This window comes from Verrucomicrobiota bacterium (assembly GCA_037139415.1).
GTDB lineage: Bacteria > Verrucomicrobiota > Verrucomicrobiia > Limisphaerales > Fontisphaeraceae > JBAXGN01.
The window spans coordinates 1-57671 of the sequence record JBAXGN010000002.1 but is presented as its reverse complement, the minus strand read 5'-3'; the positions used below and the strand labels follow the sequence as shown (position 1 = coordinate 57671).

44 protein-coding genes (1 of these 44 running past the window's edge) are annotated in these 57671 nt (G+C 56.0%); 24 read left to right on the top strand and 20 right to left on the bottom strand.

The features are described 5' to 3' along the window. The 3 genes from WCO56_00675 to murJ form a co-directional block, all read right to left on the bottom strand. On the bottom strand, nucleotides 1-2008 hold the 5' portion of the coding sequence (locus WCO56_00675; protein ID MEI7728056.1) for a family 78 glycoside hydrolase catalytic domain. The gene continues 887 nt to the left of window position 1, outside the view; only the first 2008 of its 2895 coding nucleotides appear in the window; it begins with the start codon at nucleotides 2006-2008; its stop codon lies beyond the left edge, outside the window. A 99-nt stretch (nucleotides 2009-2107) separates the two neighbouring features. Further along, complete coding sequence (gene ligA / locus WCO56_00670; protein ID MEI7728055.1) at nucleotides 2108-4204, bottom strand: NAD-dependent DNA ligase LigA; 2097 nt, start codon at nucleotides 4202-4204, stop codon at nucleotides 2108-2110. A 93-nt stretch (nucleotides 4205-4297) separates the two neighbouring features. Next, nucleotides 4298-5866: a murein biosynthesis integral membrane protein MurJ gene (gene murJ / locus WCO56_00665; protein ID MEI7728054.1), complete on the bottom strand. Its 1569-nt coding sequence runs from the start codon at nucleotides 5864-5866 to the stop codon at nucleotides 4298-4300. A 471-nt stretch (nucleotides 5867-6337) separates the two neighbouring features. On the opposite strand from murJ, the gene WCO56_00660 reads away from it, so the two are divergent. After that, nucleotides 6338-7351 carry a hypothetical protein gene (locus tag WCO56_00660; protein MEI7728053.1) on the top strand — a complete coding sequence of 338 codons (1014 nt, stop codon included), beginning with the start codon at nucleotides 6338-6340 and terminating at the stop codon, nucleotides 7349-7351. A 111-nt stretch (nucleotides 7352-7462) separates the two neighbouring features. On the opposite strand, the gene WCO56_00655 is transcribed toward WCO56_00660, so the two are convergent. Continuing rightward, nucleotides 7463-9172, bottom strand: a complete 1710-nt coding sequence (locus WCO56_00655) for an L-lactate permease (protein ID MEI7728052.1) — start codon at nucleotides 9170-9172, stop codon at nucleotides 7463-7465. Between the two features lie 275 nt (nucleotides 9173-9447). On the opposite strand from WCO56_00655, the gene WCO56_00650 reads away from it, so the two are divergent. Then, nucleotides 9448-10848, top strand: a complete 1401-nt coding sequence (locus WCO56_00650; GenBank protein MEI7728051.1) for an exopolysaccharide biosynthesis polyprenyl glycosylphosphotransferase — start codon at nucleotides 9448-9450, stop codon at nucleotides 10846-10848. A gap of 80 nt (nucleotides 10849-10928) precedes the next feature. Then, nucleotides 10929-12215, top strand: coding sequence for an MFS transporter (locus WCO56_00645; GenBank protein ID MEI7728050.1), 1287 nt, complete (start codon nucleotides 10929-10931; stop codon nucleotides 12213-12215). Between the two features lie 22 nt (nucleotides 12216-12237). Here WCO56_00645 and fmt read toward each other — a convergent pair whose 3' ends face one another. Genes fmt through WCO56_00620 form a run of 5 tightly spaced genes read right to left on the bottom strand, consistent with a single transcriptional unit; the run spans nucleotide 12238 to nucleotide 17223 of the window. Further along, the gene (fmt, locus tag WCO56_00640) at nucleotides 12238-13218 is read right to left on the bottom strand and encodes a methionyl-tRNA formyltransferase (protein MEI7728049.1); all 981 of its coding nucleotides are present in this window, start codon (nucleotides 13216-13218) and stop codon (nucleotides 12238-12240) included. Further along, nucleotides 13215-14174: a hypothetical protein gene (locus WCO56_00635; GenBank protein MEI7728048.1), complete on the bottom strand. Its 960-nt coding sequence runs from the start codon at nucleotides 14172-14174 to the stop codon at nucleotides 13215-13217. The genes fmt and WCO56_00635 overlap by 4 nt, the downstream gene beginning before the upstream one ends. Nucleotides 14175-14222: 48 nt before the next feature. After that, on the bottom strand, nucleotides 14223-15263 hold the full coding sequence (locus WCO56_00630) for a GAF domain-containing protein (GenBank protein ID MEI7728047.1): 1041 nt from the start codon (nucleotides 15261-15263) through the stop codon (nucleotides 14223-14225). Nucleotides 15264-15292: 29 nt separating this feature from the next. Continuing rightward, nucleotides 15293-16183 carry a carbon-nitrogen hydrolase gene (locus WCO56_00625; protein MEI7728046.1) on the bottom strand — a complete coding sequence of 297 codons (891 nt, stop codon included), beginning with the start codon at nucleotides 16181-16183 and terminating at the stop codon, nucleotides 15293-15295. A gap of 5 nt (nucleotides 16184-16188) precedes the next feature. Further along, nucleotides 16189-17223, bottom strand: a complete 1035-nt coding sequence (locus WCO56_00620; protein MEI7728045.1) for a serine/threonine-protein kinase — start codon at nucleotides 17221-17223, stop codon at nucleotides 16189-16191. Between the two features lie 88 nt (nucleotides 17224-17311). On the opposite strand from WCO56_00620, the gene WCO56_00615 reads away from it, so the two are divergent. Together WCO56_00615 and WCO56_00610 are read left to right on the top strand one after the other, a co-directional pair. Continuing rightward, the gene (locus tag WCO56_00615; protein MEI7728044.1) at nucleotides 17312-18229 is read left to right on the top strand and encodes a DNA/RNA non-specific endonuclease; all 918 of its coding nucleotides are present in this window, start codon (nucleotides 17312-17314) and stop codon (nucleotides 18227-18229) included. Between the two features lie 66 nt (nucleotides 18230-18295). Continuing rightward, a complete protein-coding gene (locus WCO56_00610; GenBank protein MEI7728043.1) occupies nucleotides 18296-19141 on the top strand; it encodes a sugar phosphate isomerase/epimerase in 846 nt (281 codons plus the stop codon). A gap of 183 nt (nucleotides 19142-19324) precedes the next feature. Here the strand turns inward: WCO56_00610 and WCO56_00605 are convergent, their stop codons facing one another. Further along, a complete protein-coding gene (locus tag WCO56_00605) occupies nucleotides 19325-19798 on the bottom strand; it encodes an IS4 family transposase (protein ID MEI7728042.1) in 474 nt (157 codons plus the stop codon). Nucleotides 19799-19977: 179 nt separating this feature from the next. Here WCO56_00605 and WCO56_00600 point away from each other — a divergent pair, with 179 nt between their 5' ends. The 19 genes from WCO56_00600 (at nucleotide 19978) to WCO56_00510 (ending at nucleotide 47821) form a co-directional block, all read left to right on the top strand. Then, the gene (locus WCO56_00600; GenBank protein MEI7728041.1) at nucleotides 19978-20682 is read left to right on the top strand and encodes a MotA/TolQ/ExbB proton channel family protein; all 705 of its coding nucleotides are present in this window, start codon (nucleotides 19978-19980) and stop codon (nucleotides 20680-20682) included. A 97-nt stretch (nucleotides 20683-20779) separates the two neighbouring features. Then, nucleotides 20780-21169, top strand: a complete 390-nt coding sequence (locus WCO56_00595) for a biopolymer transporter ExbD (protein MEI7728040.1) — start codon at nucleotides 20780-20782, stop codon at nucleotides 21167-21169. Between the two features lie 373 nt (nucleotides 21170-21542). After that, nucleotides 21543-22103 carry an energy transducer TonB gene (locus tag WCO56_00590; protein MEI7728039.1) on the top strand — a complete coding sequence of 187 codons (561 nt, stop codon included), beginning with the start codon at nucleotides 21543-21545 and terminating at the stop codon, nucleotides 22101-22103. Continuing rightward, nucleotides 22100-23269: a hypothetical protein gene (locus WCO56_00585; GenBank protein ID MEI7728038.1), complete on the top strand. Its 1170-nt coding sequence runs from the start codon at nucleotides 22100-22102 to the stop codon at nucleotides 23267-23269. Before WCO56_00590 ends, WCO56_00585 begins: the two co-directional genes overlap by 4 nt. 27 nt (nucleotides 23270-23296) lie before the next feature. Further along, nucleotides 23297-23938: an OmpA family protein gene (locus WCO56_00580; protein ID MEI7728037.1), complete on the top strand. Its 642-nt coding sequence runs from the start codon at nucleotides 23297-23299 to the stop codon at nucleotides 23936-23938. A gap of 35 nt (nucleotides 23939-23973) precedes the next feature. Continuing rightward, nucleotides 23974-24606 carry an OmpA family protein gene (locus WCO56_00575; protein MEI7728036.1) on the top strand — a complete coding sequence of 211 codons (633 nt, stop codon included), beginning with the start codon at nucleotides 23974-23976 and terminating at the stop codon, nucleotides 24604-24606. Nucleotides 24607-24720: 114 nt separating this feature from the next. Continuing rightward, nucleotides 24721-24990, top strand: a complete 270-nt coding sequence (gene tatA, locus WCO56_00570; protein MEI7728035.1) for a twin-arginine translocase TatA/TatE family subunit — start codon at nucleotides 24721-24723, stop codon at nucleotides 24988-24990. A 120-nt stretch (nucleotides 24991-25110) separates the two neighbouring features. After that, nucleotides 25111-26472: a twin-arginine translocase subunit TatC gene (locus tag WCO56_00565; protein MEI7728034.1), complete on the top strand. Its 1362-nt coding sequence runs from the start codon at nucleotides 25111-25113 to the stop codon at nucleotides 26470-26472. Nucleotides 26473-26541: 69 nt separating this feature from the next. Beyond that, on the top strand, nucleotides 26542-27438 hold the full coding sequence (locus WCO56_00560) for a UbiA-like polyprenyltransferase (GenBank protein ID MEI7728033.1): 897 nt from the start codon (nucleotides 26542-26544) through the stop codon (nucleotides 27436-27438). 402 nt (nucleotides 27439-27840) lie between these two features. Next, a complete protein-coding gene (locus WCO56_00555) occupies nucleotides 27841-30084 on the top strand; it encodes a LamG-like jellyroll fold domain-containing protein (protein MEI7728032.1) in 2244 nt (747 codons plus the stop codon). A 19-nt stretch (nucleotides 30085-30103) separates the two neighbouring features. Next, nucleotides 30104-36043: an RHS repeat-associated core domain-containing protein gene (locus WCO56_00550; protein MEI7728031.1), complete on the top strand. Its 5940-nt coding sequence runs from the start codon at nucleotides 30104-30106 to the stop codon at nucleotides 36041-36043. Between the two features lie 20 nt (nucleotides 36044-36063). Next, a complete protein-coding gene (locus WCO56_00545) occupies nucleotides 36064-36864 on the top strand; it encodes a hypothetical protein (GenBank protein MEI7728030.1) in 801 nt (266 codons plus the stop codon). Between the two features lie 218 nt (nucleotides 36865-37082). Continuing rightward, the gene (locus WCO56_00540; GenBank protein ID MEI7728029.1) at nucleotides 37083-38576 is read left to right on the top strand and encodes an RHS repeat-associated core domain-containing protein; all 1494 of its coding nucleotides are present in this window, start codon (nucleotides 37083-37085) and stop codon (nucleotides 38574-38576) included. Then, nucleotides 38573-39061 carry a DUF4304 domain-containing protein gene (locus WCO56_00535; GenBank protein MEI7728028.1) on the top strand — a complete coding sequence of 163 codons (489 nt, stop codon included), beginning with the start codon at nucleotides 38573-38575 and terminating at the stop codon, nucleotides 39059-39061. The genes WCO56_00540 and WCO56_00535 overlap by 4 nt, the downstream gene beginning before the upstream one ends. 158 nt (nucleotides 39062-39219) lie before the next feature. Beyond that, nucleotides 39220-40530 (top strand): RHS repeat-associated core domain-containing protein, encoded by a 1311-nt coding sequence (locus tag WCO56_00530; GenBank protein ID MEI7728027.1) that lies wholly within the window; start codon nucleotides 39220-39222, stop codon nucleotides 40528-40530. Beyond that, nucleotides 40527-40883, top strand: coding sequence for a hypothetical protein (locus WCO56_00525; protein ID MEI7728026.1), 357 nt, complete (start codon nucleotides 40527-40529; stop codon nucleotides 40881-40883). The genes WCO56_00530 and WCO56_00525 overlap by 4 nt, the downstream gene beginning before the upstream one ends. 529 nt (nucleotides 40884-41412) lie before the next feature. Further along, a complete protein-coding gene (locus tag WCO56_00520; protein ID MEI7728025.1) occupies nucleotides 41413-44244 on the top strand; it encodes a hypothetical protein in 2832 nt (943 codons plus the stop codon). Nucleotides 44245-44308: 64 nt separating this feature from the next. Beyond that, nucleotides 44309-47302, top strand: a complete 2994-nt coding sequence (locus WCO56_00515; protein ID MEI7728024.1) for a DNA methyltransferase — start codon at nucleotides 44309-44311, stop codon at nucleotides 47300-47302. Nucleotides 47303-47491: 189 nt separating this feature from the next. After that, entirely contained in the window at nucleotides 47492-47821 is a 330-nt protein-coding gene (locus tag WCO56_00510; GenBank protein MEI7728023.1) for a septum formation initiator family protein, read from the top strand. Nucleotides 47822-47869: 48 nt separating this feature from the next. On the opposite strand, the gene WCO56_00505 is transcribed toward WCO56_00510, so the two are convergent. The 10 genes from WCO56_00505 to WCO56_00460 all read right to left on the bottom strand — a co-directional run bounded on the left by WCO56_00505 (nucleotide 47870) and on the right by WCO56_00460 (nucleotide 57544). Next, the gene (locus WCO56_00505) at nucleotides 47870-48181 is read right to left on the bottom strand and encodes a hypothetical protein (protein MEI7728022.1); all 312 of its coding nucleotides are present in this window, start codon (nucleotides 48179-48181) and stop codon (nucleotides 47870-47872) included. A 35-nt stretch (nucleotides 48182-48216) separates the two neighbouring features. Further along, the gene (locus WCO56_00500) at nucleotides 48217-49074 is read right to left on the bottom strand and encodes a sugar phosphate isomerase/epimerase (GenBank protein MEI7728021.1); all 858 of its coding nucleotides are present in this window, start codon (nucleotides 49072-49074) and stop codon (nucleotides 48217-48219) included. A gap of 135 nt (nucleotides 49075-49209) precedes the next feature. Beyond that, entirely contained in the window at nucleotides 49210-50400 is a 1191-nt protein-coding gene (gene lpxB, locus WCO56_00495) for a lipid-A-disaccharide synthase (GenBank protein MEI7728020.1), read from the bottom strand. A 7-nt stretch (nucleotides 50401-50407) separates the two neighbouring features. Then, nucleotides 50408-51439 carry a Gfo/Idh/MocA family oxidoreductase gene (locus WCO56_00490; GenBank protein MEI7728019.1) on the bottom strand — a complete coding sequence of 344 codons (1032 nt, stop codon included), beginning with the start codon at nucleotides 51437-51439 and terminating at the stop codon, nucleotides 50408-50410. A 106-nt stretch (nucleotides 51440-51545) separates the two neighbouring features. Next, on the bottom strand, nucleotides 51546-52304 hold the full coding sequence (locus tag WCO56_00485) for a 2-phosphosulfolactate phosphatase (protein ID MEI7728018.1): 759 nt from the start codon (nucleotides 52302-52304) through the stop codon (nucleotides 51546-51548). Nucleotides 52305-52345: 41 nt separating this feature from the next. Then, nucleotides 52346-53200: a DNA glycosylase gene (locus tag WCO56_00480; GenBank protein MEI7728017.1), complete on the bottom strand. Its 855-nt coding sequence runs from the start codon at nucleotides 53198-53200 to the stop codon at nucleotides 52346-52348. 106 nt (nucleotides 53201-53306) lie between these two features. Next, nucleotides 53307-53963 carry an isoprenoid biosynthesis glyoxalase ElbB gene (elbB, locus tag WCO56_00475; GenBank protein MEI7728016.1) on the bottom strand — a complete coding sequence of 219 codons (657 nt, stop codon included), beginning with the start codon at nucleotides 53961-53963 and terminating at the stop codon, nucleotides 53307-53309. A 111-nt stretch (nucleotides 53964-54074) separates the two neighbouring features. Continuing rightward, nucleotides 54075-55811, bottom strand: coding sequence for a single-stranded-DNA-specific exonuclease RecJ (gene recJ, locus WCO56_00470; protein MEI7728015.1), 1737 nt, complete (start codon nucleotides 55809-55811; stop codon nucleotides 54075-54077). 28 nt (nucleotides 55812-55839) lie between these two features. Beyond that, on the bottom strand, nucleotides 55840-56526 hold the full coding sequence (locus WCO56_00465; protein MEI7728014.1) for an exopolysaccharide biosynthesis protein: 687 nt from the start codon (nucleotides 56524-56526) through the stop codon (nucleotides 55840-55842). A gap of 13 nt (nucleotides 56527-56539) precedes the next feature. Next, complete coding sequence (locus WCO56_00460) at nucleotides 56540-57544, bottom strand: TerC family protein (protein ID MEI7728013.1); 1005 nt, start codon at nucleotides 57542-57544, stop codon at nucleotides 56540-56542. Nucleotides 57545-57671: the final 127 nt, after the last annotated feature.

Genomic DNA, 57671 nt, shown 5'->3' with positions numbered 1-57671 from the left:
ACTTGAAGTAGGCGGCGTCAATGAATTCGATGGGCGTCTTTTCATTTAAGTTAAGCCAGTCGCCCCAGGTGTTGGCGTCCGGTTGCTGGTAACCCTTGCGGTCCGGCGAGACCCGCTGCCGCCAATCCATGAACTTGACCATGGAATCCCATTGGCGCTCGATGATGCGTTTGTCGCCATACACTTTCCAGAGGGTGTACGGCACGATGATGCCGGCATCGGTCCAGGCCGCGGCGTAGGCTTTGCCGTGCTGGAACGGCCAGGGGCAATAATCCGGGTAAGCGCCGCTGGGCAGTTGCGCCTCGCGCACTTCGCGCAGCCACTTGCTGTAGAAGGCGGCGACATCCGCGTTGTAGGTGGCGGCGCGGACGTAGATTTGGGCGTCGCCCATCCAGCCCTCGCGCTCATCCCGCTGCGGGCAATCGGTGGGCAACTCGACGAAATTGGCGCGCTGGGTCCACACGATGTTTTTGAACAGGCGATTGGCCATGGGATCGCTGCACTCGAACTGGCTGGTCAGCGGAGTGTCGCTGTGCAGGACAAGGCCGGTGATGGCGTCCAGCTTCGGTTTGCCGGGGTAACCGGTGACCTCGACGTATTGGAATCCGTGCGACGTGAAGCGCGGCATATAGACTTCGCCCTTGGAATCGCCCTTGAGAATATAATAATCCGTGGCCCGCGCCTTGCGGAGATTCTCGGTCATCAACCGGCCATCCGGATGCACCATTTCGCCGTAGCGCAGCTTGATCTCCGTGCCGGTCTTGCCTTTGACCTTCAAGCGCACGGTGCCCGCAAAGTTCTGGCCGAGGTTGAAGATGTACACGCCGTTGGTGCGAGCGGTCACGGTGAGTGGCTTGATCTCCTCGATGAGGCGCACCGGATCGGTGGGATACGCCTCAACCTTGGCGGGCTTAATGAAACCCAACTCGACCTCGCGCTGGCGCTTCGCTTTGCCCGAATCAGCGGATTCGTAAAAGGTGGCCTTCACGCTGCCGTTGTCACCGGCGCGGATGGCGGGCACCCATTGATGATCGTCAAAGCCGGGCTTGGACCAGCCGGGCATTTCCTGGCGGGCATCATAACGCTCGCCCATCAGCAGATCGGCCTCGCGGAAGGGGCCCTCGCTGGTGACTTTCCACGTCGGATCGGTGGCCACGGTTTCCAGCGTGCCATCGGCGTACTCGACTTCAAGCTGGGCGAGCAGCGCGGGCGTCTTACCGTAGATATTGCGGCCCGTCTGGTTGGGTCCGTAACCGACGAGCAATCCGTACCCGACATACCCGGCGTACCAGCCATCGGCCACGATGGCGCCCACGGCATTGGGGCCGTTTTGCACCAGCGCGGTCACATCGTAAGCCTGGTAATAAACGCGCTGGCGGTAATCCGTCCAGCCGGGAGCGAAGAACGCCTCCCCTACCCTCTGCCCGTTCAATTGCAGTTCATAGATACCAAGAGCCGTCGCATAAATGGTGGCGCGCCGCACCGGTTTCGCGGCATTAAACTCCTTGCGATACTGACGGGCGGGCGGCAACAGCAGATTCTGCCGGTCGGCATGCACCGGCGAATTGTCGCGCACCGAAATGAATTCCGCCGACCAATCGGCCGGCTGCAACAAACCCATGGTCCAAAAGGCCGGCGCACTCCACTCGGAAGCCTTATCCGCGCGATCCCAGAGCATCACCTTCCAATGATATTTCTGGCGCGCTGCCAACGGCTTGCCGGCGTAGGTTACCTGCGTGCTTTGATCGCCGGTGACTTTGCCCGAGTCCCAAAGATCCCCCTGATTCTGTTTTAGCAAGGCGAGGGAGGACGCCACCAACACCTGATAGGCGGATTGCTTCTGGGCGCGTTCCTTGGCGGTGGCGGCCCAACTGAATCGCGGCAGGGGCTCGTCTAGTCCCAGCGGGTTGGCGCGGTATTCGCACCGCAATTGAACGGGCACCAAAGCCGCCGGGACATTCAACCCCAGAGCGACGAGCAAAATAACAATCGCCAATTTATATTTCATAATAAACACGTCATGAAAACCGGGCGAAGCCTGCCGGGTAGAACGGTAAAACTCAAGGCAAACATGGCGGCTCACGATCGAACGGACGGCGTACCGTTTTTAACCGGCGGCGCACAGTCGCACAAACTCTGCTTCATCCAGAATCCGGACGCCAAGCTGTTGGGCTTTCTCTAGTTTGGAACCGGCTTCCGCACCGGCGAGAACGTACGTGGTCTTTTTGCTGACGCTACCGCTGACCTTCCCACCGAGCGCTTCTATTTTCGCGGTCGCTTGTTCGCGCGTCATGGTGGGCAGGGTGCCGGTGAGCACAAACGTCTTGCCGGCGAATGGACCCGCCGGGGCGGCGGGGCGGTAAAGCTCGGATTTGAAGTTCAAACCCTCCTGGCGCAAGCGCTCGACCAACTCACGGTTGCGGGAATCGCCGCTCCACTGGACGATGCTGAGCGCAATCACATCGCCGATGTCGTCTGCTTCCAGAAGTTGGTTCGCCCCCGCTTGCAGGATGGCGTCGAGCGTGGGAAAGTGTCGGCCCAACGATTTGGCCACGCCGGCCCCGACGTGCAGGATGCCCAAGCCGAAGAGCAAGCGCCAGAGATCGCGCGCTTTGCTGGCGGTCACGCCCGCCAGAAAGTTGCGGGCCGACTTCTCGCCCATGCGTTCCAGGGTCAACAGTTTTTCTTCGGTAAGCGTGTAGATATCCGCCACATCGCGCACCAGGTTACTGCGGACGAGTTGCGCCGCCAGCACTTCACCGCCGCCCTCAATATCCATCGCCCCACGCGCACACCAATGTTCCACGCGCCCGCAGAGCTGCGCCGGGCAATCGGGATTGGGGCAACGCCAGACCACCAGTTCCTCGCCCGCCGTGGTGCCACGGGTCGCCTTGCTGCCACATTCGGGACAGGTCTTTGGAAAGATAAAGTCCGACTCGCTGCCGGTGCGTTTCTCCGTGAGCACGCGCACGACGGCGGGGATGACTTCACCGGCCTTTTCGATCACCACAAGGTCGCCCACACGAATATCTTTACGCCGCAATTCCTCCTCGTTATGCAAGGTGGCGCGGGCGACCGTGCTGCCCGCCAGAAAAACGGGTTCGAGTTCCGCTACCGGCGTCAGTGCGCCGGTGCGCCCGACTTGGATGGTGATGGCTTTCAGACGGGTGGTGGCCTGCTCGGCCGCGTATTTGTAAGCCATCGCCCAACGCGGCGCCTTGGCGGTCGAACCGCAGCGCACACGTTGCGCAAACGTGTTTAACTTGATGACCGCGCCATCGGTCTCGTAGTTAAACCCCTTGCGGACGGTATTCAGCTCCGCAATGGCAGTCATCAATTCCTCCACGGAACGGCACCGCCACGTGCGCTCGGGCGTCTTAAAGCCAAAACCCGCCAGCCAATCCAACATGGCACTTTGAGTATCCGGCATTCCCCCGCCCTGCACTTCGCCAAGGCCGTACAGAACGACATCGAGCGGGCGCTTGGCCACAATGCGGGGATCGAGTTGTTTCAGGGAACCAGCGGCGGCATTGCGCGGATTGGCAAAGGTTTCCTCCCCGGCCTCTTCACGCTCGGTATTCAGTTTGGCAAAACCATCGCGGGTCATATACACCTCACCGCGCACTTCAATGACAGCCGGCAGGGACCCGCTTTCAGGCAGATTGGTTCCACCAAATAAATCCGGCTCTGGCTGAGCGCCTCGTTTTTCGAGGGGCACTTCCCGCAACTTAAGCGGAACGCTGCGGATGGTCTTGAGATTGGAGGTGATGTCGTCGCCCGTCGCACCATCGCCGCGGGTCGCGCCCACCCGCAGCACGCCGTGCTCGTAACGCAAGCTGACGGCCAAGCCGTCCACCTTGGGTTCCACGATCCATTCCAGCGATTCCTCCGGCAACAGCTTTTGCACGCGATTGACGAATTCGCGAACCTCCGGTTGCGAGTAGGTATTGTCCAGGCTCATCATCGGGATGGCATGGCGATAAGCAGGAAATTCGCTGACCGGTTTGCCGCCCACCCGTTGACTGGGGGAATCCGGCGTGGTTAATTCGGGATGCTGCTGCTCCAACTCCAGTAACTCACGATAGCGGCGGTCATACTCCTGATCGGAGATGACGGGCTTGGCGAGCACGTAATACGCGTGATCGTGCTGGCGCAACTCCGCCGCCAGGGCGGCATGTCGGGATCGAATGTCAGCCGGTACCATGGGAAAAGTTTAGCGTCGCCAACGGCGTTTGGGAAGGGGCAAAAACAATCGCGCGCTTCGCGAGGCGCTGCTTTGCCGAGGGTGCTTGCCGGCTTACCGACTGGGTTCCCGCCGCAACTTATTCAAGGCCAGACCGAATATCTCCCGGGTCGAACCGAGCTTCAGCCAGGCGGAGAGTCCAAAGTAAGCGCCCGCCGCCAGGCTGGCCGGCACAAACACTAACCCAAGCCGTTTCAAAAGGCTGAGGTGTCCCCAATGCGCTTCCCAGAACCAAGCGGACAGCCACGCCACGCCCCCCGCCAGCACCGCCAGCACCAGCAACCAGGCAAATTGGCGCTCCAACTCGACGATCTCAAATTCCTTCAGTTTTTTGCGCAGGGCGAAAAATAACAGGGCCACATTGCACGTGGCGCTGAACGTGTTCGCAATGCCGAGGCCACCCTGCCCCAACGGAATCACCAGCGCCCCGGCAAAAACGAGATTCAGCATCAGGCAGACGACGCTGATGAGCATGGGAGTCCGGGTATCGCCCAAGGCGTAGAACGCGCGCGCCAGAATATTGACCAGCGAGAAGGCCACCAACCCCGGTGCCAGGCAAGCCAGGGCGAACGCGGCGCGTTGCGTGGCCAGCGGGCCGAATTGCCCGCGCTCAAACAAGAGGCGGACGATAGGTTCCGCCAGTACCAGCAGCAATACCGAGGCCAGCAAATTGATATACACCAGGTGATTTACCCCTTGCCGCAGTGTCGCCTTGAACTCCGGATACTTTTTCTCCGCCGCCAGCCCGGAAAGCGTGGGCAGCAAATACGTGGCGAGCGAAATGCCGAAGACCCCCTGCGGCAATTCCATCAGGCGCACCGCATAATTGTACGAAGCCACAATCATCGGGTCCACGCAGAAGGAAAGCGCCTGCGTCAGCAGGATGTTGATCTGGAACGCGGCCACCCCCAGCATCCCCGGCACCATCTGCGTCACCACTTTTTTCACCGTCGGGTTTCGCCACGGTGAGACCCACTCAAAAGCGTAGCCCTCCCGGCGCAGCGTGGGCCATTGGAACAGCGCCTGCGCTACTCCAGCCACCAATACGCCCACCGCCAGCCCGAAAATCTGCGTCTCCAACTTATCCCCGAACCGCGGTGCCACCCAGAATACCGAGGCGATCATCACCACATTCAGCGTGGTGGCCCCCATGGCGGGGATAAAGAAATGGCCGCGTGAATTTAACATGCCGATATACACCGCCGCCAGGCAGACCAGCAACATATACGGGAAGATCACTCGCAGCAGCTCCAGCATCAGGCGCGTCTCCGCGTTGAAATGGAACCCGTGCAGCGCCACGGTGATCCCCAGTAGCACCAATCCGACGATTACAAACGCGGACACCAGCAGTCCGGAAATTACTGCGTTGGCGGCGCGCCACATTTCCTTTTCTCCCTCGGTTTTCTCCTTTTCTTTGAAGATGGGGATGAACGCGGCGGTCAGCGCCCCTTCCCCCAGCAGCCGGCGGAAGAGGTTGGGGATGGTGAAGGCCAGCGTGAAGGCCCCCGCCACCCAGCCATCGCCCATGAACCGGGCATAGGCTATCTCACGCACCATGCCGAGAATCCGGCTGGTGAGCGTGGCCGCGCCCAAGGCGCCCGAGGATTTTAGCATCTGCGACATCCGGGAACCTTTAGTAAGTCAAGCGCGCTTGCACTGTGTGCGAATGGCATTCCATATCGGCGCGGGACCTTCGCAATATTTGCGCCGGGTCGCAAGCGCAAAGCAGCGCAAAGCAGCCGGAAGCAGAGTGGCGCAGGGCTGCATCAAGCGCGTTGGTGCGTTACGAATACTACGAGGTGGGCAGGGTCTGTGGTTCCGTACCCCCTCACCTGTTTCCTCTCCCTCGGGGAGAGGATTTTCATTATCCGGCTGAGGGAATCGGCTGAATCGCTTCACTTGCTTGCGGGTAATTCCGCAGCCATGGGAACCCCCGAACCGCCGCTTCCAGCTTGAACCAAACCGAGCTTGAGGCAGCCCTGAGAGTGGCGGCCCAAACCGGCTTGCATTCGCGGTTCGGTTTGCAATTCGGATGAACGTAAACCCGTCAGGTTTGGCTTGCTTGCCGGGAATAACCCGCTATATCCAAACCGAATGATGAACCCTGTTATATTTACGCAGTGCCAGGCTAATCCGCAAGGATGCGCCCGGGTAAATCCGCAATCAAAAACGGTTTCGGTATTCGGCTTTCTCCCGGTCCCTTCACCAAACTGCCTGGGTCGCTTCGCCGCCCATCTACTCCTGTGCATCGCCGCCATCCAACCGGATACCCAGGCGGGCGAAGCGGCGGCGGAGGCGTTCCGCCCAATCGTCTATGCCACCGAGCAGGCCAAAAAAATCCTCCAGTGCGATGCCCAAGGGAAGGTCGTCTGGGAATACCCGGCGGAGATGGCCCGCGATGTCTGGCAGTTACCCAATGGGAATGTGTTGTTTTGCTATAATGACCAATACAACTCCAAGTCGAACAACAACCCCAGCGGCGTGCTGGAGGTAACCGTAGCCAAAGCGGTGATTTTCCACTTCAAATCCACCGGCCAGGTTTGGTCCTGCCAACGGATGGCGGATGGCCAGACGCTGGTTGGCGCCGCCAGCCAAGGCAAACTGCTGATCGTCAACCCCACGGGAACGGTCACCCGGGAAATCCGGCTGAAGAGCCCGGGGGGGCACAGTTGCATTCGCAACGCCCGGGCATTGGCCAACGGACACTTTCTGGTGGCGGAAGAGGGCGCTAAAACCGTGCGGGAATACGACCTGGAGAGCAAGATTGTCTGGGAAAAAACGGTGGAATTTCCCGTCTATTCGGCAATCCGCCAGCCTAATGGCAACACCTTGATTTGCGGCAAAACCGCCATTCTGGAAATGGACCCGGACGGCCTGGTCCAATGGAAGATTCAGGCTCAGGACATTCCCGAGATCGGGGTGCGCTGGTTTGCCGGGATGCAACAACTGCCAGACGGCGGCATCTTTGTGTGCAATGCGGGCGGCAAAGTTCCCTTCGTGGAATTCGGGCCGGATCACCGGGTCCGTTGGCGCGCCCCTGCCGGTCTGACTTTCCCCATGGGACACGGCATTCAGCGCCTGGATATTCGCGGCGCGCCGTTGAAATAGCCCGGCTTTTTCCCCGCACCATTGATTGCAAATTCGCCGGGGCGTGGTATGGGCAGCCCAACGATGAATCCCCGCTTCACCTCGCTGTCCCAAGGCGTGCCAGTGATGGGGTTACTTCACCACCATCGCGGTGAATGGCGCCACATAGGCCTGAAGGGAAACCAGTATTCCCATGAGTACCGCCAAGGCGATGCTATGGAAAAACACGTAACGCAAGATGCTGTCTTCATGGCCGTACCAATTGGTCGCCGTACTGGCGACGACGATGCTTTGGGCGTCCACCATCTTGCCCATAACACCGCCCACACTGTTGGCCGCTCCCATGAGGATTGGGCTAAGACCAGTCTGTTCGGCGGTAATTTTCTGAAGACTGCCGAAGAGAACGTTCGACGAGGTATCCGAGCCAGTCAAGGCCACTCCCAGCCAACCGAGCAACGTCCCGAAAAACGGATACCACGCCCCCGTTCGCGCCAGGGCCAGGCCCAGCGTGGCGTCCGTGCCGGAGTATTTGGTCACGTTGCCCAGCGCCAGCATCGCGGTAATGGTTAGCAACGAGTAGCGAACCCGCCAGAGTGTCTCCAGGTAAACGCGGCCCAACTCGCGCACCGAATAGCCCATCGTCAACCCGGCGATCACAGCCGCCAACAGAATGCCCGTGCCGGTGGCGGAAAACACGTTGAGCTTGAACTCGGCAGCTTCCGGTTTGGTCGGTTTCTCCGGCGTCGGCTTGGGCACGACCGGATAGGTGCGAACCACGGCGTTGTGCAGGTAAGGCGCGGGTATCTTTGGCGATAGAATTTTATCCAGCCCCGCTTTTACCTGTGGCAGACTCCAGCAAAGGATGCACCCAGTGAGAATACCCCAAGGCAGCCAGGCTTGAATGATCTTTTTCCGGTCGGGACCCCGGGCCGCGCCCGCCAATGCCTCACCTGTTTGCCCAGCGTGAGCACCCGCTGCCAGATCCGCTGGCAGTGGTTCAGCCGTGCCATTATTGAATCGCCACAGCGTCTTCGGCTCCCAAAACCGCAGCAGCACCACCATCGCCGCAATCGAGCAGGCGCCGGAGACGATGCCCACCAGCCATGGGCCGTGAAAGTTGGCCACCAGAAATTGCGGCACCGCGTACGCCAGCCCAGCGGTCAGTGCCGCCGGCCACACCCCCAGCATCCCGCGCCAACCCACAAAGGCGGCGACCACCCAGAACGGAATCATTAATGAGAAGATTGGCAATTGTCGGGCCACCATCTGCGAAATCAGCCGAGCATCCATGCCCGTGACTGCTTCCAACGTCGTGATCGGAATCCCCATTGAGCCAAAGGCCACCGGTGCCGTATTAGCGATCAGCGCCAACCCCGAGGCGTGCAGCGGCTTGAACCCGAGCTGAATCAGAATTGCCCCGGTGATCGCCACCGGTGCGCCGAACCCCGCCATGCCCTCCAGAAACGCCCCAAAAGAATACGCGATCAAGATCACTTGGATGCGCGGATCGGGCGCCACCGTCGCCAGACTGTCCCGCAGCACATCGAACAGCCCGCGCTTGACCGTCAGTTGATAGAGAAAGATCACATTGAGGATGATCCAGCCGATCGGAAACAGGCCGAATGCCCCGCCATAAACCGTGGCTGCCGCTGCCGCGCTGACCGGCATGTGATACACGCCAAGCGCAATGAACAGCGCCACCGCCAAACCCACGCCCGCCGCAAAATGAATGCGGATTTTCAGCAATGCGATCGCCCCCAGCAAAATCACAATCGGCAGCGCGGCGATAAGCGTGGAAATGATCACATTCCCCGCCGGGTCGTAATTTTGGGTCCAAATCATAATGGCTGGCGTCATAAAACCGGCAAACGTGCCCCATGACAAACCAAATCTTTCGCAATGCCGTTAATTTACGGCTTGGGCATTCCAACCTCTGTTCTGGCATCCATCTCCAACTGGCGGTGAGCCCTAGTGGGCGCATCGCAATATCAGTTTTTTCTTGTCAGGATAGCTCAGGAGGGATATGGTAAAGCGAGCGTCATGCAATAGAGATAACGGTATTGCATCAAACGTTGTTCGGCCCAAACAACTTTTACGAAGACGGAAATTAAAAAACGATGTTAGTGACACAACGAATGCGTGGATTGTTCAGCCTATTCACCATCTTTCAGGTGGGATTGGCGGGGACTCTTTTTTGGCTGCATTACTGGGTGATCAGTGAGTTTTATCGCGATATACCGTTGCCGGATCGCTATACCGGGTATTTTATACTGGCGATGGGTGGTTTGCTGATGGAGGCCCTACTGCGGTATTTTAATGAAACGCGCATCCTCCACCTGGCGTTCGCACAGGCACATCGCATCGCCATTCGTCAGGCCATCACGGTAGGGGCATTGGGGATCATCTTTCTGGTCGCCAAAAAGGAATTCGCCATCTCCCGTTTGTTCCTGTCCACATACGTCGTGTTAGTGTATGTCGTCCAAGTATGGGCTTGCGTTTTCATACCGCCTTTGCTGGCACGTTGGGCGTTTCGGAAATCCGCGCAGGAAAACACCTTGTTGATGGGTTCGCCGCGCCGGTTGGAGGCCCTCCATTCATGGTTGGAACTAAAGCGCACTTTGGGGATCAATCCCGTTGGTTTACTCACCACTCAATTGGATTCCCAGGCATCGCTGGTACCGGTGCTCGGCAAACCGGAGGATTTGGAGCAAGTGGTTCGGAAACATAAAGTCACCCAGTTGATCCTGCTCGAATTTCCCGCGATGACCGAGGCACTACGCACGATTATGGGCTTATGTGAAAACTTGGGAATCCGACTGGTGGTAGTGAGCGATCTGGAGGAAAAATTTCATCACCCAATCATCTACAAGAATGACGATGGGGTGGCGTTGTTGGGGGTGCGTGATGAAGTTTTGGAAAATCCATTAAACCGGGTGTTAAAGCGTGCATTTGATCTGGCGATGGCATTGCCAGTGGTGGTGCTGGTGCTGCCGCCAGTCTGTGTTTTGGTCTGGTTCCTGCACCGGTTGCATTCACCCGGTCCGTTGTTTTACCGGCAAACCCGCGCCGGGTTGATGAATCACACCTTCAGCATCTGGAAATTCCGCACGATGCATGTGGATAATCCCAGTGAGGGCAGGCAGGCAAGCGCAGGCGATGCGCGGGTGTTTCCCTCAGGCCGTTGGTTGCGCAAATTCAGTGTGGATGAATTGCCCCAGTTTCTCAATGCGATAGATGGCTCCATGAGTGTCGTGGGGCCGCGCCCGCATTTGCCGGAACACAACGAACAGTTTGCCAGCGCCTTGAGCAATTATCATATTCGCGCGTTTATTAAACCGGGCATCACCGGACTGGCGCAGGTACGCGGGTTCCGCGGCGAAACCAAAACGGAGGAACAAATCCGCCGACGAATACTATCTGATATTGACTACCTGGAAAATTGGTCGCTGGCCATGGATTTGAACATTGTTTTGCGGACCACTTGGCAGATGTTTCGCCCCCCTCCCTCGGCGTATTGACTTTACCACGCGAATTGCAGTGAATTTTGCACGATTGTCTTGCCAATCTCCCCGCTGGCCCTCTCAATAGCACGGTTTAAATGAAACAGCCGAGTTTAACGGTCATATTTTTCACGGTCTTTATTGACCTGGTGGGGTTTGGCATGGTGGTGCCGCTGTTGCCGGTTTACGGCAGCAAGTTCGGCGCCAACGGCCTGATGATTGGCCTGATCATGGCCAGCTATTCGCTGATGCAATTCATCTTCGCCCCCCTCTGGGGTCGACTTTCGGATCGGATCGGGCGTCGGCCAGTGCTCCTGGCCAGTACGGCGGTGGCCAGCGTCTCCTACGCAATTTTTGGGCTGGGTTCAGAGATGACCGGGTCGTTGGCATTGGGGTTGTTGCTGGCCTCCCGTTCGCTGGCGGGAATATGCGGCGCGAACATTTCAGTCGCCCAAGCTTACATTGCGGATATCAGCACGCCTGAGGATCGCTCAAAAAAAATGGGCATGATTGGCATGGCGTTTGGTCTGGGTTTTATTTTCGGGCCCGCCATTGGGGCGGTGAGTTTAAAATATCTGGATCACGCCGGACCGGGTTGGGTGGCGTGCTGCCTTTGCGCCCTGAACTTTATCATGGCCTGGTTCATTCTGCCGGAAAGTTTGAAGCCGTCCCATGAAAATGCGCCCCAGCGGCCGCGTGTCGCCCAATGGTTGCATACGATGCGTCACCCGCAAATCGGTCTGCTGATTGCGGTATTTTTCATGGCTAATTTTGCATTCACGTGCTACGAGACCACGCTCGGGTTGCTGGTGGGTAAAAACTTTCATCTTGATGTTGAGACGGCGGAATACGCCCAAACCATCGCCATTTTATTCGCGTACAGCGGATTTATCGGAGCCTTGGTGCAGGGGGGGACCATTGGCCGGATGGTAAAACGGTTTGGCGAACCCCGGGTGATTGCGTTCAGTTTGCTGCTGGTCACCCTGAGCATGGCTCCCTTGCCGTTTGTCACAGGTAACTCCATGCTGACCATGAAGACCTTGTTTAGTGGTAACGGATTCAGTTGGTGGATGCTGTTGTTGCTGCTTGGCCTCCTGGCGATTGGCGCGGGCATGACACGCCCACCGCTATTTGGGTTACTCTCCATTTTGACGCCGGCGAACGAACAAGGCGCCACCTTGGGTGTCGCGCAAAGCATGGGCAGCCTGGCGCGAATCATCGGCCCGATACTGGCAGGATTGATGTTTCAAAAACACACTGCGCTTCCCTATGTTTCCGCCGCGTTGCTGAGTCTGGTCACCGGCATTATTACTTGGATTTGGCTGACGCGACAGGTAGAGAAACGAGCCATTCCCGATCGTGCTCCCGGAGACACTGTGCCATAATGCCCAGTGGAACCGCCCGGGGTTATTCAAAATTGACGCCCGATTTCAAAGGGTGGCCAGCTAAAAAATCCTGCGCGCCAAGCCGCCGTCCGCCCTCGCGTTGAAGCACCTTGACCCGCAGGCTTTGTGATCCACAAGCAACCAAGATACCAGTTTTATCTGCGCTGATGATCTGGCCAGGCATGGGACCACCAACTTCCGCTAGCTCCACTTCCCAGATTTTAACCAATTTCGATCCCGCTTCCTCCGGTAAAGTGCTGTAAAGCCCTGGCCAAGGCGTGAAGGCTCGGAGTCGGTTCCAAATATCCCGGGCGGGCTGTTGCCAATCAATCCGGCCGTCCTCCTTGGTGATCTTTCGGGCGTAGGTCACCCCTGCAACCGGTTGTTGGTTCAAAGCCAAGTTGCCGGCGACATAATCCGGAATCGTACGCACTAACAATCCAGCCCCGATTTGCGCCAACCGATCATGCAATGTTTGCGCGTTATCCTCTGGGGCAATACCAGTTCGCTCGGTGGCCAGCATCTCTCCGGTATCCAAACCCGCATCCATTTTCATGAGGGTCACGCCCGTCTCAGGGTCGCCAGCTAGAATGGCCCATTGGATGGGGGCGGCCCCGCGCCAGCGGGGTAACAGGGAAGCGTGAACATTTAAGCAACCATGTTTGGGCAAATTCAAAATGGCGGGCGGCAAAATCTGGCCGTAAGCAGCCACCACAATCAGGTCCGGGGTAAGTTCCCGCAATTGTTGGATGAACGCCTCATTCCTGGCGCGTTCCGGCTGCAACACGGGCAGGTTAAGTTCTCGCGCCAAAGTTTTTACCGCCGAAGGTTGTGGCCGCAAATCCCGACCTTTGGGGCGATCTGGCTGAGTGACGACCCCCGCCAGATTAAACTGGGGATGCCTCGTCAACTCACACAGGCTGGTTGCCGCCAAGGGGGCAGTGCCCATGAAAACAATCCGCAACGGATGCTCCTCCGGTGGGGGGATGGACGGCAAACTCACAGCGGCGCGTCTTTGTGTTTCAGGATTACTTCGGTGATTTCCAGATAGGGAATATTGACATCCATCGTGGCTTCACCCTGTTCCACTTGCAGAAATATTTCATTGACCTCCACCTTGGATAACCGGGTGCCTTGGTATTCACCGCGCGCGGAACGAATGATGATTACCATATCTTTCTCCAGATCACTCCGTTCCAACTTGAGGAAGTCGGCCAGTTTTGATTCAAAGAAACGGCGGTTAAAAATAAATTGTCCCTTGGTATAGTTGATCGTCGGTGGAAATTCGGACACAACCACTTCCGCCTCCGCAGGGGTTTCCTCGTGATATACCTGTTCAGACGCAATTTCCTCAGGCTGTTGAGCTGCCAAGACGGCGGCCGCCTCTGCATCCAGTTCTTCAGGGCTTTTTATGCGCGCCGCCGGGATGGCGTAAAACGCTAAATTCCCCAGAATGGGGGCAACTACGGCGAAACCGCATACCAGCCAGGCTGGCCGGTTTTTAAAAATCGCGATTTCATACGCCGCATAAATATTCAGCCCAAACATTAATCCCAGTAGGATCAGGGTCACCGGCGAGGCAAACAGGGCTGCGGTCTTGGCCGCTGGTTTCTCACCCCGGTCCAGTGGCACCTCCAACGGGCGGACAGTAATTTGTCTGGCCTGGCGTTTTTCCTCTCGGATTTGTTCCACCGGTCTTTCGATCATTTCCTCAGGGATGAATTTTCGGGCGTCCGGATTGTTCGCCAACCGGTTCACCGTGGCCTTGTCCAGATCCTTCCATTTCACCCGGTCGGTGAATCTTCCATCCTGTTTGAGCATGACACCATCTTTGGCAAAGGTGGATTTGCTGACTTCACCAGTCTTGGTGCTGCCGTCTTTCAATGTTAAGGTTTCCGTGGCAGCCATGGCCGCCACGCAAAACAGCGTAAAAGCAATTATACCAATGATACGTTGCATGTCGGGATATTTTCTAGCAAAGAGTGCTTGGGTAAAGCAAGCAATGAGTCATCGCAATTGGGTTCGGTACGTTTCCAAAATGGCCGCCGCCAGCACCGCAAAGGCCTCAATTGTGGGCTGAAAACTGGACTCAAAGGCTTTGATGCGCCCAGTGCGTGCCTCGCGGGCATTGATGAGTTGCAGGACGCCAATGACCTGTTGCCGTTGGTTTTTCAGCGGAATGGTCAAAAATGATTGAGAGTGGTAGCCAGTCTGCGTGTCAAAGGCGCGCGTGCCGGAAAAATCAAAACGTCCGGTTTGGTATGCATCCTCCACATGAATGGTCTGCCCAGTAATAGCGGCGTAGCAAGACACGTATTGGTGATTCGGCTTGCCGGCATCATCCCGCAGGCGCAAGGGGGCAAACGTGATGGGCTTGCCCGTGCTGCCACCCATGTTGAGATCCATCATATCATTGCGCACGAGCAGGAATTTCAACTGGTCATCGTCCGTGCGCAGGTAGATCGTGCCGCCTTCGCAATCGGTCAGGCGCATGCTTTCCACCAAGATGGTTTCCATTAACTTGCCCGGATTGGGTTCGCAGAGCATCCGGACCCCCAAGGGAATCAAACTGCTGACCAACAACTCGGCTTCCTGCTTCTCCTTCAACACCAACTCGTGAGCGGCTATTTTCTGGTCCCACAATTGTTTGCGCTGAATACCGGCCTGCACCCGCGCCCCCAGCCATTCCGGGTTGATCGGCCAGACCAGGCAATCCTCAGCGCCCAGTTCCACGCAGCGGGCAGTCGCAGTCGCATCTGCCTTATCCACAATGACAATCAGTGGGACCTGCCAGGCGGTCTCGGAATCCCAGATGCCATTCAACACGGCCAACACAGCGTCGTTGACGCTCTCCACCGTGAGAATCATTAGATCAGCCACTGTGATTGCCTTGACCGCCTCGTCCACATTGGGTGGAAAAAGTATTTGATACCCGGCGGCCTGCAATTGCCCAGCGAGTTCATGCTTGTGTTCGTCGCAGTTGCCGGCCAGCAGAATGGCGGCGTGCGGCTCATGGCTCTCAACTGTCCGTGTAGCGTTGTTTTCCATAAGTGGTAGCATGGTTATGCGCGCAGCGGCTAATCCAGCCAGCGGCGGGTCAACGGCTCATAGGCGTCAATGCGCCGATCGCGCATAAACGGCCAGTGCGTGCGGGTCAACTCGACCTGTGCAAGATCCACCGTGACCAATAAATTTTCCTCCCGATCCGCGCTGGCTTTGGCCAGGATTTGGCCGCTGGTTCCCGCGACAAAGCTCTGGCCCCAAAACTCGATGCCGTCCCCGCCGGCGGGCTGCTCGTGGCCCACCCGGTTGACAGCGGCCACATAACAGCCGTTGGCCACCGCGTGCGAGCGTTGGATGGTCTCCCAGGCATCGTGCTGGGCCGCGCCCGCCGCCGCTTTTTCGGACGGATGCCAGCCAATGGCCGTGGGGTAAAACAAGATTTGCGCCCCCTGCAAGGCGGTCAGGCGCGCGGCCTCTGGGTACCACTGATCCCAACAAATCAACACCCCAATCCTGCCATAGCGCGTCGGCCAGGCGCGAAAACCCAGATCGCCCGGCGCAAAATAAAACTTTTCGTAGTATAAGGGATCATCCGGGATATGCATCTTGCGATAGCGGCCCAGCAGCGAACCATCGGCGTCAATAATCACCGCCGTGTTATGATAGACACCCGGTGCGCGTTTTTCAAACAGGGAGGCAATGACCACCACCCGCCGCTGGCGCGCCAATTTCTGGAACGCCTCCGTGCTGGGACCGGGGATGGGTTCGGCCAGCTTGAAATGGGCGTAATCCTCACTCTGGCAGAAATACTGGGAACGGAAGAGTTCCTGAGTGCAGATGATTTGCGCGCCAGCTTTGGCAGCCCGTTCAGCGGCCGCCAAGGTTTTCGCCAGGTTTTCCCGTGGATCTGCGGAACAAGCCGTTTGCGGCAGTCCCAAGGTAACTTCAGAAGCGCGACGTTTCATGGATATTAATCCAGTTGATCAGTACCAAAACGGTCCACGACCAGCGTGTGGCCTTTGGTTTCGTCTTCGCGCGACACGTGCTGGCCAAACAAGTCACGAATATAACGGCCCAAGGTTTCATTGGTTGGACCATACCCGGAATGGTAGATATAGTGTTCCAAGTTAAACAACAATTCATCGCCCGTGGGATAGCGCTGCGCCAAATCCCGCGCCAGGGATTTCTGCAAAATCTCATTCAGCCGGGCATCTACCCGGGCGTCCAAAGTGCAAAAATCCGGGATCGGCATGGTCAGAATACGTTGGCGGGATTCTTCGGCGGAGTCAGCCTTGAAAATGTTGTGGCCAAGCAGCAGGCTGGCGAGGACGACACCGGCGGAAAAGAGATCGGACCGTTTATCCGTGATTTGAAAATCAGCCTGTTCCGGGCTCATGTAATCCGCCTTGCCGGCAATGACTTCACCTTCGTTATCCGCCAAAAAACCACGCGCTTTGGCGATGCCAAAATCCGTTAGTTTCACGTCGCCCTCAAACGCGATCATAATATTCTTCAGACTCACATCACGGTGGACCAATCCCAGCGGATGACCCTCCCGGTCCGTTTTGGCGTGCGCATACGCCAACCCGCGAGCGATCCGGCTGACGATAAACACCGCCAGTTCCACCGGAAGCTTGCGTTCCTTATCCCGCAATTGGTTGGTGAATTGCTCCAGGTTCACGCCCCGGATCAACTCCATGGCAATGAAATACACCCCCGCTGACTCGCCCAAGTGGTACGTCTGAACAATGTTGGTATGAATCAGGTCCGCCACCAGTTTGGCCTCGCCCACGAAATTCTCGATGAATGACTTCTGCTTGGCGTAATTCTGGCGAATAACCTTGATGGCCACGCGTTTGACAAAACTGCGTGCGCCATGCTGCTCCGCCTCATAGACGATGCCCATCCCGCCTTCGAAAATTTTTCGGACAATTTCGTAGCGGAACTCGCTTTGTATGGTGAATAACGAGGCCACGCGCGCAGTGTGCTGCCAGTTCAGCGGCAAGTCAAGCGCTTAAACCGAGTTCCGGGTTATTTTGTGATGAGTTTTTCATGGTGTTTTGCGGTGAATTGCCGTTGAATTGCATCCGTTGATGCATCCGGCCCGACATATCTCATCGCCCTCCGGCAGGGTCTCCATCACGACCATTGTGCTCGTGGTGTTGCTGCTGGTTTGTGGTGGCGTGGCGGTCTATTTCGGCTGCTGGTGGGCGGATAATCGCAACCGGCTCCAGCCGCCAACTCCGATTCAGGTCAGCGCCAAACTGCCGGGCCAATCCCAATCCCAACCCAGTCCAACCACCGTTCCCGTGGAAAAGTGGCTGGATTACGCGGGGCTTCCCCGCCCTGTCGGCTATCCCAATGCCATCACGGTGCTCACCAATATCGGTTATCTGTCCGGGTACGATTCCGTGCGAAAAAACCCCGCGTGGGTCTGTTATCACCTATTTCAAGTCACCACTGGCACTGCGCACCCCCGGCCGGCGCATTTTTTCAGCGACCCGCGCACCGGCGATACCGTGCTCCCGGAAATGTACTCCGGCAGCGGCTATGACCGGGGACACATGGCCCCCAACCACGCCATCGCGGTCTGCTATGGCGCGGCCGCCCAGAATGAAACCTTCCTGATGTCCAATATCGTTCCCCAGACCCCGGCGTTGAACCGTCATGTCTGGGAACGGATGGAGGAGCTGGAGTACAAACAGTACCTGTTGCGTTTTCATCATGTCTGGATCGTCACCGGCCCTGTTTATGGCGCGGAAACCCGCCGCCTGCGCAACGGGCCGGTCGTACCCACGGCCTGCTATAAAATCATGCTGAACGAGGCGGGTGGCAGCCCGCAGGCACAGGCGTTTATTGTTCCGCAAACAGTCTCCGGTACGGAGCCCGTCGCCCAGTTCGTCGTCAGTGTGGCTCAGGTGCAACAGACCACCGGCCTGGAATTCTTCTGGCAGCTTGACGAACCGGTGAAGACATCGCTCCGACAGCGGATGCCAAAAAATGTTTGGTGACAGCTCATTCGTGATTGACTCCCTTGGCTAAATCCTTATCCTTCCCAAAAACGCAACATACAAATTATGAGAATCGGCATTAATACCTTTTTATTTACGTTTCCGTTCACCAACGAAAGCGTTTCCTGGTTCAAGACCTTTAAGAAGTGGGGCTTTGAAACCGTGGAGATCGCGGTGGACGATCCGGCCAACCTGGACTTCGCGATGATCAAGGCGGAATTGGATAAAGCCGGGCTGAAGTGCGGCACGCTGTGCGGCTGTTTTGGCCCGGATCGCGATTTGCGCGGCACGCCGGAGCAGCAGAAGATTTCCCTGGAATACATGATGAAGTGCATTGACGTCATGGGCGTGCTCGATTGCCCGCGCTTCATCGGGCCGGTGTATTCCGCCGTGGGCCGCATCGGGGGCGCGGAACCCGCCGAATACAAGCAGCAATGGAAACTGGTGGTGAAGAACCTGAAGACCATCTGCAAATACGCTGAGAAAAAGGGCAAGGTCATTTGCATGGAACCGCTGAACCGGTTCGAGACCGACTTCATCAACACCGTGGATCAGGCGTTGCAGATGGTGAAGGATGTCGGCAGCCCGGCGCTCAAGTTGCACCTCGATACCTTCCACATGAACATCGAGGAGAAATGCCAGGGCGAAGCCATCCGCAAGGCGGGCAAACACCTCGGCCACATCCACGCCTGCGGCAGTGACCGCGGCACCCCGGGCAACGACCATATCTGCTGGGATTGCATCGCCAAGGCCCTCAAGGCGGTCAAATACGATGGCGACGTGGTTATTGAATCTTTCACCAAGGATGTCAAGATCATCGCCAAGGCCGCCGCCATCTGGCGCCAGATCGAGCCCAGCCGCGAGGAAATCGCCACCAAAGGCTGTAAGTTCCTTAAGAAGGTGCTGAAATAGCACGGAAGCGAAAGGCGAGCCAGTTTAAGGCCTGACCCGGCAACCGGTCGTTCGGGAGGGGGCTGAACACCGGAAAACGCCGGTGGCCCAGTTCGGCCCGGAGCGATACCAACGAGTTGGCGGCAGGTGGAAATCTGTAGTTCCGTACCCCCTCATCCTAGCCCTCTCCCTTGAGGCTGATCATTACCCATAAGTCCTGTTGCTGGACGCCGCCGGTTTGAACATCTGCGAGAAGACCTGCCAGTCCTGAGCGATGTCATCTAAGCGCTGCAGGCCCAGCCACAGCGTTTTAGTCCCCGGCTCGCCATCGCCTTTGCGGCCCAGGAAGCCGCCCAGTCCCGCCACCATCCGCAGGGCCTCCCGCAGCGTCGGCGGCTGCGCTGGCGGCACCGGATCTTTGCGGATAAATCCCACCAGCGCCTGCCACTCGAGCTCTTCAAAATACACCGTGCAGGGTACGTCGGGCGTTTCCCGCCCCAGCTTGGCCAGGTGATAGATCCGCCACGCCACCACCAAGTCAACCGCCAGACAGGCTTCAATGCGGTCGGCGTGTCCCAGTTGGCGCGTTTCGATCTGACAGCCGCTTGAGCGTGCGATGAAACACTTCGATGCCCCACCGCCCCTACGGGGCGTCAACGCGCCCCACGGGGTAAACAAGGGCTAATTCGGAACTGCGGTTTTCTTAGCCAAAGGCTTGCAAACTTACTTTAGTTGAAATAGTTTGAACGTTCGAGATGCTTTGGCGTCTTTAATTTAATAGCGAGGCTTGAACTCATTCGCGGCGGCTTCCGTAGCGTTCCCGAATAAGCAAGGGCCGGAAACATATTTTACGGACTGTGATACCCATTTGTCTATTTGCGGAGATGGAATTGCTCTTCATCTGGCGTCAGGCGACGCTGGAAGCGAAGTGCATCATCGTTTTTTTGGCCATCTTTTCCATCGCTGCGTGGTCGGTGATGGCGGCGAAGGCGCTACAAATGCGCCGCGCCAAGAAACTCAACACCCTGTTCGAGGCGGAGTATAATCGGCAGACCTCGGTGATGATGATTTACGACCGGCGCGTTCAGGCGGAGGGTTGTCCGATGTTTTCCGTCTATAATGGTGGATGCACGAGTTTGGACGCACAATTAAAGACGCCGGAAGCCGGGCGAAAAAAGTTTATTTCGCTCAAGGCCATGGAGCATGTGAAACGGGCACTCGAAAACAAGGTGGCCGAGGAATCCTTGAAACTGGAGTCGGGCCTGATCCTGCTGGCCATCGCGGTCAGCGGCGCGCCGTTCCTGGGATTGCTGGGCACCGTCTGGGGCGTGATGAGCACGTTCACGCACATTGCCATGAAAGGCGAAGCCACCCTGGCCACCATGGCCCCTGGTGTCGCCGCCGCGCTGATCACTACCGTCGCCGGCCTCTTGGTCGCCATCCCGTCCATGTTTGGTTACAACTGGCTGGTACACAATTTGCGCACCATCACCGTGCAAATGGACAATTTCGCCCAGGAACTGGTGTCCCGGATGGAGAACGAATACCTGGAGGAAAAGTAAACCGCCAGGAGGTCGGACAAAATTTGACTTTGAGCCGGTTTTGATGGATGGTGAGGAAACTTATTCGATGCGCCGCTTTTCGCAAAAAAACTTTTTGGTGACGCTCAGCGAGATCAACATCACGCCGCTGTTGGATCTGGCGTTTGTGCTGTTGATCATTTTCATCATCACCACGCCGCTGCTCGAGCGCAGCATTCGCCTCAACCTGCCGGCGGGCGGCCGCAACGAGCAGCAGAAACCGACGAAGAACGACATCCGCACCCTGGAAATCGCGCCGAATGGCCAATACCGTCTGCGTGGGCAAACCATGCCGCTCCAGCAAATCGAGACGGAACTGGCCCAGGCGTACCGGGCAAATCCTAATTTAATCATCTACATCCGCGCGGATGAGAATGGGCCGTACAAGCACGTGGCCTCCGTCCTGGACATGTGCGAGCGGCGGGGAATCACCCGCCTGTCGCTGCGCACCCAACCGGACCGGCATTGAACGCATGGACCGAATCCAAAAAAAATGTTTCCTGTTTTCGGCCGCCGCCCACGGCTTATTGCTGCTGTGCCTGCTCGTCGGGGCGGCATTTTCCTGGTCGTCCAAAGAGACACCGGAAACGACAACTTCCACCACAATGCTCAATCCTGCTGACATTGAAAGCGTCCTGAAAAGTGGTTCGTCTCCCTCTCCTGGCCCTGCCCCAGTTCCGGTGCCAGCACCTAGACCCACACCAGTGGCAACGCCACCAGCTCCCACGCCGACTCCACCAACGCCCAGACCCCCGACACCCGCCCCGGTGGTGCGAACCCCTACCCCTCCTCAGCCGGAACCGCCCCGCCCCACGGCCCGAGTGCGAGAACCGGCAACGGTTGTGCCAGTGCGTCCAGATGGCATTTTGAAGCCCAACAATCGAACCAATATTGCGGATAGTGGCCATAAGACCCCCAAGGTCAATACCACCATGATCACTCGTCCGCCTAAGCCTGGCCCCCCAACTACCACCCGTACCCAAGTGGCGGATGCCGGACATACCCGGGATGATCGCAAAGATGCGTTTAACCGGGTACTTGGTGATCTCAAGAACAACATTGGCGGATTGCGCAGCAGCGAGCCGTTCACCTTTGACTCCGGCAGCGGCATCGGAGGGAACTACTTGCAAGTAGTGCTGGGCATTTATGATGAGGCGTGGAACCCGCCCAGCGAAATTGACGATGATAATTTAATCGCCACGGTCCGCGTGAAAGTGGCGCGCTCTGGACGGGTAATCTCCGCCTCCATCACCAAACGTTCGGGCAATACGCTGATGGATCGTTCCGTGCAGCAGGCCATCGAGGCCGTGCAGGAAATCAAACCTTTCCCGTCCAATTCCAAGGATATCGAGAAAAACTTTAAAATTGATTTCAACCTCAAGGCAAAGCGAGCATCGGCATGAATTATTTTATCCGTACCCCCATTTTATTCCTCACCCTCCTGACGTTGGCTTCCGTGGCGCAAGCGCAGACGGAGGAAAGCGGTACGATTAGTAAAAACGTGGATCCCTCCACAATCATCCCCATCACGGTTTCGGGTTTCTCTGGCGAGGTGGATATCACCCTCAAGTTCGACCTGGAAGTGATGGGGTGCGTGTTGGTGGATGAACAGAAATCGCTGTACACCGTATCCGGCACCTATAACGGACGGCTGGAAGGTTTCCTGAACAGCACCAAAGGCAAGTCGCGCATTTTTGGCAAAGCGTACTCCGGCAACTCCCCGCGCACCGAGGCCCATGCCTTCGCCGATGACATCATCCAGGCGCTGCGCAACATCAAAGGCATTGCCCAAACCCGGATGGCGTTCAAATTTGAGCGTGGCCCCGTGCGAGAAATCTTCATGGGCGATTATGACGGGCATAACCTGGTGCAGATCACGCACGACCAGTCCAACGCCAATGCGCCCACTTGGGGGCCCGGGCAGCACAGCATCTTTTACTGCTCGTACAAGCAGAACTACCCGGCAATTTATTCGCAGGAACTGAGTTCCGGAAAGCGCGCAATGGTGGCCGGCTTTGGCGGCTCGAACATTTCCCCGGCGGTATCGAGCAATGGCCGCGTGGCGATGATTCTCAGCAAAGGCGGCAGCCCGAACCTCTATATCTCCGATGCGAGCGGCGGCAACCTCAAGCAGTTGACCAACACGCGGGAGGGTGAATCCTGCCCGTGCTGGTCGCCGGATGGCCGCACGATATGCTTTGTCTCGCGCTCCAGCGGGCGCGCCGCGCTGTACACCATCCCCGCCGCCGGCGGCCAGATGCAGCGGCTCAGCACCGCCGGCGTGCTGAATGCCACCGAGCCGGATTGGTCGCCGGATGGCAAATACATTGTTTTCACGTCGCAGATGGGCAGCTTTCAAATTTGCGTGATACCGGCCGCCGGGGGCGAGGCGAAGGTGTTGACCGAAGGCCAGGACCCCTCGTGGGCACCCAACTCCCGGACCGTATTGTATGTGAAAGGACTGGAACGAGGCAACGGGCGACTTTCTTTGCTTGACGTACCAACAAAACGCACCAAGGATTGGCCGTCACTTTCGGGAAGTGCTTCCCAGCCTGCTTGGGCGCGGTAAATAACTTTACGAAACGACTGAATACTCATGATTCGCTTTAAATTTTGCGCAGTGATGGTGCTTGGGTTGGCGCTGACCGTCGTGCTCTCGACCGGCTGCCGGCACAAGAAACCGGCGTTGACCTATATCCCAGGGCAAACCCGCGCCATCACCAATGACTTCACCGGCACCCCGGCGGAGCCCACCATGCCGGTGGATACCGGACGGGAGAAAGCGCAGGGCACCGATTTGGGACCGATGACAGGTGGTCCCAAGGAAGGCACCTCGGTCAACATTCCGCTGGCAGATCGCCGCAAACGCGAGAACCTTGCGGAAGACCGCGAGGCACTCAAAGCCTATACTTTGTATTTTGATTTTGACCGGGCGGCGGTCAAAGCGTCCGAACGCAGCAAAGCGGAAAAAGTGGCAGCCGCGCTCAAGGCAAAACCCGAGGCCAGTGTGGAAATCGAGGGGCATTGCGATGAGCGTGGGACGGAGGAGTATAATCGTTCGCTGGGCGAACGACGCGCCTTGGCGGTGCGGGAATACCTCATCAACCTGGGGATTGCTTCGGATCGGGTGTTTACGGTGTCCTTCGGTAAAGATCGTCCGGCGGTGCCAAGCCACAATGACGCGGCTTATGCAAAAAATCGCCGGGGTGAATTTGTGCTTTTAACTCCAAAACAATAACGGTATAACCAGCAAATTAACGCTGAACATTAACTATGAAAAATACTTGGATTCCAATTTTAGTAGTCGGTCTGGCAGCCGGATGGCTGACCACCGGTTGCAACACCAGCAGCAAGGCCCGGACCAAACTGCCTAATGGTGGGGGTAACTCGCAGCCTCCCGTAACGGATAACGCCAGCCGCCCGCCAATCGAACCGCTTCAGCCCCCGATTGCCGTGGACCCCAACACGATCAAAGGAAATCCCTTGGACCCCAAGGCGAATGCCAATTCACAAGACATGCCGGAACCCAAAGGCTTGGATGGCATGACCGCCGACCGGGATGCTTTCAAAGCTGACACGGTCTATTTCGACTTTGATCGCGCGGCAGTGCGCAAGAATGAGCACGCCCACATCGAAGCGGTGGCCAAGGTGCTGAAAGATCAGCCCAAGAGCAAGCTCCAGATTGAAGGACACTGCGACGAAATGGGCACCGACGAATATAACCGCGCCTTGGGCGAGCGCCGCGCGCTGGCCATTCGCGAGTATTTGATGACCTTGGGCATTGAGGGTAAACGCCTGTTCACCATCAGCTACGGCAAGGACCGTCCGGCGGTGGAAGCCCATGATGAAGCCGCGCGTAACAAGAACCGCCGCGGCGAGTTCGTGTTGTACAAGCCTAAATCCTAATAAATCCAGCCTCCGACGGATATTGCGGCGCAAATTTATGGTTTTGCCGCTTTACTTCCAAAGCGGCAGGCGTATATTTTTTTTCAACGAAACGAATCTATTATGAGTAATGCAATGTTGGCAGTTTTGGGACTGAGCGGCGGCGAGCTGGTGCTCGTGCTGGTCGTCATTCTGGTTTTATTCGGCGCCAAGAAAATTCCCGAATTTGCCAAAGGTCTCGGTCAGGGCATCAAGGAATTTAAGAAGGCCTCCAATGAGGTCAATAGCGAATTGCAACGCGCGATGACTGAAGAATCAGCACCGCCGAAAAAGGTGGCCCCCCCGGCCCCGACTCCGGTTCCGCAAGCGCAACCGCCCCAAACTCCGCAGGTTAAGGTCTCTTAATCAAACCTGCGGCATCTGGCAATGGCTAACGAGCCCGGCGCACCGGGTCAGGATAGCCCGGCACAATTACCTCCAAATTCGGGAGCAAAGGTTCCAGAAGGGACTGTACCGGCTGAATCCGTGACCACGCCCACTCCAACCGGCACCACCGGTTCGGAGCATCCGGCCCCTGCCCCGGCTCCTGCTGAAGCGAAAACGCCGTCCGCAAACGCGGACGGTACACCCGCTCCGGTACCACCTGCCAGCGATAGTTCCGCCGTTGCACCTTCTGAGACGGCATCCACCACCTCCGAATACTCGGAATACAACAGTCAATCCGATTACGGAGAATACAATTACGATTATCACAGCGAGCACCCGGAAGGCAGTGGTACCAGCGACAGCGGTAGTTCCACCACGGCGGTAGCCAACCCTGCAAGTGAGAGCGGTAATACGGGACAAGGCGGCGGTGACAGCACCGAACCGCCCAGCACCTCGGACGATAGCGGGGATGAAGGCGGGCCGATTAAATCCTTTCTGGAACACCTCGAGGATTTGCGCTGGGTGCTCGTCAAATGTGCCATTGCGCTGCTGTTGGGCATGATGGTCTGCCTGTTTGGCGTGAACTATGTGGTCGAAATCCTCACTTGGCCACTCCATCGCGCCGGGAAGATGACTTCCGCCCTGATTTCCGCCAGCAACACCAAACATGTGGGCGTGGCGGTGAATGACCAGATTCTCTGGCAGTTCAAGACGGAGACCAACCTGTTTGCCGGATTGAACCTGGGCAGCAACCAGGCCGTGGTAATGCGCATGACCACCGTGATGATCAATGATCAGCCGATGCTCGCCTTGAAAGTGGAAACCAACTCCCCGTTGGAAAGCAAAGTCTCCATTGGCCCCAAACTGGTGTACTTGGACCCCGCCGCCCCGTTTGTTTCCTCGCTGCACATCGCCTTCTTTGGTGGCCTGTTGCTGGCCGCCCCATTCCTGTTCTATTTCCTCGGCCAATACATCGTGCCAGCGCTGCGTTGGAAGGAGAAAAAGTACTTTGTGCGCGCCTTCTTCATTGGGCTGGCTCTTTTCTTGACCGGCGTGAGCTTTTGTTATTTCGCGATCATGCCGCTGGCCCTGCGCGCAGCGGAGCAATATGCGTTATGGATGGGGATTGAAGTGCCGCAATGGCGCGCGGAGACGTATTTCAGTTTCACCTGCAAATTCATGCTGGGCATGGGGCTGGGCTTTGAAATGCCGGTCATTTTGCTGGCGTTGGTGAAGATCGGAATTCTGGATTATCAGAAACTGGCCGGGTTCCGCCGGTACATGATCGTGGTGAACCTGATTCTGGGCGCGTTGCTGACCACCCCCGAGGTACTGACGCAGCTTCTGATGTTCATTCCGCTGCAATTAATGTACGAAATGAGCATCTGGGTCGCTTGGTACTGGGAACGTCAGGCCCGCAAAAAAGCGGAAGCCGAAGCCGCCAACCCGAAGCAAGATTAACGTGACGGTTGGCCGGGGATGATGGCGGTCGCGGGCCAAACCCGAAAACCGAATGCCCGTTGTAATGTGATGTTTGCCACCCTGCGCAGATGGGGAGAGTTCGTCAAATTCTCCCATACGATTTTCGCCCTGCCGTTTGCCCTGGCGGCCATGGCGGTGGCGGCGCGGGATAATTATGGCTGGCCGGGCTGGACCAAATTCGGGTTGATTCTGGGTGCGATGGTCTGCGCCCGCACTTGCGCGATGAGTTTCAACCGGATCGCCGACCGGGAATATGACGCCCAGAACCCGCGCACCGCCGGGCGCCATTTGCCTGCCGGAAAAATCAAGTTAAGCGATGCATGGCTGCTCTGCATCCTGAGTGCCTTGGGACTGATTGCGATCAGCTTCTTACTCAACCGGCTTTGCTTCTACCTGTCCCCCGTCGCAATCGTAGTGGTGTGTTTCTACTCACTGACCAAACGATTCACCGATTACACACACGTCTTCCTTGGTCTGGCGCTGGCGCTCGCGCCAGTAGGCGGTTGGCTCGCCGTCCGGGGCATGGACGTCACCGGCATCGAAGTGTTGGAAATGTCGGTGCTGGCGGTGGTGGTGATTTTCTGGCTGATCGGGTTCGACCTCATCTACGCCATCCAGGATTATGAATTTGATCGCCAGCACGGCCTGCATTCCCTGGTCGTGGCATGGGGGCCGAAAAACGCACTAACCGCCGCATTCCTCTCGCACATGCTCATGTGGGGTTTGTTGTTCCTTTTTGGCCTGCTGTGCCGCTTCCGCCTTGCGTATCTGCTCGGACTGCTGATCATCCTGAGCTGCCTGGTTTTTGAACATTGGCTGGCGCGCCGACGCGGGTTAAACTGGGTGCAGAACTCCTTCTTCCGCCTGAACGCCGTCATCAGTTGTGTCTTCCTGCTGACGGTCCTGATCGAAGTGGTGTGCAAAGGCGGCTTCCGCCTGAAATAGTGGCGACACAAGCGAATTCCCTTGCTCACGCAAAAACACGACTAAACCAGCCAGCCTAAACGAATCCGCTCAATAAACTCATTCTTACGGCGTTAAAAAATGTTTGAAATCATATTGACGAAAACTTACATTAGCGTAATCTGCAAGGCGTCCCTTATGGAAAAGTAAAACTTTTCCTAGCAGTAGTTCTTTAATATTAACTTTGTAGCTTCGGCTGCGGGCTTGCCAGAAAACCGCGAATTTTCCTTAGCCCCACAAACCGACCGAAGCCGCGCCCACTCGGGCGCGGCTTGGCGTGTCATTTGTGGGAAGGCGCTTCGCGGTGCCTCTGGCAGCGGCGCGTTGGGTCGCGCCTTTTTGTCTGATAGCCTGAGGGTGACAAACAACGGGCAGGTTAAAATTATGAAAAAGAATGTGGCGGTGAATGATGGTGGGCACCAAGTGTCCATAGCGGGAAAGTTTGTAGTGACTCTGGCATTGCTGCTTGGTCTGTCCATCTTGCCGGCGATGGCGCGTTCGCGTCCCGCCCGTCCAGCCCTGCCGGAAGGGGAGTCCCTGATATTCCGGGCCAACGATCTGAAGACGAACTTGGTGGCGGAGGCGGTTTCAGGGACGGTCTATTTGAAGGGCGTGCAACTCGCGGAATCGTGGTCTGGCGAATCGCTGCTCATGACCGGCGCGACACGTTCCTACTGCATGATCCCCGCCAAAGGAACCCGCAAACGCCCCAACTTCTTGCCCAACACCGGCAGCATTCGGCTGTGGTTTTCTACCGCGTGGTCCAGCACGGCCTTGGGTGGCCAAGGGCCGGGCACCCACGCCCGCTTGCTGGAAATCGCCAGGGTGAATGCGAGAACCCCGACCGGGTTTGCGCTGTACTTTGATCCCGACGGCAACACCGTGTACTTGAGCGCGTATCACGCTGGTCAGGCGGTGGATATCGTTCATGCTACCGTTGCCTTGGAAAAGGATGTCTTTCATCAATTCGGGGTGGTCTATGGCCCAGAGGCCGTGACCCTGATTCTGGACGGCAAGACCATCGCCACGAATCGAGGGCTGCCGGCCTTGGCACACCCCGCCGACCTAGATAATTGGATTTGCTACATGGGCGCGAACGCGGGCGGACTGGAGAAACTCCAGGGGCAACTAGATGAAATCTATTTCTTCCCGTATGCCTGCACGGAAGCACAGTTTGGGTGGGACTATCAATCGCAGAGCCTGTTGGCGGCTATGGGACCGATCAGCGTTCAGGAATCCATAGCACAATATCGAACCTTGAGGCGTCATCGTGGGCCTCAACGCGCGGAAGCGGATGGGGCACCATCGCCACCCGACCCAGGTAGTGGTAGCGGTGGCAGTAGCACCAATGACAGTTTTTTCTTTAGTAGCTGGATCGAGTCTTTCCCCACGAATTATTTGCGGTTTTCCAAGATCGCCTATGATACCAATGGCATTGCCCTGACTATTGCCGGCGGGGAAACCAATGGGGTATATGATCTGTATGGAACGAGTACTTTGGGGCCAAGCAATGCTGCCAGCGCCACCTGGACTTGGTTATTACGAACCGCGCCGGGAGAAACCAACCTGATGCTGGCGGATGCCGGCTTGGCTTATGAATGCTTTATTGTTGGGCGCACCAATGCCACCAACGGCCATGTGCTCAGCTATGCGTTTGAACAATTGGTCAGCCATGGCAATTCCGATGCCAATAGCAATGGCGTCGAGGACGCTTGGGAGTTCACTTGGTTCAACGGATTGCTGAACGCCTTGACCCTGAATGCTGATCCGGATCGCGATGGGGTATCGAACCTGATGGAATACCAGGCTGGGGCGAATCCATTTGATCCTGCCAGCGTCTCGAACCTATTGACGGCTTCCTGGCGATTTGACTCCACGAATTGGGTTGGTGAACAGGGGCAATTGCCAACTTATGCTAGTGGAGTAACCCTGACCAATGGTGCTTCCACCAACGCATTGCGTATCGCGGCGGGCCTTTCCAATGGAGTGGCGTATGCGGACCTCAAGCCGGAAGGCACCGCGAACCTAAATTGCCAACAAGGTACTGTTCGCTGTTGGTTTCAGCCCCAATGGAGCGGGACGCTTTCCAATATGGTATTGCTCCAGACCGGCGATGGTTCCAACGATTGGAAGTTGGGCATCACTGGCAACGGCACGAACCTCTGCTTTGGCACCTCGCAGAATGGCACCAATCAAACCAATATCTCGGCTGCTATTGCCTGGTCCAACTCGATCTGGCATCAGTTGGTTTTGACGTATAATCGCACCTCCAGCCAAATTTATGTGGACGCGCAACTGGTGGCCACAAATATTGGTGTCACGTATATTCCCACGATTGCTCAACGCGCTGCCGGTTTGATTATTGGCAATGATCGTACTGGTCAATGTCCTTTGCCTGGCTTACTGGATGAATTGGAGCTTTATAATTACCCGCTGGATCAAACGACCATTGCCGCTGATTATGTAAGTTTCCTGTTTCGTAACCCAGCGTTTGATAGCAACAATAACGGGATACCTGATTGGTGGGAGTGGCAGACTTATGGACACCTGCTAACCAATTCGGTGGTCACCAATTCCGGGTTGGCCATCCGCATTACTTACCCCAACGCGAATAGCTTTGCGCCATAATCTTCAAGGATCTCACATCATGAATACTGAACATCAAGGGACGGGACAGGAGCAAAACGGTGGCTGGTTAAGACAGCGTTGGCAAAGCATGGTTACACTATTGCTGCTGGCTGCTGTGCTATTTCCATTCGCTAAACAATTGCGGGCGGATTACTACGACATCGAGTCGTTGCAGCGTGAATTCCAAGCCAGATATTATTATATTAATGGCACCTACATTTCGTGGCCTTCATGCACGGGTGTTTACAGTAATGCGCCGGTTTTTCCTGCCACCGGTTATTATACGAACCGTTCGGATGACAATATGACACTGTTGGTTCAAAATCTGGTCGCTAATTATTTCAGCAGCGGCGTGTACTCTAATTTTGTTGCCACGACCAACGGCACCAATAATATTGAAGGGGCATCCATTGCAGCAGATGATTATTCTTGGCTTCCTCTACTACCGCAGTACCAGACCACGAATAGCAGTGAAGTGGGGTTCATTTCGAATCTGAATTTCAGCGACGTAAACGCATCAAATTGGCCTGTCTATTTTAACATGATTTCAAATGACATTTCGCGACTAAAATATGTATCGGTTTATTATTGGGCCAGTTTTATTGGCATTGATGATGATCATTCAAACCCGGAGTATATTTTTGCGGAGGCCTCAGCAGACTTCGGCTTCGGTGCTTGTGACTCCTTTAAAACCAGTTTGCGCAATGCTTTTGACGAACAGTTGGCCAACGATGCGTGGATACCTTACCTTCAACGATGGGGAGACTATGCTTATGGTTTGGATGTTTTTTATGACTTGAGCTATAACGTGTATACTGATTCCACCAACTATTATGGAAGGATGGGGGCTACACGTGGGCGTTTTGCGATAGATCCAACAGGATTCACCAATACCGCATATCTATATTTAATCGCGCCAAACGATGCTCCGGATGACTATGTCTATGTAACAAACTATAACGGACAACCTTCATTCCCGGTTACAAACGACCACAAATGGCATTGCCTGACTAATTTCAGTACCCACAGTAATTTTATTTCGCAGGTATTTGGCAATGTTACTGCCCCGCTGACCATTGAAGACGATTGTCCACCGATATATGGACACGATTGGCTAGAGAGATACTGGTGGACTGGCAGTTGGTTGATGGTCGCCCAACCTATCTTAGATACGCACACAACACCCATTCCGGTAGCCTCAGATCCCAACACTGATCTACCCCCCTGTGATAATTGTCACGGGATGATGGATTGGTCGGTTTCGGAACCACAAATCAACTTATGGCTCAACGACACCCCGTTTGCTTACAATCCCAGCAAAGGGCCGCGGGTTGAACTAACGATTCACTATCAGCAAGGGGATGGCACAACCGGCAGCAGCCCCGGTGTCTTTAGCTTGGGTACTGGTTGGGCCTCTTCCTGGCTGTCATTCATGCAAGGAACCGGACCGACCAACCAAGTTTATCTGCCCAGCGGTGCCAATGTGCTCATGTGTACGGGCCGCTGGAACTATGAATTGAATGCGCGACTTGACCAGGTGACGGATGCCCAAAGTAATGCCTGGTATGAAGTCCAGTTTGGAGATGGTAGCAAGCTCGTATATGCCTTCAGCGCCAACGGGCAAACTTATCTGACCAAACAACAGGATCCGCAAGGCAGGGCTATTACTTTTCAATACACCAACAATTCAGCAGTGCTTTTGCGCTACGTGATTGACGGCGATGGTCTCACCAATGTCATCACCTATGCCTCTGGCACCAACTTGATTGACCATATCGCCGATCCCTATGGCCGTACTGCTTGGTTTGCCTATGATAATCAGGGGCGGTTGACCAATATTACGGACGTGGTGCAAATCACGAGTGGAATAGGCTATAGTAGCAGCGGGCAGATTGCATCCCTGTCAACACCGTATGGAATGACTCGGTTCGAATATCCTAGCGGCACCGATCCCAACCATCCCACCGAAACGGTAAAAGCCATCCTCGTCACCCGGCCTGATCAAAGCCAGCATTTGTATTTGCGCAGGGATGGTGGTCCGGACCCAGTGCCCGCCAGTTACAGTTTGGTGCCGGCCATTACTGGTTTCCCCACCTATTTTGAGACGACCAACCTGAATGTTCGCAACACGTTTCACTGGAACGCCCGACAATGTCCCACACTTTCCACTACCAATGTCTTCAACCTGGTCTCGAATGATTATCTGAAAGCCAAGCTGAGCCATTGGTTGCAGCATCCAGAAACTAATTTCGTAAGCCAGACCTTGGCGATGGAACGCACAGCCAGTCCCGATGGCCAAACCCTGGGGCAAATCACGTGGTATGATCACGAAGGAAAACCCACGGCGAGCATTCAAGGCACGCAAATCCTGCCGCTCATGACGGCGTTTGTACTGCCGGATGGTCGTACTTGGTATAAACGCACTGAACGCAACGACTATGGTTTGCCTTTGAAAGAGATTGAAACCTGGTCGGATTCCAGTGGCACTACCCAATTACGCACCAACCGGTATGTGTATGCCGCTAACGGGATTGATTTGTTACAGTTTTTCCAATCCCGCACCTGGAGCGACATGGATTTTGGCTATAATGAACACCATCAGGTGACTTATACCATTGATGCAAAGGGGCAACTTACCTCCTACCAGTACAACACTAATACCCATCAGCTTATTCAACGACAGATCCCATCGGGACTCACTACCCAGTACCAGTACGATAACAACACCGGATATCCCACAGCGGTCGTTGATTTGGAAATCAATCGCACCAATCGTTTCACCTTTGATCATGGACTCCCTAAAACTGTCACTGATCCACGGGGCCTAACTGTCAACTTGGCTTACGACAACCTTGAACGTCTGGTTTCCGTAACTTATCCCGATGGCACCTATACCACCAACGTTTATCATTGGCTGGATGTGGTTGGAGCCAAGGATCGCCTCGATCATTGGACACGGTATTTGTATAATCCGGTGCGCCAACGGATTGCTGAGACCAATGCTTTGAACCAAGTGACCGGCTATTCCTATTGTAATTGTGGTTCGCTCGAATCCATCATTAATGCAATTGGTGACGCAATCCATTATTCCAATGATCTAGTTGGGCGACTAACCCAAGTGGTCTTGCCGGATAACACCAGCACGATTAACCGATTCGACGCTCTTGGCCGTGTGCGAATCGTAAGTGATGGCACGGGTAGCATCACGAACTACAACAATCTTCAAGGATTGCCGATAACCGCTTCAAATTCCTTTGGCCGACTGTTCCTGGTTGAATATGATTGTTTGGACCGTGCGACTAACGTCGTCAATGCCAATGGGGTTAGTGTTCGGATGACGTATGATGAACTCCATCGTCTCACTTCCCGCACGGCTCAAGGAACGAATCCTGAGAGCTTTGAATATTCCCCGAGTGGGCTGATCAGCTATACTGACCCATTGAACCAAATCACTCGCTTTGGACGCGATGTTGCCGGCCGTTTATGGGCTACCACTAACGCCAATCTCGAAGTCACTCGCTTTGATTACTCTCCGGCTGGTGATTTGCAGACGCTTACCGATGCAAAGAACCAGAAGACCTCGTGGCATTATGATATTTATGGGCAAGTGCTGGCCAAGACCAACGACAGCGGCACAGTCATAGTCACCAATGCTTTTAATGCCAATGGACAGTTAACTGCTAGATGGACTCCGGCCAAAGGATTAACCACCTATGCGCGTGATGCGGGTGGTAACCTGTTGACGGTCGCCCATCCATCCAGCACCTCATTCAGCTACTCGTACGATGCACTTAACCGGATGCAATCCATGACCGATGCCGTGGGGACTTCACAGTTTGCGTATGACTCAATGGGCCGGTTAACCTCTGAAGACGGCCCTTGGGACAATGACACCGTTACGTTAGGCTATGCCAATCGTCAGCGGCAAACCCTATCTCTCCAGCAACCCAATGCGTCAGCCTGGACACAAACCTACACTTGGGACTCTATGCGACGGTTGCAAACGATCTCCAACCCGTCAGGCAGCTTCAACTATGGCTACGGCGCGCCCAATTCCCCTTCGGCTCTGGTACGGCAGTTGTCATTGCCCAACGGAGCCTATGTCACTAACGCTTTCGATTACCTGGCCAGGTTGACCAATACCGCGTTGATTGGCAGTGTCGGTATTCTCAATGCTCATGGGTACGAGTACGACGACGCTAGTCAACGCAAGAGCACTGTTCGTGCAGATGGTCGCCGGGTAGATTTCACGTATGACGCGATTGGGCAGCTTAAGACGGCGATTGGAAAAGAAGCCGATAATACCGTCAGGCTGCATGAGAAATTCGGCTACGCTTATGACCTCGCTGGAAACCTGAATTATCGTACCAACAATGCCTTGCTACAGACCTTCAATGCAGATGGCCTTAATCAGTTGACCACAGGTAGCCGGAGCGGCACGTTGACAGTAGCAGGCGTGGTTAGCGGTTCTCCCACCAACATTACCGTCAATAATCAGTTGGCTGTTATTTATGGGGATGGCTCTTTCGCACGCACTAACCTAACCCTATCAACCGGCACCAACACCTTTACCGCCATTGCCCAGGATACCAACGGAGTCAAAGCGACTAACATTATTACCCTGCACGTGCCTGCTTCCCCCAGTTTTGCGTATGATCTGAACGGAAACCTTACCAGCGACGGTCAGCGCGGATTTGATTATGATGATGAAAATCAACTAGTTCGCATCATTGCCACCAATCAATGGAAGAGCGAGTTTCTGTACGATGGACTAATGCGGCGACGCATTGGAAAGGAATTCACATGGACCAATAGTGCCTGGTTGCTTACTAATGAAGTTCGCTATGTTTATGATGGCAGTTTGGTAGTGCAGGAACGGGATAGTAATAATGTGCCATGTGTGACGTATTCCCGTGGACTTGATTTAAGCGGTGGATTCCAAAGTGCTGGGGGTATTGGTGGGTTGCTTGCTCGCACAGATAACGCCGTAATGCGGCGAGTTGGTTCCAGTGCCTTGCAAGCCTCAGCGTTTTATCATGCGGACGGTAATGGTAATATGACGATGTTGGCAGATGCCATTCAAAATGTAGCGGCCCGTTATCAGTATGATCCTTACGGAAATACCTTGTTTATCAATGGCTCCTTAGCGGATGTCAACACGTACCGATCTTCGAGTAAGGAATTCCATGTGCCAAGCGGCCTGCCTTACTATGGGCGCAGATACTATAATCCGAGTCTGCAACGGTGGACTTCGCCCGACCCACTTGGGGTTCTCTTCGACTCGAACCCCTACCGTTTTGTTTACAACGGCCCGCTCTCATATATCGACCCGGATGGCCTGGCCCCGCAACCGGTCAGGCTGAGTTTCAATCTCAACGGCAGAGATGCCACGGTGCAATATGCGGATCAACAGTTTGGACAGAGTTATGGGATTGGCCTGCATGGCCCGCTCGAAAGCTCACCTATCGGGCAGGTGTTAGATGGCTTGGGCAGAATACTTAAGCCAGTTGATGATACTGTGCAGTGCATGAGGGAATCGGGAAGCCCGTTCATTAGGGTGGCTGGCACGTTCTTAATGGCTGTTCAGTGGGTGGTTCCAGAGGGACAAGTGGGCAAGCTCAGCAAGGCGAGCAAGCCGTGCAAGGTCGTAGGGGAGTTGAAGACAGCGCAACGAACCACCAAAGAGAATGCACAGGCCAGAAATTTCTTTAAGAACCGCAAGGACGCCGCGCGAAATGCCTGGGAAGAGCGGACGGGACGACAGTGGCCGGAGGATGCGAATGGCAGACCGTGGCCAGCGGAACACACCCCACCATTAAAAGAAGGTGGTGATCCGATGACAGTTACTCCACGAGACCCCGGTGCACCCGATCCGCACAATATTCCTGGACCAGACGGGTTAACCGATTATCAGCGGTGGGGCGCGTTGGGAACCCCGGCACGGGAAGCTAATAAATAAGTCGGAAGGAAACGATCTGTATGTTTGAGTGGCTTGAACAGGAAATATCGGCGATTAAGACACCCCAATTTCATTCGGTAGAGGGTCCTGCGGATGTGAAACTGCGAGAGGCCGTGATTGGATCAATCCTCGCCCTACCTTCGGCGTATAAAGAGTTTACCCTGAAGTTCGGAACCGCAAAACTATATCGAAGGAGCCGAATTGGCTATCGAATAGGCATATTTGCCGGACCAAGACAGGCGACGATTGATAACGGAGCATCAATCTACCATATTGGATGGCACGATGGTGCGACTGTGTACGTGAAGCCTGTAGTTAATTCGGCTGAGTTTCCTGTTTTTGAATTTGAGGAAGGTTCGGAAACGAAGGTGGCGGATAGCTTTGAAGAGTGGGTAGTAGAAAGCTCTGCCAGCGCCCGGAACGCGTATGGAAGAAAGAAATGGGAGGAGATATTGCGTGGACCAAAGCCTTTCACCGCGCAAGAAACGGAGATTATTGAGGCGAGACGCATGATGCATTGGCTGGTGCTGGGTGTTGACACCGATGGAAATCACATATTTGAGATCATTAATGCGAGCCAATATACACTGGCAGCACTAACGGTGGGAGTTCGCTCCAAGGATGGGCGGCTAAACGGAGCTGTCCGCCTGAACGTCCACCATGTTGGTCCAGGTCAGAGAGCAGTACTGCACACAAACTGTTATAAAGATCTTGTCTCGCCTCAAGAGGCCGAGTTGTTCGCACTCCCAGATCCAAAGCCGGAAGATCGTGATTACTATTGGGAGTTTAGGAAACTTATACCCAAAATATTGGAAGAATAAAAATCTCTTCTTGAAACCAGACGGCAACCAATAGCAGGTGAAAAGCGCCGTAAAAGTGCATGAACAAAAACAGTACGGTTCTGTGTCCTTGTTTTCCTGATGAGTTTTGTTAAAGTCATTGCGTGGGCCGGTTCTGCTACATGTTATTCGCCGGATTGCTATGCGCGGCACAACTCGCTTTGGCGTATCAGCCGCGATTGGACGCGGCTGTTCCTCGGATGGCTGCTGTGTATGCCGATGGCACCTTTGCTCGCACGAATCTAACCCTGTCCACTGGCAGCAACACGTTTACCGCCATTGCTCAGGATACCAATGGAGTCAGGGCGACCAATATTATTACGCTCAACGTGCCTGCTTCCTCGACGTTCAGTTATGACCTGAATGGAAACATGGTTGGCGATGGAATCAGAGTATTCGATTACGATGATGATAACCAACTCATTCGCATCACCGCCACGAATCAGTGGAAATCAGAGTTCGTTTATGATGGTCTCATGCGGCGGCGCATCGTCCGTGATTTCTCCTATCTCCCAGCTTCTAGCTCCTGGCTTCTCACCAATGAAGTCCGGTATGTTTATGATGGTAGTTTGGTAGTGCAGGAACGGGACAGCAACAATATCCCATGTGTGACGTATTCTCGGGGGCTTGACTTAAGTGGTGGATTCCAAAGTGCTGGGGGCATAGGTGGGTTACTGGCCCGGACAGATAACGCCTTGATGCGGCGAGTGGGTTCCAGCGCCTTGCAGGCCTCCGCGTTTTATCATGCTGACGGTAATGGCAATATCACCATGATGGTGGACGCCATTCAGAATATAGTGGCTCGTTATCAGTATGATCCCTATGGCAATCCGCTTGGCATCAGCGGTTCATTGGCGGATGCCAATACGTACCGGTTTTCGAGTAAGGAATTCCATGTGCCAAGCGGTCTGCCTTACTATGGGCGCAGATACTATAATCCGGGCCTGCAACGGTGGATCAATGCGGACCCGATTGGGGAATACGGAGGACTTAACCTATATGGGTTCGTTGGGAATGATCCTCAGAATTGGCTGGATTCGTTCGGGCTGGAAATTGGTGATTGGTATAATCCCTTAACATACTTATGGCCTTCTGCGGCAGAACTCCAAGGTCAAAATCGTCTGGACGCATGGGCTCGTTCAAAAGGCTATTCCAGTTGCCAAAACCTACAGGACCAACTAAATCAAAACAATGACCCCACCGGCTTTAGTACTGATCAGCAATTAACAAAAGAAAGATGGAGTGCGCTTCAAGCCACAGCGCGCAATGCAACTGACCTCACAGAGGGTTATTTGAATGGCCCGGTTCCAGAAGTTAAAACCGCAGCTGCGGCCACCAGTGGTGCTGTTATCATTGCTGATGCTGCGCGCAAAACGGGATTGTGGCAGAAGGCGAAAAGCTTATTTACAAAAGGGACTTGTTCTGCAAAGTCGGGAGAAACTGCATTCACCAAAGCCGGACGCGATGCTCACAAGCTCTACAACCCAGGCCCGAGCTATGACCTGAAGGTGAGATTGCCAAGCGGCAAAAAGCCGGATGCTGTTGACTTCGACGCTAAAATTGTTCGCGAGCTTAAACCGAACAATCCGCGTGCGATACAACGTGGCGAACGCCAATTGGAAGGGTATCTTCAAGAACTAGAAGAAGTTTTCGGTGGTAATTGGAAAGGCAGTGTGGACACCTATAACCGATGATCACGAACCAAAAAAAACTGGAAGAGATAATTGATGGCGTTCTGAAGCCTTTCGGCTTCATCAAACGACGGTCTGCATGGTATCGGCATTATCCAGAAACTGTGCTTGTCTTGGACCTGCAAAAGTCGGATTATGGTGGTCAATATTACGTGAATTTGGCAGTTTCCATTCGTGAGTTGAATCGGCAGGAATATCCCCGTGAAGAACATTGCCATATTAATATTCGTCTCGACCGCGTTGCCGGTGACCGAGAGACAGTCCACAAGGTGTTCGATCTCGAAAACCGAACATTAACAGATGATGAACGACGCCAACACATACTTGAGATAATCGGAAAGGGATCACAGTGGCTTGAAGCGCTATCGACGCTTAGGACAATCACTTGGCAGCTTTCTAAGAACGAATCGCTTCGAAATCGAACAACCATTCAGGCACGGCGCTTCCTAAACATCAATTCCTTACTACCAACAGATGGCAACCAATAGCAGGCGAAATGCCAACTATTTGCATGGCGCAAAAAACGCCGAAAAAATGCATAAACAACGATAGTGCAGTTCTGTGTCCTTGTTTTCCTGATGAGCCTTGGTAAAGTCATTGCGTGAGCCGGTTCTGTTACATGTTATTCGCCGGGTTGCTATGTGTTGTGCAACTCGCTTTGGCGTATCAGCCGCGCTTGGACGCGGCTGTTCCTCGGATGGCTGCTGTTTATGCCGATGGCTCATTTGCTCGCACTAGCTCCTGGCTTCTCACCAATGAAGTCCGGTATGTTTATGATGGTAGTTTGGTAGTGCAGGAACGGGACAGCAACAATATCCCATGTGTGACGTATTCTCGGGGGCTTGACTTAAGTGGTGGATTCCAAAGTGCTGGGGGCATAGGTGGGTTACTGGCCCGGACAGATAACGCCTTGATGCGGCGAGTGGGTTCCAGCGCCTTGCAGGCCTCCGCGTTTTATCATGCTGACGGTAATGGCAATATCACCATGATGGTGGACGCCCTTCAGAATGTAGTGGCGCGTTATCAGTATGATCCGTATGGAAACATTCTGTTTATCAATGGCTCCTTGGCGGATGCCAATACGTACCGGTTTTCGAGCAAGGAGTGGGATTCAAAAACGGGCGATTACCATTACCATTTTCGTGAATACACTCCCAGCCTTCATAGGTGGAGAAATGCAGATCCGGTTGGGGAATATGGTGGGGTGAATTTATATGGATTTGTGCATAACCGCCCAATGGATTCAATTGACCCGCTGGGACTATTCGACGCGCCGAATTTTGATCAGGGGGCGGCGAATTGGCAGACACGTGTGGACGGTTGCAAGGCGACGGTGAATCAGTCAATTACGACAGATTTTGGTGCGCTCGGCGCGACGCTGCTCAATACTATGATGGATGTTGGAAATGGCACCATGCAGTTTGTTGCGGCAATCCCTCATATTGGCGGAGAAAACACTTACCGCTTTGCCCAAAATCCCAGTTGGGAGAATTCACCGTATTTGCTTAAGGATATCAATACCAGTTTGGGCGTAGCCTTGTTTTTTGCACCTGGGATTCAGCCTTTGGCTTCCGAGATGAGCACGATGCGGGTCAATGGTCCGCCATCAACCGTAGCCGCGAAGGGGCCAGTTAGGGCGTTTGAGGTTGGAACTGCCGATGATTTGTTGGCCAGGTCTGTTAAAAACGATAAGCTTGACATTCATCACGTCGGCCAAGCCCATCCATTTGAACAAATAATCTCTGACTACAATCGAGGTTCGGCCCCGGCAATAGCTGTTCCCCGCGCACAGCACACAACCATTCCAACGGTTCGTGGGCAATGCACGGCAACTGCAAGGGACCAACTCGCCAAAGATATCCGAGATTTGAGGAATTACACAGATGCGCCTAACAGTTCATTGCGCGAGCTAATCGACCTAAATAAACAAAAATATCCCAACGCTTTACAAAAATGAATGCTTCTGAATTTGTTGCTGCACTTCGGTCCGAAGTCCAAGACTCAGCAGCTGAGGAGACAATAGCGCTGCTTCAGCACCCACCGGGTAAAAAGCCTGCACCTGCGCTGGTAGCGTTATCGCAGTGGTTCAACACGTTATCCGAAACCGACCGACAACGTGTTCGAGAAACTGTCTCTCTTGCGGCCCATCAGGCGGTCTTTGGTTTTCTCGCTGTTCTTGATGGCGTGCGTGTTATTGAAGACGGCTCAGACAGGGGAACTCTCGAACTGCACTATGTGAAGGCTGAACAACTAGTGTTGTTGAATGCCCCAAGCGGGCCGTTGCTTCACGATATTTTCCAGCAGCGGTAAGATTTGAACTTTTACACGCCAACCATAGCACTGCAGATGGCAACCAATAGCAGGCGAAATGCCAACTATTTGCGTGACGAAAAAACCGCCAAATAAGGTGCATGAAAGTCAGCTTTTTAAAGTTCGAGGCCTTGCAAAAATGCAGGTGCTCCCTCTTATACATTCATCCGAACGTCCCAACACAAGGGCCACCCACATCCAGTGCTGTCCAGGTCAACCTCGGGAGTTCCGGTTGCTGTCACCAACGAGTTCCCTGCTATGAAACCAATGGCGCGACGCGCCTGCACGAACGGTTTGGCTGGCGCGCCGGCGCGGGTTAAACTGGGTGCAGAACTCCTTCTTCCGCCTGAACGCCGTCATCAGTTGCGTCTTCCTGCTGACTGTCCTGATCGAAGTGGTGTGCAAAGGCGGCTTCCGCCTGAAATAGTGGCCAAACCAAATCCGTTCGTAGGGATGGACGAATGCATACAGATCGGGCATAGTCGGCCCGTCCCTGACTTAATGCGTTATGAATGGAACAATAAATACTATGCGCAAGTTATCGCTGAACAGTCTCCAGCTTTTCGGGCTGGCCGTGGCCATGTTCGCTGTGTTCGGCAGCCAGACCGCGGCGGCACCGCTGCCATTCACGGCGTTCTCGGCGGGCAAGGCCGACGTGATTATCAGCCAGGCAGGAGGGGATTTCCTGAGGATCGGCACGGCGGTGTGGGGACCCAAGTGGGCGTACTCCAGTTTCACCGGCAAGAACGCCAGCGAGACGGGGATCACCACCGGGGATTTGAGCGCCAAAATCAAAGGGGCTGGCACGCCGCTGCGCCTGAGCTTCAAGGCCGCCCGGATTGCCCCGAACCAACTGCAATTGAGTTATGAATTAAAGGCGGAAGCAGGCATGGAAATTACGCTGGCCGCCGTGGATCTGGCGCCCGGCAAGTGTTTCGAGGGCCGCGAAGTCATCGTGGAGGCCCAAGGCAAAACCACCCGGGTTCCGTACCCCTTTGGCCGCCGCCCCATCGACACCCAGGTCAGCGCCTTGCGGTTGACCGAGGCCAGCGGCAGCACCACGGTGATCCGGTTTGAGCCACCCTGCGAGGTTGCCGCCGATAATTCCGCCCGCATCATCCTCGCCCAAGACGCCGTGAAAGCCGGCGTCAGCAAGTCGTTGAAATTGACGGTGGAGCTGCCCGGCGCGACGGATTGGTACGCCAGCCTCGCCGAAATGCCCGAGGAGCCGGGCATGGCCGCGTGGTACCCGTGGCTGGCCACGGGCGACCCGGGCGACAGCATTCTCGGCATGCAGGATTGGCTGGAGCAACCGGCGGGCAAACACGGGCGCATCACGCGCCAGGACGACTCGCTGCTTTATCACGGGCAGCCCATCAAGCTCTGGGGCATCAACCTTTGCTACGGCGCGTGCGCGCCGGAAAAGGCGATGGCTGACAAGCGGGCCGCGTTTTATCGCAAGTACGGCATTAACGCGGTGCGGCTGCACAAGTTCGCCGATGGTGCTGGCTGGTCCGGCATCCAGTCCAAGGCGAGTTGCGTGGAGTATGATCCGCAGGGGTTGGACTTGATGGATTACCAGGTGGCGAAGTTCAAGGCCGCCGGCATTTACGTGAAGCTCTCCGCGCACTTCGGATCGCTCAAGCTCGGGCCGGCGGACCGACAATACGTGCCGTTCATGGAGGAGTTCGGCGACGCCAAGGGCGGACGCATCGAGACACCCCACAGCGGCGTGCATTATTCGCCGGACTTGCAGCGCGTGCAGATCCTCCAGATGGTGAACCTGCTCAAGCACAAGAATCCCCACACCGGCCTGACCTACGCCGAGGATCCGGCGGTGGCGTTCATCGAGATCATCAACGAGCAAAGCATCCTGTTTTTTACTTCGATGACACCGCTCAAGGCCAGCGCCACTTTGCGCAAACAGGTCGGCGAACGCTTCTGCCAATGGCTGCGCCAGAAATATGGCTCCCACGACAAGCTGGCGCAGGCGTGGGGACAAGGCTCATTCGATAGTTTTGCCGCAGATGGTTTCAAGCCCGCCGGCGAACACCTCGACAAGAACAACATCCTGCCGCTGGGCAACCCGTGGTATTGGGATCCGGAGCAATTGAGCGGCTCCCAGGCTAGCCGCAAGCGGCGACTGCTGGACACGCTGGAGTTTCTCTACACCTTGGAATGCGAATTCTATGATCGCTACGTCAAGGCCCTGCGTGAGGCGGGGTATCAAGGGGAAATCCTCAGCTCCAACTGGCAGGCCGGGCGCGCCTACAGCCATTTTGCCAATCTCCATGCGGATTATCGCGTGGGCACCATTGACCGCCATAACTATTTCGGCGGCAAGACCGCCAACGCCTCCATGCTGGCGCACGCGGGTTCGGGCATGCTCAGCAGCGGCATGCAACAAGTGGCCGACCGCCCGTTCATGCTTTCCGAATGGATTCACGTTGTCCCCAGCGAATTCGGCGTCGAAGGCCCGGCTATTCTCGGCGCTTACGGGATGGGGTTGCAAGGCTGGGACGTCTCATTCATGTTCCAAAATCGCGACACCGGCAACTTCGCCGCCAAACTCGGCGGCGACCGTTGGGAAGTCACCGCCCCCCAGGTGCTGGGCATTTTCCCCGCCGTTGCGCGCCAGATCCATCGCGGCGACGTGAAGCAATCGGACCTCACCATCGTACGCCACGTGCATGTCCCATCCCTCTTTGAAGGCCGGCTCAGCTTCGACGACAAGGTCGCACAAGGCTACGACGACAAGGAACTGGACAGCAGCAAAGTGCCAGCCCAAACCCTGGCGGTGGCGCGCAGCGTTGTGGACTTCACCAAAACCTTCACCGACACGCCGGCTTTTGACCTCAAACCATATCGCCAGGACGGATTGCTCGTTTCCGACACCAAACAATTGCGCTGGCACGAGGCTGCTGGCGACGGCGGCGGCTGGTTCACCATGGACACTCCCGGCACCAAGGCCGTTGTGGGCTTCGCCAGTGGCCGCAAGCACGACCTCGGCTGCGTGACCATTGAAGCGCAGGGTAACTTCGCCGCCATCTACCTCACCGCCCGGGAACGGGACCAAAGCATCGAAACCTCGCACGAACTCATCCTCGTAGCCACGGCGCGCGCACGCAATACCGGCATGAAATTCTCCCCGAACGGCGACCGCCTCCTGGCCCCCGGTGCCGCGCCCATCCTGATGGAACCGGTCAAAGCGCGAATCTCCCTCCGCAAGCCGGGCGCGCCGAAAATATACCTGCTGGATCACGATGGCCGGTTGACGGATCGCACGCTGCCGGTGGTGAATGGCACCTGCACTATTGATGGCGCACGGGACAAAACCCCGTACTATCTGCTGAAATACTGACGCCATTGCTCGTCAACGTTCACGTTCCCATTGACCGCTCCGCCGCGTTTGCTATCCTTCGCCCATGCCACTTTCGTGGAATGAGATTCGACACCGCGCCATCGCCTTTGCCAACGAGTGGCAAGGCGAAACCCGCGAGGCTGCCGAGCGCCAAACGTTCTGGAATGAGTTCTTCCATGTGTTCGGCATCCGCCGCCGCACCGTGGCCACGTTCGAGGAGCCGGTCAAGAAACTCTCAGGGGATTGGGGCTTCATTGACCTGTTCTGGCCCGGCAAACTGCTCGTCGAGCACAAGACCGCCGGGGCGGACCTCGGCAAAGCCCACGCGCAAGGCATGGATTACATTCGCGGCTTGAAGAACTCCGGGCGCGATGCGGAAATTCCCCGTTGGCTGCTCGTCTCTGATTTCACGCGCGTTGCGTTGCATGATTTGGAGCCGGAACAAGACCCGGATGCCCCGCTGTTGCAACGGTTGCCGCCCAGCATTGAGTTTCCGCTCGCAGAGTTTCACAAGCATATCCGCCATTTTGCGTTCGTCGCCGGATATACCCAGCATCGGCTGGACCCGGAAAGCCCCGCAAACCTCGAAGCCACCCAGCTCATGTGCAACCTGCACGATGCCTTGGAGCATGGCGGCTACACTGGGCACGAACTCAAACGGTTCCTGGTCCGCATCCTCTTTTGTCTTTTCGCTGAAGACACCGGCCTTTTCCCGACCAAAGGTTTTGAATTGTTAATCCGCGATCGTACCGCCGAGGATGGCTCCGATCTCGGTCTCCGTTTGGCACATCTGTTTCGCATTCTCAACACGGATACCACGCAACGCCAAAAGAACCTGGATGAGGACCTGAGCCAGTTCCCGTATGTGAACGGCGAACTCTTTTCCGAGAAGCTGGAGTTTGCGGATTTCAATGCCGACATGCGCAATGGCCTGCTGGCCTGTTGCCGGTTCCATTGGGAGACTATTTCCCCCGCCGTCTTCGGGTCGCTCTTCCAAGCCGTCATGGACAGCAAGGAACGCCGCCAGGTGGGCGCGCATTACACGGCGGAAAAGAACATTCTGAAGCTCATTCGTTCACTGTTTCTGGATGAACTGCGGGCAGAGTTTGAAAGCATCAAGACCAACCGTTCCACCCGCCGCACCGCCCGGCTGGAGGAATTCCATGAGAAACTGGCCAAGCTGACGTTCTTCGATCCCGCCTGCGGGTGCGGCAACTTTCTGGTCATCACCTACCGCGAACTGCGCAAGCTGGAATTGGAAGTGCTGCTGGAATTGCACGGTCGCCAGCATGAAATGGCGCTGGATTACGTTAATAAACTTTCCAAGCTCAACGTCCACCAATTTTACGGTATCGAGATTGAGGAATTCCCCGCTCGGATTGCCGAAGTGGCACTGTGGCTCACGGACCATCAAGCCAATATCGCCCTATCCCAGGCGTTTTCCCAACTGGTGCTGCGGTTGCCGCTGCATTCCTCGCCACATATCATGGTTGCCAACGCGCTGCGCACTGAGTGGCGTACCGTGCTGCCGCCGAAGCAATGTTCGTTCATCCTGGGGAATCCGCCGTTCGTGGGGAGCAAATACCAAACGGCGGAACAACGTGCGGACATGGATATTGTGGCGGAAGGTGTGGAGAATGCCGGGCTTTTGGATTTGGTGACCGGCTGGTATTTCAAGGCAGCGGAATACATGCGCGACACTCAGATAATAACTGCGCTTGTTTCCACCAATTCCATTACGCAAGGCGAGCAAGCGGGCGTACTTTGGCATGCGCTTTTTCAACATTTCGGCGTAAAAATACATTTTGTCCACCGCACTTTTCCATGGGAAAGTGAAGCCCGTGGCAAAGCACACGTGCATGTTGTCATCCTTGGGTTTGGCGCGGGTAATGCACCGGTGAAGCGCATTTACGATTACGAGTCCGACCCGGAGCATCCTACCATCAGCACGGCGGGAAATATCAGCCCTTACCTCGTGGAAGGAGCGGATCGCGTTATCATCAGCCGCACCACCCCGATTTGCCCGGTGCCGCCCATGGGCATCGGCAATAAGCCCATTGATGGTGGTAATTATTTATTCACTCCTGAAGAAAAAGCCGCTTTTATAAAGATGGAACCGGCGGCAGAGCCATTGTTTCGGCGTTGGATTGGTTCCGAGGAGTTTATCAATGGGATCGAACGTTGGTGTTTATGGTTGGGAGAGTGCCCTCCAGCCCAGTTGCGGAGCATGCCTTTGGCTCTTGCCCGCGTGGAAGCCGTCCGCAAGTTTCGTCTGGCGAGCAAAAGTGCGCCCACCAAGAAACTGGCGGCAACCCCCACCCGGTTCCATGTGGAGAATTTTCCTGAGCGCGCGTATCTGGTGGTGCCCAAGGTCAGTTCGGAACGTCGCCCCTACATTCCCATTGGCTTTATCAAACCGGACATCCTCAGCAGTGATCTCCTGCAAGTCATTCCCGAGGCAACGCCGTATCACTTTGGGGTATTGTCCTCGGTAATGCACATGGCTTGGGTGCGATTGGTGGCAGGGCGGTTAAAAAGTGATTACCGCTATTCAAATCGGCTTGTTTATAACAACTATCCCTGGCCGGAAACCCCGACGGATACACAGCGAAACACCGTAATCACCTGTGCACGTCGTGTCTTGGAACTGCGCGTTGAATACGGCGATGGACGGCATGGATTTCTGCCCACCAGAAAAACAGGCATTGTCCCGGCGTCCCTTGCCGATCTCTATGACCCATTGGCCATGCCTGCGCCGCTGCTCAAAGCGCACCAGGAACTGGATCGCGCAGTGGATCGTTGTTATCGCAAAAAACCATTCGTGTCCGACCGTCAGCGGGTGGAATTTCTTTTCCAGCTTTACGAACAAATCACCGCTCCGTTGGCCCCAACTGCCAAGCCAAAACATACCGCCCGCCGCAAAAAGAAAGCGGCTGATGTTCCGCCCGTTCCGCCACTCTTGGCGCAGCAAGTCCCCAATGCCGATCAAGCCGCCGCAGACGCCGCGCACGCTTATTTCCTCCACGAAGAGCCACCCCCTTATCGCACGAACACCTGAGGCGAATTCTGTCTGTCTCTTTTCCCTCGCAGTCCAATGGGGTTGGATTTGGGGTGGTGTATTTGCGCAAAGGGATTGTTCAAGATATGCGCAATTTTAGAGTGGGTACCCCCCTGCCCTTATCGGATCTAAAAAAATATCAAAAAACTACTTCCGTTTTGCAAAGAGGGTGCTATAAGGGCAGAAATAATGAACGATGTGGATCTTGGCATTTGGGGTAAGTTGACCCGTGCGATCCTGGTGTTGCTGGTTGCGGCGGCCATGGTGGCCATCGTCACCATGTATTATCCATTGCTCAAGCAAAACGAGCGGATGCGCCAGGTGGTGTATCATTTGGATACACAAATTCAACAGGAACGGGCCTTGGAAAAGCAGTTTGGGTACGCCATCGAATCCATGAGCAAGGATCCGCGTTCAGTAGAACGGCTGGCCCGCGAAAAACTGGGCTACGCCAAACCGGGAGAAACCGTTATCCGTTTTGAAGAGGCTGGGGGCGTCCAAACCACGCCACTACGTTGATCCGCGTTTCAAGCGTGCGAATTTCCACCACCCAGTGCCACCGCGCCATTATGGCGTGGCAGCGGGCTGCAATCGGACTTCCAAACGATGCTTCACCACACCCCACATGCCAAATGCGTTTGACGCATAGCCGGGTTTGAATACCTGAACTGTCAGGGCGTCACCCGGCTTGCCAAACCCGCGCTCATCAATATGCGCCAGGCCGCGTTCATCGGTCAGGTACGGGGTACTGGTAACAGAAGGGTAAACCAAACTCACCGTCGCTCCGGCAACGGGCTTGCCGGAGGACGCATCCACGACGCGGATCACATGCCCGCCACCCGCGCAGCCGGTGATGAAACCGGCGAGCGCGAAAAGCATTGCGACTGGCGCGACGGTGAGTTGTGAGTTGCTTTTTATAACAACTTCTTCAAGCCGGCCAGAGACATCTCGGTGCATTCCATGGGCGACTTGCCATCGGGATATCGTTCCTGTTCCACGGTGATCCATTCCGTCCCGCCAAATTCGCGGCAGGCGGCAATCACGGCGGACCAGTCCACGGAATCCTGACCTAAGATGGCTTTTTTGGTCTTGTCGTCGCCAACGACGGTTGGCTTGAAATGCGTAATCTTCATGCGGCCTTGATAACGCTTCATCAAATCCACGGGGTTCAAACCGGCGGCCGCCGTCCATCCGCAGTCCTGTTGCAACACGACGTCCTTGCTGGTGCGTTCCGCGAACAGATCATAATAGGTCTTGTCCCCGTTCTTCTTGAACTCGCCGGTGTGATTATGATAACCGCAGTACAGGCCCAATGGCTTGAGCACTTCGGCGGTTTTGTTGAAGGTTTCCGCCAGCGCTTTGCTTTTCTCCGGATCGGTAAAATCCTTGTCACCAGGCACGATGAGATATTTGCAGCCGATGGTCTGGTGAAACTCGATGGTCTTCTGCAAGGCATCGCCACGGAAACTGCCGGTGCCGATGTGTGTGCCCGCCGCCTTCAAATTCAGTTCATCCAGCTTTTTACGCAATTCAGCGGCCTTGCCGCCATAAGAGTGATACCCGGCGAACTCCACCCCTTCAAACCCCATTTTCGCCAGTTGCGCCAGCACGGCGTCAAAATTCTTGGCGCAATCCGTGCGCACCGAATAAAGCTGCACGGAAATTTTCATGGTTTGACCGGCGCCAAAGGCGCTTAAATAAGGTTTCATGCCCAAGGCAGCGGCGGTAAGCACCGATCCTTTGACAAACTGACGACGTGTTGTATGGATCATATTTATATTAGTTTTTCGTGTTCGAGGGGCCACTCTAAATAATCAGCGCCGGCTTTGTCCAGCTTTTTAGGCGCGCAATGACACACTCAACGCGCGCTTGCATCTCACAGCGTGAGCGCCCCCAAGATGGGGTGTTCATCCCGCAATAATTTCTCCGGCATGGGGCGTGGGGCTGTCCAGCAATTCCCATACGCGCTGGGCGGCGCGGTCAGCCGCGCCGGGCTGCCCCAGGGTGGCCATCACTTTGCCCAGGCGTCGCTTGATCTGCGCGCGCTGCAAGTCATCTTGCAACAGCGCCAGCGCCGCGCGTGCCAGGTTCTCTGCTGTGGCTTCCGTCTGAATGAATTCGGGAAACAGGCGTTCATTGGCCAGCAGATTGGGCATGGCCAGATGTTGCACCTTCACCAAGCGACGCGCGATTTCAAACGTCAGCCAGGAGGTCTTGTACAGCGCCACCGTGGGCACGCCGAAATAGGCGCATTCCACAGTGACGGTTCCCGTGCTAGCCAGAGCGATGGTCGCGCCGCGCAAGGCGTCCGCCAAACCGCCCACTTGCAGCACGATTTCCGGTGGCGGATTGAAGCTCCGAGTCAACGCCATCAACTCGTTGTTCGGCAATACCATTCGGGCGCGTAATCCCGGCAACGTTGTGCGTAAAATGGCCCACGCGCCCAATAACGGCGGCAGATGTCGTTTTAATTCGGCCACCCGACTGCCGGGAAGGAACACCACATACGGCTCAGCGGCGGCAGACTGGCCGGTCACCACCTTCGGCGGATAACGGTCAAAGATCGGGTGCCCCACAAATTCCACCCGCAACCCCGGCGCATGGCTGGCATACCAATCCTTCTCGAACGGGAAGATGCTCAACACCATTGCGTAATCCCGGGCCATGGCCTGCGCACGCCCGGAACGGGACGCCCAGACTTGCGGCGACACGAACTGGACCAGATGCGGATTCCAATCGGAACCCACCATGGCTTGGGCGCGGCGCTTGGCGGCTTGGGCAAAGCGCCGGTTGAAACCAGAGTAATCCACGCCAATAATCACGTCGGGCCGGCGTTCCTCTGCCATGGCCAAAAGTTGATGGAAGAAGCGGCGAAACTTCCAATATTGGCGGACGACTTCCCAGATGCCCACCACGGCATGGGCGGTGAGATCAAACGCCAAGTCCACACCTACTTTGGCCATGTGGGGTCCACCCGCACCGAAGAATACTGGCTGCATCCCGCCGGGCGCTCGGGCGCGCAGAGCGCGTGTGAGTTCGGACGCCAGTAAATCGCCACTGGCCTCACCCGCAATCACCATGAAAGATTTGTGCCGCACGGGTTGCTTAAACGGACGGCTTCACACCCGCCTCGCGGATTTGCCGGGTGATTTCCAACGCCAAATCCAGCGCGAGTTTGGCGGATTCGCCGCTGACCTCCGGCGTCTGATGCGCCGCGACACATTGGATGAAACTCTGCAACTCCAGCAGCAGCGGTTCGCCTTTTTCAATCGGCACCGGTTCGCGCACAATGCGCTTGCCGGCAAATGCGCTGACGACCGTCGTATCCTTGGAGGCAAGCAGCTTCTTGAAGATGGAACTTTCCGGTTCGTCATCCCGGGCAATGCGATAGATGTAGCCTTCCTGGGCGCGATAATCCAAGGACACATAGCTCGTCGTCTGTCCGCCGCTGAACACGCGAATCTTCCGCATCCGTTCCGGACTGATACGGCTAGCGGTGAGATTGGCAATACAGCCGTTGGCAAAGCGCAAGCGCACATTCGCAATGTCCTCGGATTTGCTAAGCACGGGAATGCCCACGGCATCCACACTGACCACGGGCGACTTTACAAACGCAAGCACCACGTCGAGGTCGTGAATCATGAGGTCGAGCACAACCCCAATATCCGTGCTGCGGGCCGGAAACGGCGAGAGCCGATGGGTCTCAATGAAGCGCGGTTCAGTAGCCACCTGCTGCAAATACCGGAACACCGGGTTGAACCGCTCCACATGCCCCACCTGAAGCACGCAGGCATTTTGCCGGGCCAAGCGCACCAACTCGGCGGCCTGTTCCGTTGCCTCGGTCATCGGCTTTTCCACCAAACAATGGCGACGCGCCTTCAGGACTTGCTGCGCCAAGTCGAAATGGGTGACGGTTGGGGTGACAATACTCAATGCGTCGCTGGCCTGGATCGCCTCGGCCACCGATTTGAACACGGGCACCCCATGCTTTTGGGCGATGGTGCGCGCGGTCTCCGCGTGGGCATCGTACAAGCCGGTAAATTCCACCTGGCCGGCGGCCGCCAGCGTGGCATAAATCCGGGCATGCTCCTTTCCCAAGGAGCCGGTACCTAGAACTGCAACTTTGACTTTATTCATGATGCAATGTGCGACGCGGTTTTGCGTGCGCGACGGCAGTTTGCCACTGACGGCTTTAGGCTGGCAACTGATTATCCTGAACGGCTTTGCCAGGATCACCTGCGATTCAGACCTTTCGCACCAATCCGTCCACTTCCAAGCGCGCCGCAAACGGCACGGTATCACGCTGCACACAGACCCGCACATCGTCGCAGAGGTCCGGGATGGAAAGCAGCTTCCGCCCATTGCGGGCCAGGCGCATGGCGGCCATCAGATCCGCCCGGTGCATTTGATAGAGTTGCTGGGCCATCAGCGCCGTATCGGAATTTTGCCCAACGGCAAGCCGGCCTTCCAGCGCCTCCAGCAACGCCCCGGCAGCCAGCACGTCTTCCAATGCCGCCTGCTCAAAAGTGCCGCTGCAGACCACCACCAACTCCCCAGGTGCCAGCCGCACCACGTGTTCCGCCACGGCGGAAAGATTCACAAACCCGCCGACCAAGGTCCATTGGGCTCTGGCGCAGGCACGCAACGCGCGCGTGCCGTTGGTGGTCGTTGTGGCGATGGTTTTGCCAGCGACCCGGTCGGGCGTAAATTCACGCGGCGAATTGCCGAAGTCGAAATCCACGCTGCCCGTCTGCGCTTTGCGGATGCGCACGCCATTGCGTTCGCCCGCCAGCAATAGGTCCGGAATTTTGGCCTTCAATGCCAGTGCCTCGGAAATTTCCGCCACGGGCGCGACCGCCTGTGCGCCGTTGGCCAGCGCCGTCAACATAGACGTGGTGGCGCGCAATACATCAAAAACCACACAGCCGGTCTGGCTGAGGTCCCGTTTGCGCAGTTCTTCAAAATCCGCCGGCGTAAATAATACCGTGATGTCAGTTGCCATATTGCTCATTCGCGGGAGTGATCTTTGATCAAGTCCGTAGTTTATCCAAGCTTTCTCATGTAATGGAAAAGGTATTGCTGGGCGTAGCCAGCCTGGGGGCCAAAATGAGAGTGAACAAACCGGTCCATGCGCGAGCGCGTGGGCGCGCGCTTTGGGAAATAAAGTTGCTGGATGGCCTTGTGTATCCAGACATCCACCGGAAAGGCCGTGGGAAAACCAAAAGCAAACAGCAGCACACAATTGGCGATCTTGGGGCCAACCCCGGGTTGAGTCATCACCGTGGCACGGGCTTGCTGCACATCCATGGTGTGCAGCGATTGCAAATTCAAACGCCCCCCGGCCACCGCCCGGGCGCAGGCCAGCAGGTACGGCGCTCGAAACCCCATCTTGCAGGCGCGCAATTCCGGTTCGCTCAATGATGCCAGCCGCTCAGGGGTGGGAAATGCATGGACGGGTGCATGTCCGTCGGGAACATGTAGCGTGGCACCATACCGTTGGCAAAGCAGTTCCACGATCTGCTTGATTTGGACGATTTGTTTGGTCGAAGAACAGATAAAAGAGGCGAGGCATTCCCAAGGTTCCTGCCGAAGCAGTCGAAGACCACGACACTCCCTTACCGCCGCTTGCATGGGTGTATCTTTGGGAAATGTTTCCAAAACCTCCGAAAGGTGGACGTCCAATTGCAGGTACTCAGTCAGCCAAGCCCACGTGGCGACCGGTTCAGCCGTTTCCGCCTCAATACTATCCGGCCCCTGGCGCAAACGCACCCAGCGGTCGCCAACCACCCCTTCCCAAGCCCCCTCCAGCAGTCGCCAGCGAAATGCCTGCCCGCTATCCAAGGTGGCCGCCAGATCATAATCGGCGACCGGGAATTTGACGTGCCGGTTCGGCAACATTTCATTGCGAGTATCACCGGCAATTGTGGTCGCGCGATTCAATTCATCTCACGGTTATTCCAACTGCCGAGTGATCACCTGGCCCTTTCGGAATCAACAACGGCGTTTACGCCAGCTCCAGTACGGCCTGCACCAGCTTGTTGATCCCGGCTTCCGCCTCGGTAATGCGAGCAGCCAGCATGTACGCGGGGGTGGTCACAATTTTGAGACGGCGATCCACCACGACATTAAAAACCTTGCAGGAGACATGTTTCCCACCAGCGGTTTGCAACGCCCGCGCAGTCCCCTCATCGGTACCAATGGTGAATTCAACTTGTTCAGCGCCAAACAGCCGCGCGGCGATGGCTGGGGCAATGCAGGCGAATCCGATGGGCTTGCCCGCTTTATGGGCCGCCTGCAAAACGGCGGCTACCTGCTCCTGAACGACAAACTTTTCCCCGGCCAGCGCGAAATTGCACAGATTCTTGGCCGCGCCAAATCCGCCAGGGATAATTACGGCATCCACCTCGCTCACCTGGAGACGACTGAGCGGAATGATATTGCCACGGGCGATGCGGGCGGATTCCACCAGCACATTGCGGGTTTCCCCCGGCACCGGCTGCTGGGTGAAATGGTTGATGACATGATGTTGGGGGATATCCGGAGCAGCACAAATGACTTGCGCATTGGCACGATCCAAGGCGAGCAACGTGAGCACCGATTCATGAATTTCGGCTCCATCGAACACCCCGCAACCGGAAAGAATCACGGCGACTTTTTTCATATGTGTCAGCATAGCCGTTGGGTGAAATTTTGCAAGGCGAATGAAGACAGTGGCTGGGTATCCGCGTCTGGCATCAGGCCCGATGCGATTCAACTCCGCCGCAAATGCCCCCTACTCCGCCGGACGCCAATCCAGCACCTTTAACTGTACGGTGGTGGCCCCGTTGTATGAATTTACCTGGGGCGCAAACGCCAGATCGAAATTACCGGTCGGCCAGATCGCCTCGCCCGCCCCCCACCAGACCGCTTCCACAATGCGGCAACTCGTATCCGTCACCCACAGTTTCACATGCTGCTTATTGGCACCCATGCGCAACGGTGCGCGCGTGCTGTTCAACCGCCGGGCGAACAATTGGGGGGACGGGTTTTGCTGTCCGAAGGGACGCAGTTGTTCCAGTTCTTTGATGCGTTCCAACGTCAAATCACCCAGCGCCACTTCCGCATCCAACCGCAAGGCGGGTTGGAATTGCTCCAGGGGCAGCGCCTTTTGCACCAATTCATTCAGGCGCGCGCGCAAGGCGGGCAGGTTTTCCGGACGGATGGAGACACCCGCCGCCATGGCATGGCCGCCATGTTTCACCAGCAAATCATCGCACTCACGCAACGCCGCAGCCAGGTCAAATCCTTCAATACTGCGACCAGACCCGCGCCAATGGTCGCCATCGCCCCCGAGAATAATGGTGGGACGATAAAATTCATGCAGCACCCGCGAGGCCACAATGCCCACCACCCCAAGATGCCAGGCAGGCTGCCCCTCGACGATGACCCAATCCCGGCTGGCATCAAACCGCGGTCGCAAGTCAGCCAGAATTTGTTCAACGGTGGTATTCCCGGTTTCCTGGCGCTCGCGGTTGGTGACATCCAATGCCTGTGCCAAAGGCATGGCGGTCGTCACATCTTTGGCCAGCAATAACTCCAACGCCGCATTGGCGGTTTCCATCCGTCCCGCCGCATTGAGGCGCGGCGCAAGTTGAAACCCCACTTCATGCACCCCGACAAATTTCGTCGTCTGGCTTACCTCTTTCAACATCTGCAAGCCAGGACGACGCGTGGAATTCAATCGTTCCAGGCCGACCGTGGTCAGAATGCGGTTCTCACCCGTCAGCGGCACAATATCCGCAATGGTACCGAGCGCAACCAGGTCCAGCAAAGGCCGCAGATCATACGCCGCAAAACCGGGCAGCCCCTGTTCCCGTCCGCGTTTGACCAAGGCATGCACCAATTTGAAGGCGAGACCAGCGGAACAGAGTTCCGTGAAATCCTCCTGGCCATATTTGACGCCACGTTCGAGTAATAACTGCGGGTTTACCAGCGCCGTGGCGACCGGTGCCGGATTCGACACCTGGTGATGATCCAGCACAATCACATCCACTCCCTGCTCGCGCAGCCAGGCAATGGTGGCCACCGTGGTGGAACCGCAATCCACCGCCAGCAGCAGGTTGACGGGATATTTACGCAGGCAATTTTCCACCCCGTCCCGGCTCAGCCCGTAGCCCTCGTCCATGCGATGCGGCAAATAGTGGTGCGCCTGCCATCCCTGGCCGGTTAGAAATTCGTATAACAACGCGGTGGAGGTGACGCCATCCACATCGTAATCGCCGAAAATCACCAGCGGCGTTTGTTCTGCGCGGGCGCGCAATAAACGTTCCACCGCCAAATCCATATTGGGCAACAGAAATGGATCTGCCAGCGATTTCAAGCGGGGCGAGATGAACTGGCGGGCGTTCCCGGGATCACTCAAATTCCGATTAATCAGGCATTGGGCAAGCAGTGGCGAGCAGGCGAGCTGCTTGGCGAGTGAATCCGCGAGCAACGGTTGCGCTTGGGCGATGGACCAACGATATTTCATGTTTGAGAAAAACTTAGCGGAGTTAAAATCATAGCACGCCCCACTTTCGCAAGAGCGTATCCAACCAGTGGAAGACTTGATGCGAGGCACTCCAATACACGGTAAAACACCAACCGATGTAGAGGGTGGTCCACAAGGAAAGCACATAGCCCACCCAGATCATCACCCCATCCTCCTCCATCATGCTGGCGGCCAGAAAAATAATGGTGTAGCTGGGAAAAAAGTTGGTTAATGGAGGAACCGGCGGCAGCGGCAGCGCCAATAATAAAGCCGCCAACACAATCAGCAAAACATTCAGCACATGGACCGCCGGCCACCGCAGCCATTCGGATTTGCGCGGTTTGACCACTTTTTCCAGGATGCGCAGTACTTTCAGTCCCCCGTTCAAGATGACCTTGCGGACGCGCTCGGTCAGCACCCGATCCCCCACCCGCCGGGGCAAGCGCACTTGGCCGCGCCGGATCAGGCCCAAGGCCATGATCGCAATGGCGGTCCCCAGCGGCGGGCTCATGCCTGGCACGGAGGCCGGGGCGACAAACGGCAGACACAGCAGAATGATGAGCAGGAAAACACCCCGCCCTTCCGTCCGCTGCAGCAGCATGTTCAAGGTCAGGTTCGCCTGCCCGGAGTGATTGGCCAGCAGTGCTTCCAAACGCTGCGAAAGCGGTTGCGGCGGCGCGAGCGGTGCTGGAACTGGTTGCGGCGCCTCACTCATGAATCGAAGGCTTTCATGAAGAATGGTCGCCCGCGTCCTTCGCTTTTCTGGCAAGCAATCGTGTTTCCCGGCGTCCGGCGAATAAGGAGAAAACCACGGAAACCATCAGGATACCCGCCACGATCCCGAGGGAAACTCCCGCGCTGACCTGCAACTCTTTCAGCAATCCAAGTTTGGCTTGCGCTAGCGGCAGCAGCATCTTGAGCCCCACAAAGATCAACACCAGCGACAACCCCACCTTCAAAAACCGGAAATAGCGGATGGCATTGGCCAGCAGAAAATACATGGAACGCAGGCCCAGGATGGCGAATACATTCGAGGTGAACACAATAAACGGTTTGGTGGTGATGGAAAAGATGGCCGGGATGGAATCAATGGCAAACACTAAATCAGTGGTCTCCACCACGATCAGCACCAGCGCCAGCGGCGTCAACGCCCGGCGTCCGCCCACCACGGTCAAAAACTTCTGCCCGTCATAAAAACCGCTGACGGGATAGAGCCTGCGCGCCAGCTTGACGACCGGGTTTTTCTCGGGCTGCACCCCATCCTCGTCATCCGCCAATACCATTTTTCCACCGGTATAAATCAGGAACGCGCCCATGAAATAGAGCACCCAATGGAATTTCGTCACCAACGCCGCCCCCCCGCCAATCATCAAGCCGCGCATGACCAGCGCGCCGAGAATACCCCAGAAGAGCACGCGATGCTGCAATTCCGAGGCGACCCGGAAATAGGAAAACACCAGAGCGATCACGAACACGTTATCCATGGACAACGAGAGTTCAATGATATAGCCGGTGACAAACAGTACGCTTTCCTCCTGGCCGCGCGCCTGGTAAATCCACCAGGCAAATCCTCCGGCCAGCAACACCCCGATGCCCGACCACAGCAACGCCTCCCGGAACTTCACCACATGCGCGTGGCGGTGGAAAACCCCCAAGTCCAGCGCCAGATAAACCAGCACCGCCATCAAAAATCCCATCCAATGCCAAGGCGTGATTTCAATTAAAGCAAACATAGCACGCAAAACCTAACACCCGTCACGGGCACTGTAAAGCATAGCCAGAATTTTAACCATGGAGCCATGGAGCGGGTGTGTGACCGGAGAGTAACTTTGTTCAAGCGGCGATTTGGAGTTTGAGGTA

Excerpts from the sequence above, each read along its gene's own strand:
- ligA (MEI7728055.1), bottom strand. The coding sequence starts at position 4,204 with ATGGTACCGGCTGACATTCGATCCCGACATGCCGCCCTGGCGGCGGAG.
- murJ (MEI7728054.1), bottom strand. The coding sequence starts at position 5,866 with ATGTCGCAGATGCTAAAATCCTCGGGCGCCTTGGGCGCGGCCACGCTC.
- WCO56_00660 (MEI7728053.1), top strand. The coding sequence starts at position 6,338 with ATGATGAACCCTGTTATATTTACGCAGTGCCAGGCTAATCCGCAAGGA.
- WCO56_00655 (MEI7728052.1), bottom strand. The coding sequence starts at position 9,172 with ATGATTTGGACCCAAAATTACGACCCGGCGGGGAATGTGATCATTTCC.
- WCO56_00650 (MEI7728051.1), top strand. The coding sequence starts at position 9,448 with ATGTTAGTGACACAACGAATGCGTGGATTGTTCAGCCTATTCACCATC.
- WCO56_00645 (MEI7728050.1), top strand. The coding sequence starts at position 10,929 with ATGAAACAGCCGAGTTTAACGGTCATATTTTTCACGGTCTTTATTGAC.
- WCO56_00635 (MEI7728048.1), bottom strand. The coding sequence starts at position 14,174 with ATGCAACGTATCATTGGTATAATTGCTTTTACGCTGTTTTGCGTGGCG.
- WCO56_00630 (MEI7728047.1), bottom strand. The coding sequence starts at position 15,263 with ATGGAAAACAACGCTACACGGACAGTTGAGAGCCATGAGCCGCACGCC.
- WCO56_00625 (MEI7728046.1), bottom strand. The coding sequence starts at position 16,183 with ATGAAACGTCGCGCTTCTGAAGTTACCTTGGGACTGCCGCAAACGGCT.
- WCO56_00615 (MEI7728044.1), top strand. The coding sequence starts at position 17,312 with ATGCATCCGGCCCGACATATCTCATCGCCCTCCGGCAGGGTCTCCATC.
- WCO56_00610 (MEI7728043.1), top strand. The coding sequence starts at position 18,296 with ATGAGAATCGGCATTAATACCTTTTTATTTACGTTTCCGTTCACCAAC.
- WCO56_00585 (MEI7728038.1), top strand. The coding sequence starts at position 22,100 with ATGAATTATTTTATCCGTACCCCCATTTTATTCCTCACCCTCCTGACG.
- WCO56_00580 (MEI7728037.1), top strand. The coding sequence starts at position 23,297 with ATGATTCGCTTTAAATTTTGCGCAGTGATGGTGCTTGGGTTGGCGCTG.
- WCO56_00575 (MEI7728036.1), top strand. The coding sequence starts at position 23,974 with ATGAAAAATACTTGGATTCCAATTTTAGTAGTCGGTCTGGCAGCCGGA.
- tatA (MEI7728035.1), top strand. The coding sequence starts at position 24,721 with ATGTTGGCAGTTTTGGGACTGAGCGGCGGCGAGCTGGTGCTCGTGCTG.
- WCO56_00560 (MEI7728033.1), top strand. The coding sequence starts at position 26,542 with ATGTTTGCCACCCTGCGCAGATGGGGAGAGTTCGTCAAATTCTCCCAT.
- WCO56_00555 (MEI7728032.1), top strand. The coding sequence starts at position 27,841 with ATGAAAAAGAATGTGGCGGTGAATGATGGTGGGCACCAAGTGTCCATA.
- WCO56_00550 (MEI7728031.1), top strand. The coding sequence starts at position 30,104 with ATGAATACTGAACATCAAGGGACGGGACAGGAGCAAAACGGTGGCTGG.
- WCO56_00545 (MEI7728030.1), top strand. The coding sequence starts at position 36,064 with ATGTTTGAGTGGCTTGAACAGGAAATATCGGCGATTAAGACACCCCAA.
- WCO56_00540 (MEI7728029.1), top strand. The coding sequence starts at position 37,083 with ATGGCTGCTGTGTATGCCGATGGCACCTTTGCTCGCACGAATCTAACC.
- WCO56_00535 (MEI7728028.1), top strand. The coding sequence starts at position 38,573 with ATGATCACGAACCAAAAAAAACTGGAAGAGATAATTGATGGCGTTCTG.
- WCO56_00525 (MEI7728026.1), top strand. The coding sequence starts at position 40,527 with ATGAATGCTTCTGAATTTGTTGCTGCACTTCGGTCCGAAGTCCAAGAC.
- WCO56_00520 (MEI7728025.1), top strand. The coding sequence starts at position 41,413 with ATGCGCAAGTTATCGCTGAACAGTCTCCAGCTTTTCGGGCTGGCCGTG.
- WCO56_00515 (MEI7728024.1), top strand. The coding sequence starts at position 44,309 with ATGCCACTTTCGTGGAATGAGATTCGACACCGCGCCATCGCCTTTGCC.
- WCO56_00510 (MEI7728023.1), top strand. The coding sequence starts at position 47,492 with ATGAACGATGTGGATCTTGGCATTTGGGGTAAGTTGACCCGTGCGATC.
- WCO56_00505 (MEI7728022.1), bottom strand. The coding sequence starts at position 48,181 with ATGCTTTTCGCGCTCGCCGGTTTCATCACCGGCTGCGCGGGTGGCGGG.
- WCO56_00500 (MEI7728021.1), bottom strand. The coding sequence starts at position 49,074 with ATGATCCATACAACACGTCGTCAGTTTGTCAAAGGATCGGTGCTTACC.
- WCO56_00490 (MEI7728019.1), bottom strand. The coding sequence starts at position 51,439 with ATGAATAAAGTCAAAGTTGCAGTTCTAGGTACCGGCTCCTTGGGAAAG.
- WCO56_00485 (MEI7728018.1), bottom strand. The coding sequence starts at position 52,304 with ATGGCAACTGACATCACGGTATTATTTACGCCGGCGGATTTTGAAGAA.
- WCO56_00480 (MEI7728017.1), bottom strand. The coding sequence starts at position 53,200 with ATGTTGCCGAACCGGCACGTCAAATTCCCGGTCGCCGATTATGATCTG.
- elbB (MEI7728016.1), bottom strand. The coding sequence starts at position 53,963 with ATGAAAAAAGTCGCCGTGATTCTTTCCGGTTGCGGGGTGTTCGATGGA.
- recJ (MEI7728015.1), bottom strand. The coding sequence starts at position 55,811 with ATGAAATATCGTTGGTCCATCGCCCAAGCGCAACCGTTGCTCGCGGAT.
- WCO56_00465 (MEI7728014.1), bottom strand. The coding sequence starts at position 56,526 with ATGAGTGAGGCGCCGCAACCAGTTCCAGCACCGCTCGCGCCGCCGCAA.
- WCO56_00460 (MEI7728013.1), bottom strand. The coding sequence starts at position 57,544 with ATGTTTGCTTTAATTGAAATCACGCCTTGGCATTGGATGGGATTTTTG.